At 42.3% G+C, this 57671-nt stretch carries 52 protein-coding genes and 1 pseudogene (1 of these 53 running past the window's edge); 22 read left to right on the plus strand and 31 right to left on the minus strand.

Going from position 1 to position 57671, the window contains the following annotated elements; all coding sequences use genetic code 11:
• Window positions 1–203 precede the first annotated feature (203 nt).
• Window positions 204–1133 (minus strand): AraC family transcriptional regulator, encoded by a 930-nt coding sequence (locus tag AC1DO4_RS19325; RefSeq protein WP_477418787.1) that lies wholly within the window; start codon window positions 1131–1133, stop codon window positions 204–206.
• Window positions 1134–1289: 156 nt separating this feature from the next.
• Here AC1DO4_RS19325 and AC1DO4_RS19330 point away from each other — a divergent pair, with 156 nt between their 5' ends.
• A complete protein-coding gene (locus tag AC1DO4_RS19330; RefSeq protein ID WP_477418789.1) occupies window positions 1290–2792 on the plus strand; it encodes an aldehyde dehydrogenase family protein in 1503 nt (500 codons plus the stop codon).
• Between the two features lie 199 nt (window positions 2793–2991).
• Entirely contained in the window at window positions 2992–3366 is a 375-nt protein-coding gene (locus tag AC1DO4_RS19335) for a DUF779 domain-containing protein (RefSeq protein ID WP_477418791.1), read from the plus strand.
• Window positions 3367–3913: 547 nt separating this feature from the next.
• Here the strand turns inward: AC1DO4_RS19335 and AC1DO4_RS19340 are convergent.
• Window positions 3914–4336 carry a secondary thiamine-phosphate synthase enzyme YjbQ gene (locus AC1DO4_RS19340; protein ID WP_477418793.1) on the minus strand — a complete coding sequence of 141 codons (423 nt, stop codon included), beginning with the start codon at window positions 4334–4336 and terminating at the stop codon, window positions 3914–3916.
• Window positions 4337–4647: 311 nt separating this feature from the next.
• Between AC1DO4_RS19340 and AC1DO4_RS19345 the strand changes: the two genes are divergently transcribed.
• The 5 genes from AC1DO4_RS19345 (at window position 4648) to AC1DO4_RS19365 (ending at window position 8772) form a co-directional block, all read left to right on the plus strand.
• Window positions 4648–5175 carry an RNA polymerase sigma factor gene (locus AC1DO4_RS19345; RefSeq protein ID WP_477418795.1) on the plus strand — a complete coding sequence of 176 codons (528 nt, stop codon included), beginning with the start codon at window positions 4648–4650 and terminating at the stop codon, window positions 5173–5175.
• A 5-nt stretch (window positions 5176–5180) separates the two neighbouring features.
• Complete coding sequence (locus tag AC1DO4_RS19350; RefSeq protein ID WP_477418797.1) at window positions 5181–5999, plus strand: zf-HC2 domain-containing protein; 819 nt, start codon at window positions 5181–5183, stop codon at window positions 5997–5999.
• 15 nt (window positions 6000–6014) lie between these two features.
• The gene (locus tag AC1DO4_RS19355; protein ID WP_477418799.1) at window positions 6015–6866 is read left to right on the plus strand and encodes a DUF4097 family beta strand repeat-containing protein; all 852 of its coding nucleotides are present in this window, start codon (window positions 6015–6017) and stop codon (window positions 6864–6866) included.
• A 10-nt stretch (window positions 6867–6876) separates the two neighbouring features.
• Complete coding sequence (locus AC1DO4_RS19360; RefSeq protein WP_477418801.1) at window positions 6877–7689, plus strand: DUF4097 family beta strand repeat-containing protein; 813 nt, start codon at window positions 6877–6879, stop codon at window positions 7687–7689.
• Between the two features lie 381 nt (window positions 7690–8070).
• Window positions 8071–8772, plus strand: coding sequence for an NUDIX hydrolase (locus AC1DO4_RS19365; protein ID WP_477405300.1), 702 nt, complete (start codon window positions 8071–8073; stop codon window positions 8770–8772).
• A 100-nt stretch (window positions 8773–8872) separates the two neighbouring features.
• Here AC1DO4_RS19365 and AC1DO4_RS19370 read toward each other — a convergent pair whose 3' ends face one another.
• Window positions 8873–9820 (minus strand): Smr/MutS family protein, encoded by a 948-nt coding sequence (locus AC1DO4_RS19370; RefSeq protein WP_477418803.1) that lies wholly within the window; start codon window positions 9818–9820, stop codon window positions 8873–8875.
• A gap of 140 nt (window positions 9821–9960) precedes the next feature.
• Here AC1DO4_RS19370 and AC1DO4_RS19375 point away from each other — a divergent pair, with 140 nt between their 5' ends.
• Complete coding sequence (locus AC1DO4_RS19375) at window positions 9961–10497, plus strand: DUF892 family protein (protein ID WP_477418805.1); 537 nt, start codon at window positions 9961–9963, stop codon at window positions 10495–10497.
• 242 nt (window positions 10498–10739) lie between these two features.
• Window positions 10740–12620 (plus strand): M1 family metallopeptidase, encoded by a 1881-nt coding sequence (locus AC1DO4_RS19380; protein ID WP_477418807.1) that lies wholly within the window; start codon window positions 10740–10742, stop codon window positions 12618–12620.
• A gap of 95 nt (window positions 12621–12715) precedes the next feature.
• On the opposite strand, the gene AC1DO4_RS19385 is transcribed toward AC1DO4_RS19380, so the two are convergent.
• Together AC1DO4_RS19385 and AC1DO4_RS19390 are read right to left on the minus strand one after the other, a co-directional pair.
• Entirely contained in the window at window positions 12716–13102 is a 387-nt protein-coding gene (locus AC1DO4_RS19385) for a YtxH domain-containing protein (protein WP_477418809.1), read from the minus strand.
• Window positions 13103–13350: 248 nt separating this feature from the next.
• On the minus strand, window positions 13351–13545 hold the full coding sequence (locus AC1DO4_RS19390; RefSeq protein WP_477406851.1) for a cold-shock protein: 195 nt from the start codon (window positions 13543–13545) through the stop codon (window positions 13351–13353).
• Window positions 13546–13819: 274 nt separating this feature from the next.
• Between AC1DO4_RS19390 and AC1DO4_RS19395 the strand changes: the two genes are divergently transcribed.
• Complete coding sequence (locus AC1DO4_RS19395) at window positions 13820–14473, plus strand: HAD family hydrolase (protein ID WP_477418811.1); 654 nt, start codon at window positions 13820–13822, stop codon at window positions 14471–14473.
• Window positions 14474–14563: 90 nt separating this feature from the next.
• A complete protein-coding gene (locus AC1DO4_RS19400; protein ID WP_477418813.1) occupies window positions 14564–15325 on the plus strand; it encodes a hypothetical protein in 762 nt (253 codons plus the stop codon).
• Between the two features lies 1 nt (window position 15326).
• On the opposite strand, the gene lysA is transcribed toward AC1DO4_RS19400, so the two are convergent.
• The 3 genes and pseudogenes from lysA to AC1DO4_RS19415 all read right to left on the minus strand — a co-directional run bounded on the left by lysA (window position 15327) and on the right by AC1DO4_RS19415 (window position 19872).
• Entirely contained in the window at window positions 15327–16502 is a 1176-nt protein-coding gene (gene lysA / locus AC1DO4_RS19405) for a diaminopimelate decarboxylase (protein ID WP_477419023.1), read from the minus strand.
• A 74-nt stretch (window positions 16503–16576) separates the two neighbouring features.
• Window positions 16577–17887, minus strand: coding sequence for an aspartate kinase (locus tag AC1DO4_RS19410; RefSeq protein WP_477418815.1), 1311 nt, complete (start codon window positions 17885–17887; stop codon window positions 16577–16579).
• Window positions 17888–18579: 692 nt separating this feature from the next.
• Window positions 18580–19872 (minus strand): annotated as a pseudogene (locus tag AC1DO4_RS19415) (DUF885 domain-containing protein).
• A gap of 95 nt (window positions 19873–19967) precedes the next feature.
• Here AC1DO4_RS19415 and AC1DO4_RS19420 point away from each other — a divergent pair.
• Window positions 19968–20924 (plus strand): hypothetical protein, encoded by a 957-nt coding sequence (locus AC1DO4_RS19420; protein WP_477418817.1) that lies wholly within the window; start codon window positions 19968–19970, stop codon window positions 20922–20924.
• Window positions 20925–21016: 92 nt separating this feature from the next.
• Here the strand turns inward: AC1DO4_RS19420 and AC1DO4_RS19425 are convergent, their stop codons facing one another.
• The 3 genes from AC1DO4_RS19425 to AC1DO4_RS19435 form a co-directional block, all read right to left on the minus strand.
• Entirely contained in the window at window positions 21017–21379 is a 363-nt protein-coding gene (locus tag AC1DO4_RS19425) for a hypothetical protein (RefSeq protein WP_477418819.1), read from the minus strand.
• Window positions 21380–21469: 90 nt separating this feature from the next.
• Window positions 21470–23212 (minus strand): serine hydrolase domain-containing protein, encoded by a 1743-nt coding sequence (locus AC1DO4_RS19430; protein ID WP_477418820.1) that lies wholly within the window; start codon window positions 23210–23212, stop codon window positions 21470–21472.
• Window positions 23213–23269: 57 nt separating this feature from the next.
• Window positions 23270–24082, minus strand: a complete 813-nt coding sequence (locus AC1DO4_RS19435) for a helix-turn-helix transcriptional regulator (protein ID WP_477418822.1) — start codon at window positions 24080–24082, stop codon at window positions 23270–23272.
• Between the two features lie 170 nt (window positions 24083–24252).
• Here AC1DO4_RS19435 and AC1DO4_RS19440 point away from each other — a divergent pair, with 170 nt between their 5' ends.
• The gene (locus tag AC1DO4_RS19440) at window positions 24253–24546 is read left to right on the plus strand and encodes a hypothetical protein (protein ID WP_477418824.1); all 294 of its coding nucleotides are present in this window, start codon (window positions 24253–24255) and stop codon (window positions 24544–24546) included.
• Here AC1DO4_RS19440 and AC1DO4_RS19445 read toward each other — a convergent pair.
• The 3 genes from AC1DO4_RS19445 to budA form a co-directional block, all read right to left on the minus strand.
• Complete coding sequence (locus AC1DO4_RS19445) at window positions 24543–25790, minus strand: DUF3179 domain-containing (seleno)protein (protein WP_477418826.1); 1248 nt, start codon at window positions 25788–25790, stop codon at window positions 24543–24545. The genes AC1DO4_RS19440 and AC1DO4_RS19445 overlap by 4 nt on opposite strands.
• Before the next feature lie 193 nt (window positions 25791–25983).
• On the minus strand, window positions 25984–27321 hold the full coding sequence (locus AC1DO4_RS19450) for an outer membrane protein assembly factor BamB family protein (protein ID WP_477418828.1): 1338 nt from the start codon (window positions 27319–27321) through the stop codon (window positions 25984–25986).
• Between the two features lie 48 nt (window positions 27322–27369).
• On the minus strand, window positions 27370–28173 hold the full coding sequence (gene budA / locus AC1DO4_RS19455) for an acetolactate decarboxylase (RefSeq protein ID WP_477418830.1): 804 nt from the start codon (window positions 28171–28173) through the stop codon (window positions 27370–27372).
• 285 nt (window positions 28174–28458) lie between these two features.
• On the opposite strand from budA, the gene AC1DO4_RS19460 reads away from it, so the two are divergent.
• Both AC1DO4_RS19460 and AC1DO4_RS19465 read left to right on the plus strand, forming a co-directional pair.
• Window positions 28459–29169: a DsbA family oxidoreductase gene (locus AC1DO4_RS19460; RefSeq protein WP_477418832.1), complete on the plus strand. Its 711-nt coding sequence runs from the start codon at window positions 28459–28461 to the stop codon at window positions 29167–29169.
• A 151-nt stretch (window positions 29170–29320) separates the two neighbouring features.
• Entirely contained in the window at window positions 29321–30472 is a 1152-nt protein-coding gene (locus AC1DO4_RS19465; protein ID WP_477418834.1) for an MFS transporter, read from the plus strand.
• 2 nt (window positions 30473–30474) lie between these two features.
• Here AC1DO4_RS19465 and AC1DO4_RS19470 read toward each other — a convergent pair whose 3' ends face one another.
• On the minus strand, window positions 30475–30744 hold the full coding sequence (locus tag AC1DO4_RS19470; protein WP_477418836.1) for a hypothetical protein: 270 nt from the start codon (window positions 30742–30744) through the stop codon (window positions 30475–30477).
• Window positions 30745–31086: 342 nt separating this feature from the next.
• Here AC1DO4_RS19470 and AC1DO4_RS19475 point away from each other — a divergent pair, with 342 nt between their 5' ends.
• Window positions 31087–32127: a sterol desaturase family protein gene (locus tag AC1DO4_RS19475; RefSeq protein ID WP_477418838.1), complete on the plus strand. Its 1041-nt coding sequence runs from the start codon at window positions 31087–31089 to the stop codon at window positions 32125–32127.
• 10 nt (window positions 32128–32137) lie between these two features.
• Here AC1DO4_RS19475 and AC1DO4_RS19480 read toward each other — a convergent pair whose 3' ends face one another.
• The gene (locus AC1DO4_RS19480) at window positions 32138–32785 is read right to left on the minus strand and encodes an ankyrin repeat domain-containing protein (protein WP_477418840.1); all 648 of its coding nucleotides are present in this window, start codon (window positions 32783–32785) and stop codon (window positions 32138–32140) included.
• A 242-nt stretch (window positions 32786–33027) separates the two neighbouring features.
• On the opposite strand from AC1DO4_RS19480, the gene AC1DO4_RS19485 reads away from it, so the two are divergent.
• On the plus strand, window positions 33028–35598 hold the full coding sequence (locus AC1DO4_RS19485) for an FtsK/SpoIIIE family DNA translocase (protein ID WP_477419025.1): 2571 nt from the start codon (window positions 33028–33030) through the stop codon (window positions 35596–35598).
• A 69-nt stretch (window positions 35599–35667) separates the two neighbouring features.
• A complete protein-coding gene (gene lolA1 / locus AC1DO4_RS19490; protein ID WP_477418842.1) occupies window positions 35668–36345 on the plus strand; it encodes an outer membrane lipoprotein periplasmic chaperone LolA1 in 678 nt (225 codons plus the stop codon).
• A 104-nt stretch (window positions 36346–36449) separates the two neighbouring features.
• Here the strand turns inward: lolA1 and AC1DO4_RS19495 are convergent, their stop codons facing one another.
• The 5 genes from AC1DO4_RS19495 to AC1DO4_RS19515 all read right to left on the minus strand — a co-directional run bounded on the left by AC1DO4_RS19495 (window position 36450) and on the right by AC1DO4_RS19515 (window position 40153).
• Window positions 36450–36995, minus strand: coding sequence for an AAA family ATPase (locus AC1DO4_RS19495; protein WP_477418844.1), 546 nt, complete (start codon window positions 36993–36995; stop codon window positions 36450–36452).
• A 120-nt stretch (window positions 36996–37115) separates the two neighbouring features.
• Window positions 37116–37367, minus strand: a complete 252-nt coding sequence (locus tag AC1DO4_RS19500) for a DUF1456 family protein (protein ID WP_477402404.1) — start codon at window positions 37365–37367, stop codon at window positions 37116–37118.
• 15 nt (window positions 37368–37382) lie between these two features.
• Entirely contained in the window at window positions 37383–38684 is a 1302-nt protein-coding gene (locus AC1DO4_RS19505; RefSeq protein WP_477418846.1) for a DEAD/DEAH box helicase, read from the minus strand.
• A 427-nt stretch (window positions 38685–39111) separates the two neighbouring features.
• Window positions 39112–39408, minus strand: a complete 297-nt coding sequence (locus AC1DO4_RS19510; RefSeq protein WP_477402400.1) for a hypothetical protein — start codon at window positions 39406–39408, stop codon at window positions 39112–39114.
• Between the two features lie 55 nt (window positions 39409–39463).
• Window positions 39464–40153, minus strand: coding sequence for a pseudouridine synthase (locus tag AC1DO4_RS19515; protein ID WP_477418848.1), 690 nt, complete (start codon window positions 40151–40153; stop codon window positions 39464–39466).
• 255 nt (window positions 40154–40408) lie between these two features.
• Here AC1DO4_RS19515 and AC1DO4_RS19520 point away from each other — a divergent pair, with 255 nt between their 5' ends.
• Window positions 40409–41560 carry an acyltransferase family protein gene (locus AC1DO4_RS19520; protein WP_477418850.1) on the plus strand — a complete coding sequence of 384 codons (1152 nt, stop codon included), beginning with the start codon at window positions 40409–40411 and terminating at the stop codon, window positions 41558–41560.
• Window positions 41561–41746: 186 nt separating this feature from the next.
• Here AC1DO4_RS19520 and rlmF read toward each other — a convergent pair whose 3' ends face one another.
• Together rlmF and AC1DO4_RS19530 are read right to left on the minus strand one after the other, a co-directional pair.
• The gene (rlmF, locus tag AC1DO4_RS19525; protein WP_477418852.1) at window positions 41747–42709 is read right to left on the minus strand and encodes a 23S rRNA (adenine(1618)-N(6))-methyltransferase RlmF; all 963 of its coding nucleotides are present in this window, start codon (window positions 42707–42709) and stop codon (window positions 41747–41749) included.
• 72 nt (window positions 42710–42781) lie between these two features.
• Window positions 42782–43255, minus strand: coding sequence for a pyrophosphohydrolase domain-containing protein (locus AC1DO4_RS19530; protein ID WP_477418854.1), 474 nt, complete (start codon window positions 43253–43255; stop codon window positions 42782–42784).
• A 229-nt stretch (window positions 43256–43484) separates the two neighbouring features.
• On the opposite strand from AC1DO4_RS19530, the gene AC1DO4_RS19535 reads away from it, so the two are divergent.
• Window positions 43485–43856, plus strand: a complete 372-nt coding sequence (locus tag AC1DO4_RS19535) for a hypothetical protein (protein ID WP_477418856.1) — start codon at window positions 43485–43487, stop codon at window positions 43854–43856.
• 57 nt (window positions 43857–43913) lie between these two features.
• Here AC1DO4_RS19535 and AC1DO4_RS19540 read toward each other — a convergent pair whose 3' ends face one another.
• Together AC1DO4_RS19540 and AC1DO4_RS19545 are read right to left on the minus strand one after the other, a co-directional pair.
• Window positions 43914–44327 carry a VOC family protein gene (locus AC1DO4_RS19540; protein ID WP_477418858.1) on the minus strand — a complete coding sequence of 138 codons (414 nt, stop codon included), beginning with the start codon at window positions 44325–44327 and terminating at the stop codon, window positions 43914–43916.
• Window positions 44328–44376: 49 nt separating this feature from the next.
• Window positions 44377–44820 (minus strand): helix-turn-helix domain-containing protein, encoded by a 444-nt coding sequence (locus AC1DO4_RS19545; protein WP_477418860.1) that lies wholly within the window; start codon window positions 44818–44820, stop codon window positions 44377–44379.
• 144 nt (window positions 44821–44964) lie between these two features.
• On the opposite strand from AC1DO4_RS19545, the gene AC1DO4_RS19550 reads away from it, so the two are divergent.
• On the plus strand, window positions 44965–47901 hold the full coding sequence (locus tag AC1DO4_RS19550) for a PAS domain-containing protein (RefSeq protein WP_477418862.1): 2937 nt from the start codon (window positions 44965–44967) through the stop codon (window positions 47899–47901).
• An 84-nt stretch (window positions 47902–47985) separates the two neighbouring features.
• Here the strand turns inward: AC1DO4_RS19550 and AC1DO4_RS19555 are convergent, their stop codons facing one another.
• The 3 genes from AC1DO4_RS19555 to holA all read right to left on the minus strand — a co-directional run bounded on the left by AC1DO4_RS19555 (window position 47986) and on the right by holA (window position 50727).
• Window positions 47986–48810, minus strand: coding sequence for a sulfotransferase (locus AC1DO4_RS19555; protein ID WP_477418864.1), 825 nt, complete (start codon window positions 48808–48810; stop codon window positions 47986–47988).
• Window positions 48811–48857: 47 nt separating this feature from the next.
• Window positions 48858–49421 carry an adenylyl-sulfate kinase gene (gene cysC, locus AC1DO4_RS19560; RefSeq protein WP_477405031.1) on the minus strand — a complete coding sequence of 188 codons (564 nt, stop codon included), beginning with the start codon at window positions 49419–49421 and terminating at the stop codon, window positions 48858–48860.
• Window positions 49422–49704: 283 nt separating this feature from the next.
• A complete protein-coding gene (gene holA, locus AC1DO4_RS19565) occupies window positions 49705–50727 on the minus strand; it encodes a DNA polymerase III subunit delta (protein ID WP_477418866.1) in 1023 nt (340 codons plus the stop codon).
• Window positions 50728–51083: 356 nt separating this feature from the next.
• Between holA and AC1DO4_RS19570 the strand changes: the two genes are divergently transcribed.
• Entirely contained in the window at window positions 51084–51542 is a 459-nt protein-coding gene (locus tag AC1DO4_RS19570; protein WP_477418868.1) for a type I restriction enzyme HsdR N-terminal domain-containing protein, read from the plus strand.
• A 12-nt stretch (window positions 51543–51554) separates the two neighbouring features.
• On the opposite strand, the gene AC1DO4_RS19575 is transcribed toward AC1DO4_RS19570, so the two are convergent.
• The 3 genes from AC1DO4_RS19575 to AC1DO4_RS19585 form a co-directional block, all read right to left on the minus strand.
• On the minus strand, window positions 51555–53363 hold the full coding sequence (locus AC1DO4_RS19575; protein WP_477418870.1) for a response regulator: 1809 nt from the start codon (window positions 53361–53363) through the stop codon (window positions 51555–51557).
• A 98-nt stretch (window positions 53364–53461) separates the two neighbouring features.
• A complete protein-coding gene (locus AC1DO4_RS19580; protein WP_477418872.1) occupies window positions 53462–56164 on the minus strand; it encodes a valine--tRNA ligase in 2703 nt (900 codons plus the stop codon).
• 870 nt (window positions 56165–57034) lie between these two features.
• Window positions 57035–57671, minus strand: the 3' portion of a protein-coding gene (locus AC1DO4_RS19585) for an NADP-dependent oxidoreductase (protein WP_477418874.1). 356 nt of this gene lie beyond the right edge of the window; 637 of the gene's 993 nt are visible here — the last part of the coding sequence; its start codon lies off the right edge, out of view — the gene reads right to left on this strand; the stop codon is at window positions 57035–57037.

A 57671-nucleotide genomic window follows, 5' to 3' on the forward strand; every position in this document is an offset into this window, starting at 1 on the left:
GAAAGGCGAAAGGCGAAAGGCGAAAGGCGAAAGGCGAAAGGCGAAAGGCGAAAGGCGAAAGGCGAAAGGCGAAAGGCGAAAGGCGAAAGGCGAATCAACCAGGCAAAAACTTTTCAACCTTCGTCCTTCGTCTGAAAGTCCTTTGTCCTTGCTCCAAAAATCCTTTGTCCGAAAGTCTGAAAGTCCTTTGTCTAAAAAAAATCTTAATTAACCATTTTCAATATGCCGGCTTTATATAAGCTTGGTGTGGTGCCGGCAATTTTTCTGAAAGCCCGGCTAAAATAGTGCTGGTTATTAAAACCTGCTTTAAAACAAGCATCGGCAATGCTGCAGTAAGGGTTTCGTAAAAGCTGCTTGGCAAATTCTATCCGTTCCTTAATAATAAAATCAACCGGCGATATGCCCATTTCATGCTTAAAGGCCCTAAAGAAACTGGCCTTACTCATGTAGGCCATTTGGCTAAGGGCATCAATGTTCAGTTTTTCGGTAAGGTGACTTTTAATGTATTGCAAAATGTAGGCAAAACGGTTACCGGCCGATAGCTGCTGCAGGTTCTCTTTTACATGGCGCAGGTTTTGCATCTGCATAATGCGGATGAGCAACTCCTTGAGGGTGAGGTTGGCCAGTACATCTTTGGTGAGCACATCGCCGGTACTTATGCTGATGAGCTTGTTAATAAGTTGCGCCAGCTCATGGTTATTAAAAAAATGAAACTGCTGGTAATTAAGCTGCCATTTATCATTATTGGCACGCGGGTAATTCTCGTTCAAAAAATCAAGCGTACTTTGTATCTCCTGGTGGTTTATAGCCAGTGCCGTACACTGCGCCGGGTTAAGCTCAGATGCTTCCGGAAAATCGATGGTCATGGTAACGTTGGGCGGAACAATTACGGTTTCGCCGGGCAAATAATCAAAGCCTGGCTTATCAAACAGGTGCATTACTTTTTTGCCCCGCAGCATGCTGGTGATCACCAGGTCGCTAAAAGTGAGGGGCACAAGCTCGCTGCGCTGGTAAGTTTCGTAAATATTAAGCTCGCAGTGGTTCAAAGTATAAGCCTTACGGTTTTCTACAAGCGTTTGCAACTCCCTTTTGTCGCTTAGGGCAAACGGAGATACCAGGTTTCTCTCATTCATAATTGGCTTAATTTAAAACAAGTTAGGTATAGTTAATGATACTTTATAATTCAATTTTAAATTGAAACTATAATGCACCCAATTGATAGCATTGTGCAAATGATTGATATTATCGGTAGCTACCTTAGCTATACCAATTAAAAAACAAAAACCACTATGAGTATAACGCAAAGACCATCATTTAAGGATAAGTACGACAATTTTATTGGCGGTAAATTTGTTCCGCCCATTAAAGGAGAATATTTTGATAATATTTCGCCTATTGACGGTAAGGTTTTTACCAGGGCTGCGCGATCAACCAAAGAAGATATTGAGGCAGCGGTTGATGCCGCCACAGCGGCATTTAAAACCTGGAGCAAAACCGCAGCAACTTTGCGTAGTAACCTGCTGCTAAAAATAGCGCAGGTAATTGAAGACAACCTGAGTTACCTGGCCACAGTAGAAACCATTGACAACGGCAAGGCCATCCGTGAAACTATGGCCGCCGATTTGCCGCTGGTAGTTGATCACTTCAGGTATTTTGCCGGCGCCATACGTGCCGAAGAAAGCAGCATATCTGAACATGATGAGTTTACTGTGAGCATCAACCTACAGGAACCTCTTGGCGTGGTTGGGCAAATTATCCCCTGGAACTTTCCTTTACTAATGGCCACCTGGAAAATAGCGCCTGCACTGGCTGCCGGTTGTTGCGTGGTTGTAAAACCAGCCGAGCAAACACCAACCAGTATTATGGTGCTGATGGAACTGATAGGCGATATCCTGCCGCCGGGCGTGTTAAACATTGTTACCGGCTTTGGGCCCGAAGCCGGTAAGCCATTAGCTACTAACCCGCGTATCAGCAAGGTTGCCTTTACCGGCGAAACTACAACCGGCAGACTGATCATGCAATACGCCTCAGAAAACCTGATCCCGGTTACGATGGAGCTTGGTGGCAAATCGCCAAATATTTTCTTTGAATCTGTAGGCGATGCCGATGATGCGTTTTTTGATAAGGCTGTGGAAGGCGCAGTACTATTTGCCCTAAACCAGGGCGAAGTGTGTACCTGCCCATCGCGCATGCTGGTACACGAAAATATTTATGATAAATTTATGGAGCGCGTTATAGCCCGCACCAAAGCCATCAAAATGGGCAATCCTCTGGATTCAACCACCATGATGGGCGCGCAGGCTTCAAACGATCAGTACGAAAAGATTCTGAGCTACCTGGATATCGGCAAAAAAGAAGGTGCTGAAGTACTTACCGGCGGTGATGTACAAAAGCTTGACGGCGACCTTGCAAACGGGTATTACATAACGCCAACCATATTTAAAGGGCATAATAAAATGCGCATTTTCCAGGAAGAAATTTTTGGCCCGGTAGTATCTGTTACCACCTTTAAAACAGTTGAGGAGGCTATTGCAATAGCTAACGATACCCTTTACGGTTTAGGCGCCGGTGTTTGGACCCGCGACGCGCACGAAATTTACCAGGTACCACGTGCTATACAGGCTGGCCGCGTTTGGGTTAACTGCTACCACGCTTACCCGGCACATGCACCATTCGGCGGGTATAAAAAATCAGGTTTCGGCAGAGAAAATCATAAAATGATGCTGAACTATTACCGCCAGACAAAGAATATGCTGATCTCATATGATAAGAACAAACTGGGCTTCTTTTAGGCCCGGTAAGCTAAGGCTGCTGCAATTGTATTGGGTAATTGCAGCGCCTTTTAATACCAAAGAGGCTGTCTAAAAAAGTAAAGATTAATATCCCCTATTAAAAAGTGCAGCGGGTATGTTTTTTTAGCGCAGAATATACCCACTGCTATTTTGCAAGCCAACCTCTTAAAAAAGGATTATCCTTACAACCGTACCTACTATGACCAAAAGAGTTTCCATTACCCCCGAAGCCGAAAAGGTGATAGCTGAGCTAAAGGCGAAATTTGGGCCGCTGATGTTTCATCAAAGCGGGGGGTGTTGTGATGGCTCGTCGCCTATGTGTTTTGAAAAGGGTGACTTTAAAATTGGCAGCAGCGATGTAAAAATTGGCGAAGTAGCAGGCTGCGATTTTTTTATGAGCATAGATCAGTTTGAATACTGGCGGCATACGCACCTTACCCTTGATGTTACTCCAGGCAGGGGATCCAGCTTCTCCATCGAAATCCCGATGGGGATCAGGTTTATGATCCGCTCCAGGTTATTTACCGATGAGGAATTGAATGACCTGGAACCTGTTGAATATTTTGAATCGTGAAAATCTCAAACATTTATAAATAAGCCGGGTGATACCCCAGCAATCGCTTTTAAAATATTTAAAGGGTCAAACGCCAGAAAAATCTATTAAATGAACCTGTTTGGCGCAGCATATTGGCAAATAGCGATGGGTTTGAAACCTTGGGTGTTCGGAAGATTCGTCGTCTCTGACAGTAAGAGCCTTCGGCTCGATATATATTGTAACAACGGGTTGAAACCCGTTGAGAACTAATGCCATACATACGGAGTGCCATCGGCACGATGCATATCGATCTTAGGAAGTATTTACCATTTTGGATGGATTTATATGGACCGAACCTATGGTTCTTTTTTTCTGCTTTTTATAGCCAACGGATTAAAATCCGTTGTTACAATATAGGGTCGAGGCTACGCCTCTGGTAATTTTTTTAGCGTTGTGGGGAATGAAAATGAAGGATTATAAATCTTTCGAACACTCAAGGTTTGAAACCCATCGCTATGGTGAAAGTTTTAATTTAGCTTTAAAAGCGATTTCCCCTGGGTGATATCCGGGTAGTTTAATTCATCCCCTATTCGCCCCAGGCGGTAATAACCAGGTCGCGGCTGCCACCATAATTTCTATGCTCGCACAGGTAAATACCCTGCCAGGTACCGAAGGCAGGGCGACCATTGCGGATAGGCACCATTACCGAGCTACCCAGCATGGCTGCCTTTAAATGAGCCGGCATATCGTCAGATCCCTCATCATCGTGGCGGTAATCGGGGTCGTTTTCGGGTACAGCCTTGTTAAAATACATTTCAAAATCCAGGCGAACGGTTGGGTCGGCATTTTCATTAATGGTAAGCGATGCCGAAGTATGCTGGATAAAAACCTGCATCATCCCCACGCGCATGCCTGCTATTTGCGGTATGGCCTGTAAAACTTCGGCAGTAATTAAATGAAAGCCCCGTTTGCGATCCCGCAGGCGAAGAATTTGCTGGTGTATTTGCATGAGGTTAAATATATTCAGAATAGATGAAGGAGCAAAGATTTTTGGACTTTCGGACTTTCGGACAAAAGACTTTCAGATTTTCAGACGAAGGACTGTCAGACAAAAGATGTGTTTGACTTTGTCCTTCGACTGAACGTCCTTTGTCCTTTGTTTGAACGTCTTTTATCCTTTGTCTGAAAGTCCTTTGTCCTTTGTCTAAAAATCTACGATTTTTTTCTAATTTCCTGTAACCATTTTATTTTCCTGCTGTCTCCAATATATAAATTAAACCGACCGAGTCTTTTTTGAACGCATTGAGTGATAACACGATCATGCTCCGGGTAAAAGCCGGAGATCTGGAAAGGATGGGTTTGCTGTTCGAAAGGCATTACCGTTCGCTGTATGGCTTCCTGTTCCACATGACCTATCATCGCGAGGCCAGCGAGGATATGGTGCAAACCGTGTTTTATAAAATGCTGCGGTACCGTAACAGTTTTACCGGCGAAGGTGAGTTTATGGCCTGGATGTACCAGATAGCACGCAATGTACTAAAGGATGAGGTCAAAAAGAAAGGCAACATGCAGGGAACGCATTATGATGCCGCCGAAATGGCCGACAGGCTGCCCGGCGGCTCCAGCGCTGATGAACACCTGGAAAAAAAGCAGGCTAATGCGGGCTTATATACCGCGATGAAAAAGCTAAGCGATGATAACCGGGAAATATTAACGCTTAGCCGTTTCCAGGAACTGAAATACCAGGAGATAGGACAAATATTAGGCATAACCGAAGGGGCCGCCAAGGTACGTGCCTTTAGAGCCATGCAGGAATTAAAGGATATTTATACCAGGATGGAACGTTAAACAGGATGAAGATGAATTGTGAGCAATACGAGGAAAAATTTAGCGGCTATATAAGCGGGCAGCTAAGTGCTGCCGAGCGTGAAGAATTTGAAAAGCACATAACAGGTTGCGAAGGCTGCCTGCAGGAACTTACCGCCATACAACAGGTTTGGGATTTAATGGACGGGATAGAAGTACCACAACCCAGCGCCCACATGCCGGTAAAGTTTAAGGCTATGCTGGATACCTATAGGGAATCGGTTGAGGAGAAAAAAGAGGCATTCAGTATTACATATCAGCTGGCCCGTTTATGGCAATGGCAGCCCCGCTGGCCGCTGGCTTACAGTTTGCTTATTGTGCTCATAGGTTTTGGCTGCGGGTTCCTGGTTTTCGGCACCAGTACTGCCGGTAAGCAGGATGAGCAGTTACAGGCCCTTACCTCGCAGGTACATGAGCTAAAGCAAACCATGATGCTGGCCCTGCTGGAAAATCCTTCGGCATCTGAGCGCATCAGGGGGGTGAGCTATACCAGCGAGATAAGGCATGCCGATAAGGAAGTGATTAACGCCTTATTTGCCACGCTGAACAACGACCCAAATGTGAATGTACGCTTAAGCACGCTGGATGCCTTAACCCACCTTGCCGCGCACCCGGAAGTGAGGCAGGGGCTCATTCAATCTATCATTCAGCAGGATTCGCCGCTGATGCAATCGGCCATTGCCGATGTGATGCTTAAGCTACAGGAAAAAGGATCGGTAAATTCATTTAAACAACTATTAAAACAAAAGGACCTTAACCCTGGCGTAAAAGACAAGATAAGGCAAACCATAACACAACTCATTTAAAAAAAAGAACCATTTATGAAAACAACATTGATCACCGTTTTTACGGCGCTTGGGCTTTGCTTTGCCCAAACACTGGCACATGGCCAGGAATACAAGGAGCACATCAGCAAGCAATTTACTTTTGACAAAGGTATAGTGGTTGTGTACAACATATGGGGAAGCATTAATGTAGAGGGCTACGCAGGCGATAAGGTGTTAATGGAAATTGACCAAACTATTAAAGGTAAAACCCAGGCCGACGTTGATATGGCCAAAAAAGAATTTAAGCTGGGCTTTGACCAGAAAGCAGATAGCGTAATAGCTTACACTGCCGAACCATACGATACCCGCCCACACAATTGGGACCGTAATGACAAAGAGCACCACCGGAATTACATAGTACAACTGGAATACACCATCAAAGTACCTTTTAATATGAACCTGGCTGTTTCAACAGTGAACGACGGGCATGTTACGGTTAAGGATGTTTACGGCTCATTGAAGGTTAATAATGTAAATGGTTCTTTAGAGATCATCAACGCAAAGGGAACTACCGTTGCGCGTACCGTAAATGGCCCGGTAACGGTGAACTACCTGGCTGTGCCTCCCGGCGAATCATCATACCATACCATAAACGGGCAGATGAATATTACCTATCCCGCCAATCTATCGGCAGATCTATCGTTCAAAAGCATGAACGGCCAGTTCTTTACCGATTTCCCTGATGCCGAGGTAATGCCAAGCAAGGTGGTAAAAACCGAAGCAAAAAATGGTGCAGGTACTACCTATAAAATGAGCTCGAACTCCGATGTACGCATCGGCTCGGGCGGTAAACTCTTCAAATTTGAAACCCTTAACGGGAATATTTATATCAAAAAACAGCAATAATAAAGGTAACATGAAAACGATAAAGATTTTAAGTGTATTTGCAGCAGCCATACTATTAACCACCCGTTTATGGGCGCAGGAACAACTGGTTGTTCCGCTGAGCGACCCGGGTAAATCCTATAAACTAAATGTAGGTTTGATAGATGGCTCGATAACAGTAACCGGCTACGACGGCAAAACCATTATGGTTGAAGGACAGATTGATGAAAAGCGGAAAGAGCGTGAGAAAGAAAAAGAAAAGGTAAGCGGCATGCGCCGTTTAAACAGTAACGGTATGGATATCAGCGCCGATGAAAAAAACAACCAGGTTAATGTACACAGCAGCATGGGTAAATCCGTTAATCTCACTATAAAGGTTCCAAAATCTGCAGGCACGTTTAAAATATCAACCGTAAACGGGGGCGATATTATTGGCAGTAATCTTGTTGGCGAGCTGGAAGTAAGCAACGTGAACGGAAGCATCAAACTAACCGATATATCAGGCTCGGTGGTTGCTACTACGGTAAACGGTCCGGTAATCGTTAGCTTCAGGTCTATCGATCCGAAAGCAGCTATGGCTTTCTCTACCCTCAACGGGAAAATTGATGTAACGTTCCCCGCCGGTCTGAAAGCCAACGTGAAGCTAAAATCCGACCGTAGCGACATCTTTACCGATTTTGATGTAGTAACCGATCAGCATAAACCCAACGTTACCCGCAGCAATAAGGACGGCATGTACAGCCTTAAAATTGACGACTGGGTATATGGCAAAATAGCCGGCGGTGGTCCCGAAATCATGATGAAAACTACTTTTGGCAGTATTTATATCAGGAAGGCGAAGTAGGGAAATAATTTGAGAATTTGGTGATTTGAAGATTTGAAAATGATAAGAACCAATTAGTTATTAAAATCGGTGAAATCATCATTTAAAAATCGGCGAAATCGTTGGTAATTCTGCAAAAAAGACACATTGATTTTGCCTCGAATATTTCAATATTTTTTTTTCGAATCAGTTAAATATTTTTTCCTGGTATGCAAATATTAATACCGGGAAAATTCATTTTAGATAAAAGTGCATTAAACTGGATATAAGTGTTATTAAAACAAACAAATCTTCCCGGTTGTTTACATTCATGTACCAGATTGTTCTTACATTTTTCATTTAGTTCACATATATCAAATGTTATTTTATATTTGTTTTTATAACAAAAGTTCAAATTAAAAAATGCTTAAGTATTCCAAACAAACCAGGTTATTATTAGCGGTAGATTGCATAATTTTTGGCTTTGATGGGGAGGTTCTAAAAATATTATTGATTAAAAGGGGCTTTCAGCCCGAAAAAGGCAACTGGAGTTTGATGGGCGGTTTTGTGCAGAACGATGAAAGTTTAGACCAGGCTGCTAACCGCATTTTAAAACAATTAACCGGTCTGGAAGGCGTGTACCTTGAACAATTATACAGCTTTGGCGACCCGAATCGCGATCCTTTAGAGCGTACTGTATCGGTTGCCTATTTTGCCCTGATAGATATTCATAAATACGAAACACAGATAAGTGCCGACTACCATGCCGAATGGTTTCAGCTTAAGCGTGTTCCGAAACTGATATTTGATCAACAGGAAATGGTAGAGCAGGCACGTAAGCGCATCCGTTACAAAGCGGCTATGCATCCTATCCTGTTTGAGCTTTTACCTACCAAATTCACCATTCCCCAGCTACAGATCCTGTACGAAAGTGTTTTTAATACCACTATCGATAAACGTAACTTCAGCAAGCGTGTACTGGCTACCGGGTTGCTTATTAAACTGGCAGATAAGGATAAAGCTGGCTCCAAACGTGGCGCCTATTATTACCAGCTTAACATGCAAAACTACTACGCCAAGTTCCAGGCGTTTATGAATTTTATCCCCAACCCGGATACGTTGTAATAATTATATATAAAGATTAAAGTAAAAAACCATCTCCTTATGCAAAACAAGTACTTGCCTTGCATAAGGAGATGGTTTCGCCCTGCCTAATTTTATATTTTTATTTCAACATTACCTTAGTTGCCCCATAACCAAACTTCTCTTTCCTTGCATCCATAAAGGTTTGCACTTTAGGGTGTTTACTTAATACTTTTTGCAGTTCGTGCCGCAATGTACCATTACCGGCACCGTGTATAAAAGTTATATCGGGTAGTTGGTGTACAATAGCGGCATCAAGGGCTTTATGGAAATGCGCCAGCTGGATAGACAGCATTTCGCTGCTCTGCAAAAACTGGTAGTCGTCCCGCAGTTTTTCTATATGCAGGTCAACCTCGCTTACCGGTTTTTCAAATACAACCTTTTCCTCAGCAGGCTTAAAAAAGCTTTCCTTCAGTTTTTGGGCGTCTATCACCAACTCTGGTTCATCCAGCCTGATGATCCAGCCTGGCTGGTTTAATAAAGGCACCTGTTTTTTTGTTGTCGAAAAATCTTTCGCCTTAAATTTTTCTTTCACTACCAATGGCGCAGGTGGTTCAATATTTTGCTTCGTATTATAAATAATATGAAAAATAAAGGTGGGCCAAAGCTGCAGGTCGGCCAGCTGGGCAGAATAGATATTTTCTGATGACCGCGGCGCTATTACCCCGGAAAACTCACCTTTAAACACCTGCTGCTTTTCGGTACTGAACGCAGCAAGCAACTGGAACGATGTAGTATTCACCAAATGAAAATGCACTACCGATTGCGCCTTCGCATCTGCAACAACACCAACATAAATACCTTTTTTATCAAACTGCGATAAATCAATTGGTTTTTCCTCAGCAACAGCATTTTTTTTTGATCCGGCAGGCTCGTAACCATGTACAGTAGTAACCTTACTGGCTAGCACAGGTATCTCAAACTCGTCCTCGCCGGTAACGCCAATCATCTGGTCGTCGATGATACGGGTTATAAAACCTTCCATTTTTTCATCAACAAACCTTACAAAATCGCCTAATTTATATTTCATAACAGTACTTATCAGTGGGCAAAGTTAGTTTATCCATACACATTAAAACAAAATAAAACTTACAGGCTTCTTAGTGTACCCCACTTACCGGCTTATTGTAACGCCCTCCTTATTCTTAATAACGTTTTAATTATTATAACATGAATAATAATACCCGTAATACCTTAGAGCCTCATCTGTTAAAGCAGGTATTCATTCACAATCTTAACCGGTTATACTTTGGCAAATGCTACCTGGATAATAAACTTGAGCACATTATCAGCCTGGCTTCATTTAACAATTTAAAACTGGCTATAAATGAGTTTTGGGGGGATATAAAGAAACAAATAATCCGAATGGATGAAGTTTACATTTACATGAACGAAATACCCTCCGACAAAAATTGTAACCCTTTAAAAGCTATCGTTAAAGACCAGTTTTGCCTGGATGAAAAGCCGCCTATGACTATTTTAAGCGACTTTGATATCATTATGTACATTCAATTACTGGAACATGTAAACATCACATCATGCCGGATGCTAATAATGATAGCCAACTTACTGAAATACGAAAAGGTAAATCAGTTGCTTACAGAATGCCTGGATGAGTCAACAGATAATGACCACCTGTTCATGATTATATCAAAAGAATACCTGACTGAAAATCAATGTGTATATCGAAATTTCCTTAAAAAATAAGGCCATCCACAAAAAGCGGATGGCCCAAATATTAGTTATTTAATACCCCTATTAAAATAACTTGAACAAATAAAAAAAATATTTTCCATACTTCCAAAACATTTACCCTTAATTAAACGGATGTTACACTTTTGTTACCAAAAACTGACCAATAAGTAAGTATATTGGTTTTTTAATTTATTTTGTAACTTTTTATTCTAAGAAGCATCTTTACATTATCCAGGCAACAATTTATTTTAACTATGAACATGATCAAACCCATTATGCTAACCGCATTATCCTGTTTTGCGCTAATGCAGGTACAGGCACAAAACTTGTATATGCCGCGCGATGTACAGAAAGCTTTTAATAAAGGAACCCGGCAGGCAGATGGCAATCCAGGAAAAAAATACTGGCAAAATCACGGCGTTTACAGCATTACTATTACCGCCCTGCCACCAGATAGAAATATAAAAGGCACTGAAACTATAACTTATGAAAACAACAGCCCGGATACGTTGAAAAGGCTTAACATGAAGCTGATACTGAATATACACAAACCGGGGGTGGCCAGGTTTGGAGATGCCAGCCCTGATTACTTAACATCAGGCATCCAGTTTGATAAATTTTTAGTTAATGGCGAACCCGCAAAAATAAATGGGGCCGGAGCATCAACCAATATGGCGGTTAGCTTAAATAAGCCACTGGCGCCACATGAGCAGGTAAAATTAGATATTGACTGGCATTTCCAGATCTCGCTGGAAAGCGGCCGCGAGGGAATGATTGACCCAACCACTTATTACCTGGCTTATTTTTATCCAAGAGTATCTGTTTACGATGATTATAATGGCTGGGACAGGCTTCCGTTTTTAGATGCCCAGGAATTTTATAATGATTTTAATGATTATACACTTACTGTAAATGCGCCTAAAAACTATATTGTATGGGCTACCGGCACCCTACAAAACCCTACAGAGGTATTACAGCCCGAATATGCTAAACGCCTGGAAGCATCAATGACCAGCGACTCGACCATACATGTAGCTACAGCTACCGACTTGGCTAAAAAGAACATTACAGCACAAAAAGATCAAAATTCATGGATCTGGAAAGCTAATGACATCAGCGATATGGCTGTTGGCATGAGCGATCATTATGTATGGGATGCTGCCAGCGCCATTGTTGATGATGCCACCCACCGCAGGGCCAGCATGCAAGCTGCGTTTCAGGATAGCGCGGCCGATTTCCATCACGCTGTACAGGCCGGTCGGCACTCTTTGAGCTGGTTATCGCGCAACTGGCCGGGGGTACCTTACCCTTTTCCTAAAATGACCGCGTTTCAGGGATTTGCAGATATGGAATACCCAATGATGGTGAACGACAGTCATACCGATGATATTCAGTTTTCGGCCTTTGTACAGGATCATGAAATAGCGCACACGTATTTCCCCTTCTACATGGGTATTAACGAAAGCCGTTACGCCTTTATGGACGAAGGCTGGGCGACTACTTTTGAACGCCTGATAGGTACAGATGAAGTAGGAGCCGAAAAAGCTGATCAACTTTTTAAAGACTTCAGGATCGACAGGTGGATCCATGATCTCTCAACATCCGAAGACCTGCCAATTATTACCCCATCAAGCGAGTTAAGGGCTGGTTACGGTAATAACGCTTACGGTAAACCGGCATTAAGCCATTTTGCTTTAAAAGACATGTTGGGCGATGAATTGTTTAAAAAAGCGTTACATGGTTATATGGACCGCTGGCATGGCAAACACCCTATCCCATGGGATTATTTTAACTCCATGAGCAATCTATCGGGCCGAAACCTTGACTGGTTTTTTAACAACTGGTTTTTCACCAACTATTATATCGATCTTGATCTGCAAAAGATAAACAAAGTTGCAGGCGGCTATACAACCAATATAAAAAACACAGGTGGCTTTGCCGTTCCGTTTGATGTTAAGATCACTTATACCGATGGTACAACCCAAACTGTTCACCAAACACCCGCTGTTTGGCAGAATAATCAGAAACAGATCCTGGTAAACCTTAAAACCGCTAAAACCATCAAAACAATAGCATTAGATGGCGGTATATTTATGGATGCCAATGAAAAGAACAATACTTTAGAGGTTAAATAAAACAACAATACCCATAAAACAAAAAACCAGGCATCATGGCCTGGTTTTTTGTTTTTTAATATAGTACTAAATATTAGGTAGTGTAGTACTAAAAATTATGCGTTTTGGATAGAATTATTCCAATCATTGGCAGTGCCTTTTACTTTTGTTTTGGCATCATTAACAACACTTTCTGCTACTTCTTGTGCCTTGTCTGCTGCATCTTTAGCCTTTGATTTTGCCGAATCAATTGCATCGTCTTTGTAATCGTAAAGGTCACTAACGGTGCCATTAAATTTTGTTTTTGCCTTTTCAAAAGCGTCATTAATGCCGCTCGCTGTTGATTGCGCTTTGGTTTTAGCTGTATCTACAAGGTCATTTATATAATCTGCAATATCGTCTCTCAGTTCACCACCTTTTTCGGGGGCCAACAATAAACCTAATGCAGCACCCGCTGCGGCACCAACTAATAGTGCAGCTATAATTTTCGCTTGATCTTTCATTTTTTGCGTTTTAATGTGATAATTTAACCTATACTACAACAAACAACAACAATGCCAGTTTTGGGAAAGGCTAAAAGAAACAAGGAATAACTTTGGATGATGGCTTAGGCCGTTTTAGAACATGGGTGAAAAACAACCCTGAAATACAAGTAATCAATTACAGCGTAGCAAAATGACTAATAACTGATCATAAAAAAAGGCATCCGCTTAAAAGCGGATGCCTGGTATGCTTAATGATTATATTATACTTAGATAACTTTTACATTTACCGCATTTAAGCCTTTTCTGCCGTTCTCTACTTCAAACTCAACTTTATCATTTTCACGGATCTCATCGATCAGGCCTGTTGAATGAACAAAAATGTCTTGACCACCGTTTGTAGGTGTGATAAATCCAAAACCTTTTGTCTCATTAAAAAATTTTACTGTTCCTTCTTTTTGCATTATTTTATTTATTAAAGGCGCCAATTTAGGCAAATTTTTTACAAACTATAACAGTGTCAGGTCAAATAAAAAACGTTTGATTTGGAAGTTTGATGGCGTGAAATCTTTAAAATTGATTTGGCGAAAGGTAATTTAATGATTTTGAATGCTTTAAAAAACAGGTCGATTCAATTAACACATCTTCAAATTTTCAAAATATATTGAATAAGCGCCCTTACTTAATTTTTAGTTTTATTAAATTGTAAGTTTGCGCCAGAATCAAAAAAACACATATATGAAGGCCTTTATATTCGACCTTAATGGCACCATGATCAATGATATGCCTTACCATACCAAAGCCTGGCAAACACTTTTAAATGATCAGCTGGGTGGCGCCTTCACCTGGGAAGAGGTAAAAAAGCAGATGTACGGCAAAAACCCCGAAGTATTGGTAAGGATGTTTGGCCCTGACCGTTTCACCATGGACGAGATGAACGACCTATCCTACAAAAAAGAAGAAAGATACCAGCAGGAGTTTTTACCTCACCTGGCGCTTTTGCCCGGCTTGCAGGAGTTTTTAGAAGCCGCATATCAAAAGGGTATACCTATGGCTATAGGCTCGGCGGCTATCCCTTTCAATATTAACTACGTGCTCGATAACCTTAATATCAGGCATTACTTTAAAGCAATAGTAAKCGCCGATGATGTGGTATTAAGCAAACCACATCCCGAGACTTTTTTAAAAGCGGCGCAACTTTTAGATACCATACCTGCCGATTGTATTGTATTTGAAGATGTACCCAAAGGTGTTGAGGCTGCCGCCAACGCGGGGATGAAGGCTGTTGTGTTAACAACTACACATGAGCAGTATGAATTTGAAAAATTGCCCAACGCACTCCATTATGCTGCTGATTTTAATGATGATTATTTTAAAGGGCTGTTAGTTTAATTTATATCCCCTGTTATTTATCTGGCAGATTTGCGTATTATTGATAAAGGTTTACAATATGTAACCCTTACACCTAATCTCCCGCCTCTTATGAAAATAAAATTTTACCTGCCTGCATTACTCGTTCTTAGTATATTAAGTTCATGTAGTGATCATGTTTACGGCCCTGCTTTGCACCATAGCGACATAGCCTATATGCCCAAACCCATGTCAATGGATAGTACAAAATCGGCCACTTATATTTCGGGTGCGCTGGTGCTTGATTATAGCCCCAACTTTAATGACCAGCTTACCAGCGGGCAGCTTAATATAAGCCATGCCAATACCTTTAAAAATTTTAACCTGGCTTATGGGGCTTTTACCTCGCTGGGTAATTATGCTAATAACGATCTGCAGCCCGCCGATCCATTTTATTTTAAGAATAAGTTTTTTGGCGCTGTTGGCGGCCGGTTATCGGGTAACTTTTTTATCAATAATGATAGCCGTACAGATATCAGGATAATTGGTTTTGAAGCTGCTTATAGCCACGAATTTGGCGACTATGCCCGTTTCAGGAAGGCAGTAACAGGTCAGCCAAATTTTTATACCGATACCCGTACCGATCTTTTCACCGGAGGCCTAACCAGCGAAATTGTGTTTCATGGCAGAAGACCAAACACGCAGATGGGTTTCAGGATATTTGTTGGCGAAACATTGGGTAACGACAATATTTACAACAATAGCAATAATGATTACATAAGTTATAAAACGCCTACTTATGTAGCTTTCTCCTATTTTGTGCAATTTCAGCAATATTTTGCAGTTATTGAGGGCGGCACTTATGTACAGTTCAGGGTGGGCCTTAAGTTTTAGCCTACTCCGAATAAATGCTTCCAACCCTATCGCGCAGGTTATAGCCCGATGCCATAACCTCGCCATATGCGCCTGCTGTGCGTACTGCAATCAGATCGCCACGGAATGATTCGGGCAGGTCAACATCTTTCTGAAAGCAATCTGTACTTTCGCATATGGGGCCTACTACGTCGTATTTTAAATCGGTTGCCGGTGTTTCATTTTGAATTTTGAATTTTGAATTTTGGCTTAAATTCTCAATTTGATGATAAGCCTGGTAAAGCATCGGGCGAATCAGTTCGGTCATACCGGCATCCAATACCAGGAAGTTTTTCTTTTTACCGTTTTTAACATACAACACCCTCGATATCAGCGACGCGCTTTGGGCTACCAGCGCGCGGCCAAGCTCAAAATGCACTTCCTGGCCAGGTTTTACGTTCAGGAAGCTTTTAAATACCTGGAAATAGTTTTCAAAATCGGCAATGTTGGTATCGGGGCTGTAATAATCTACGCCCAAACCACCGCCTGTGTTCAGTACCTTAACCGGAAAACCATGATCCTCAAACCAATCCTGCATTTCATTAATACGGGTACAAAGGCTTTTATAAACCTCCAGATCGGTAATTTGTGAGCCAATATGGAAGTGGATACCTAAAAACTGCAGGCTGGCGCATTTGCGCAATGCAGTGGCCACATCGGGCAGCTGCCATATATTAATACCAAATTTATTTTCGTCGAGTCCCGTTGTGATAAAATGGTGCGTATGCGCATCCACATTAGGGTTGATACGGATAGCCACATTGGCCTTTTTACCTTTGACGGCTGCCAGCGCGTTTATTACTTCAAGCTCCTGTACCGATTCCACATTAAAGCAAAAAATATCGGCATCAAGGGCCAGGTTTATTTCCCTGTCGGATTTACCTACACCTGCAAAAACCACCCTGCCTTTGTCAAAACCATGATCAATAGCAGCCTTCACCTCGTTTCCGCTCACACAATCGGCACCAAAACCAAAAGACTGGATCATATCCAAAACCTTAGGATTAAAATTGGCCTTCATAGCATAATGCACATGAAAACCATGCTTAGCCGAAGCATCACGGCAGGCATCCAAAGTTTGGCGCAATACCTCCATATCGTAATAATAAAAGGGGGTATCCAGTTGCTGAAATTTATTTATGGTATTGGTATTGAACATGGTTAGAAAAGTCAAAAATCAAAATTAAAAAGTCAAAAAGGATAAATCCGAAACCGAACATCCCAAATGCGAAATCAAAACAGCCTGTTATGCAAACTCCTCAAAGTTTCCACCTTATCGTCGGTTTTTACCAGTAATGACAGGTTATGATCACTACCGCCGTATGATATCATCCTCAAGGGAATATGTTTTACAGCCTCAAGTACACGGGCCGCATAGCCATGCTTTTCGGCGCCAAAATCGCCTACTACACAAATGATGGTATGATTTACATCCAGCTCTACAGAGCCAAATGCGTTAAGTTCGCTGGTGATCTCGCCCAGGTAAGTAGTATCATCAATGGTTAATGAAACGGCCACCTCGGATGTGGTGATCATATCAATAGATGTTTTATAACGCTCAAAAACCTCAAACACCTTCCTCAAAAAACCATGTGCCAATAGCATCCTGCTCGATTGGATCTTTATAGCCGTAATGCCATCCTTCGCTGCAATAGATTTGATCTTGTCCTTCTCACTGGTGTTGGTGATCAGGGTACCCTGGGCCTGCGGGTCCATGGTATTAAGCAGGCGCACCGGGATCTTATATTTTTGTGCCGGAAACACGCTTTGCGGGTGCAATATTTTGGCTCCAAAATAAGCCAGCTCGGCTGCCTCATCAAATGATAGCTGGGCAATAGGCTGCGTACCTTTTACAATCCGCGGATCATTGTTATGCATTCCGTCAATATCAGTCCAGATCTGTACCTCTTCGCTGCGGATGCCGGCACCTATCAGCGATGCAGTGTAATCGCTGCCACCGCGGCGCAGATTATCAATCTCGCCAAAGGCATTGCGGCAAATAAATCCCTGGGTAATAAATAAATTAACTTCGGGATGCTTATCTAATAAAGGACTGATCTTTTCGGTGATATAATCAACAATAGGCTCGTTATCCTCATCGATCTTCATAAAATCCAGGGCAGGCAGCAATACCGATGGTATTCCTATCTCTTTCAGATAAACGTGGTATAATGTAGTAGATAATAGTTCGCCTTGCGCCAGTATCACCTTCTCTTCAACAGCAGTAAACTGGTCATTAGCCAGGTTGCTGAGCAACGCAAAATGATAGTCGATCACTTCTTTGCCTTGTTTTAAATATTCGGGATCGGCAAATAATTCCTGGATGAACAGTTCGTACTTATCTTTCAGGATACCGATTAGGCCAACAGCCTTCTTCTTATCGCCCGTTAAGTAAGCCTGACCAATCTCCACCAGGTTATTTGTAGTACCAGACACTGCCGAAAGTACAACTATCTGTCTTTCTGCAGGATTAATAATGTCGAGCAGGTTCTTCATACGGGCGGGGCTACCCACTGATGTACCGCCAAATTTTAAAACTTTCATTGCTATTTTCGTTAACCTAAAATAAGGGCACTACTGTACCTTTATTTGCGGCGCTAAAAATAGGATTTTAAAATACTTATAACTAATTAAATTTGGCAAGCCCCGCAAACAGTTTTCACCCTGTAACTTATGACAGACGGCATTAGCGATAACGACCATTTACCGGCTTGAATACATGTGTTACCAGCGTTAAGCTGCTTTACTTTCCAAACAGCAAGAATTTTTTATGACAGGTTTTGCATTGATAGCTCTGTACCGGCAACCAAAACAATAAAGTCTTAATTAATAACGACCGGTGTACCCTTTGGCCTGTATTGTTGTGGCATTTGGTACAAGCCTTCAACTTAATTCGCTTTTTTGATGAACTTATTTCTTTTTCAACCATGTTTATTTGCTTAAAGGGCGGATGCATTTTTGATGCCAAAACACAATAGGATAGCTAAAAACAAAGTTGTGGCTTCTTCTGGAAAAGACAAGGTTTTTTTCATGCTCTTGTGATTTTGATAAAGGTTTTGTACAATAAATTAAGCCGTAAAAATAAATCGCCATATAGAAAACTACAATATCACTTTATGGTCCAATTTAGCTTTACTGCGCTAAACAAACTAACTACAGGTTAAAATTGTTTTAACTAAATTAAAAAATGCCGGCTCTCCCCTGTTTTTCGAAATTCACCATTCAGTAACACATCCTTATTCCCTAAACACATTCTCCTTTACCAAAAACAAAGGCAACGATCCATGATCCAGCACCCGCGAGTGGAAATCTCTGATATTAAAATCTCTGCCTTGTTTTTTCTGCAATTCCTCTTTCCAGTGTAGTATTTGCAATGCGCCGTATTTGTAGGTAACCACCTGTGCGGGCCAGCGGCGTATGCGGGCTATTTCGCGCATGGCAATGTCATCCTGGTTACGGATATGCGTCTTCCAGAAAACAAGGGCCTGCCCATCCGTCCATCCGTAATAGTTTAAGCCAACATCAAGGGGTACCCGTACCGAACGTACAATATCCCACTCCCATTTACCCAGTTCATCATATGGGGTTTGGTAAACGCCTAACTGTTTGCCCAGCTCTTCGGTATAAGCTGCCCAGCCTTCGGCAAACCCCATATAATAAAAAAGTTGCTGAACGGCCGACGTTTTGGTCTTACGTTCGATACTTGATTGATAGTGGTGCCCCGGCACCGCCTCGTGGATAAACAGCCAATCGTACTGGCGTTTGTTGTAAGGCTTATCAAAAAGGTTATAGTAAAAAGTGTTATTATCATAGTAACCAGGCGTTTGCGCCAGTTGTTTACTTTCACCGGCTTTGATTTTTTAATCTGGTATCACCAAATCATTAAAAAGCTTTGGCAGATTGCTGTAGATGACGGCCCTGGTATGTTCAAAACTTTGCTGCACAATTTCAGGATCGCTTTCAAAAAATTCAGGATCATTTAAGTGTTTGTAAAAAGCATCATCACTTAAACCGCTTTGCTGCCGCACCGCTTCAATATGCTGCTGCACCCTGTTTACCTCGCTAACCCCGAATTTATAGATCTCATCCGGCGTTACATCGGCGTTTACCCATCGTTTTAACAAATAGGCATACCAGGTTTTGCCATTAGGCACGGTAATGATTCCACCCGCCGAAATTTTTTCGGGTCGGTGCCTCACCCATTCCTGCTCCAAAGCCAGCCGTTCCAGGTTGAGTCTGCATTCGTATTTAATCAATTGGTAATCTATTTTTTGGGATGGATTTAACGCTTCATCCTTATAATTTGATAAACCGGTATTGGCCCAATTAAAAAATTCCTGCTGCTTTTTTATACTTTCTTCGGTGCCGATGTGTTCCAATCCGCTTACATAGTTTAACTCCAGTTGCGGAAGGTTAAGGGCTTTGTAGCCACTCACAAATTCGCTGCTAAAAGCATCGAATTTCTGCTGACCACTGGCAGGAAACAGAAATATCATTAAAATGCCTGCGAAAAGCACCAGTGTCTTCATAATTGGATTGCGAATAATTACAGTTATAAGCTTCGATGTTAATTTTTTACCGATGTTACAAAACGTGCCTTTAAATAATGTAAATTGTAATCACCATGCATAAACTCACAGTTATATTTTTGTTGATATTTATCTGCGATAAAGCCATCGCACAAACCTACCCTGATTCTCAATTACCCACCGATACACCAAGGCTTTTTGCCAAAGGCATACTTACCGATGGTTTAAGCAATCGTGATTTTACTATTTCACCTAAAGGCGACGAGATTTTTTACACGCTGCAACAGCCTCGTTTTGTAAACAGTACAATTCTTCATATGGTTAAAAAAGATGGCAAATGGAGCAAACCCGAAGTAGCTTCTTTCTCGGGCCGGTACCGCGATCTGGAGGCTGCATTTGCGCCGGATGGACGGACCATCTATTTCTCGTCCGACAGGCCATTGAAGGATGGCGCCACCAAAAAAGATTTTGACATATGGCGGGCAATGCGAAATAACAATGGCGTATGGAGCGAGCCCGAGAATTTAGGTAATATGGTTAACTCTGGCAAAAATGAGTTTTACCCCAGTATAACCCGGAACAATAACCTGTATTTTACAGTGGAAGCAGATTATGGCAAAGGAAGCGAAGATATTGTGGTTTGCAAATCAACCGCCAATGGCTACACCAAACCCGAAAACCTGCCCGAAGATATCAATACCAAATATGATGAGTTTAATGCCTTTATTGATCCGGATGAGCAGTTTATTTTGCTTACTTCTGACGGCCGGCCCGACAATCTGGGTCGTGGCGATTTGTACATAAGCCATAAAGATAAGGCCGGTAACTGGCTGCCGGTAAAACATCTGCCCGCGCCTGTTAACTCAACCGCCATTGATTATTGCCCCTTTGTAACCTGGGATAAAAAATATTTAATATTCACCAGCAGCAGATTAAATGCAGAATTAACCAACGGAAAAACAAAAACTTATCCACAATTGAAAAATTTGCTGAGCGATGCGGGAAATGGCTGGGATGATATTTATTGGGTAAGGTTTGAAGAAGGGTGGTAGGATTGTAAAAAAGAAAAGTCATGCTGAACTCGTTTCACTGTTGCTCGGGGAAATAAATTCGGCATGACTACGTACCTTGAGAAATAATCGGCTTACTTTTTCTCTTCAACTCTTTTTAATACCGAGTGGGCCTTTGAACCATTAACATCCAGATCTACAGTTGTTGAATCGCCATAAAACTTACCGGTATGCGGAATATCCATTCCACCAGTACTAACGCTGAATGAGAAATCAGCACCTGTTATCTTACCGTTGTTTAGGGGCACATCGCCATCAGGCGTAAGGGCAGTACCGGTTAATTTATCGCCATCAATTTTAAAATTGTAAAGCAATGGGTACTCTGTGCCGCCAATTTCAACTTTCCCGGCCCATTTGCCGTTTAAATCGGCAATGGCTGCAAGGCATACCATAAAACAGCTAACTAATAACGCAGTTGTAAATATTTTTCTTTTCATAACATAAATTTGTTCATAACTAAGATAAGATGTTTTTTACTAAAATATGTTACCAATAAATTATTAAAAAGTTATTATCAACACAATAACTTATTTAACAATTACGGCTTTCAATATATAATTTTCCATGATCTTCTCGGGCTGCCAAACCCTCCGATTTCTAAAATTTGCCGATGTAATAACCACCACCAACTGATATTCCGGAACTATAAAAATGTATTGCCCGCCTGCCCCACGCGCTTCTATTGAATTGATGGTTTTTCCATTTACCAGATAGTGGTAATGCCACCACAAAAAGCCGTATTCATTTTTCTCGTTATGATTTTCAAGCATCAGGTATTTTTTAAAGGATGCATCAACCCAATTTTTGCTGATGAGCTGCCGGTTTTTCCATTTGCCGCCATCGGCATAAAGCAACCCAAACTTTAACATATCGCGGGGCCGCAGGTGCATGCCGCCGCCGAAGTATGGTCTGTTGAGCTGATCGTCAAAAATGATATAGTTATTTATACCTAATGGCTCAAATAAATTACGATCAATAAACAGGTCAAGCGGTTGTTTCACCACGGTATCCATAATCACCCCCAACAGGTAGGGATTGGCCGAACTATAGTTGGCATGTGTACCGGGATAATTGATCATCGGCGCCTCAACAACTGTTTTAAGCCAATCGGCAGAGTTTTGATATTCATCTTCTGATGCCACCGACTTCCTGTCGATCCCGAAATCAATGGCATCCAGCCCCGAACTCATCGTAAGCAAACTACCTATGCTGATGGCTTGTTTCCGTTTATCATTATCGGCTGCATGTTTATACTGTACGGGTAAAAACTGAACCAGCTTTTGGGCGGTATCCTTCAGCAAGCCTTTGTCTATAGCTATCCCCACCATAGCCGATGAAATACTTTTTGATGTCGACCGCAGGTCATGCACCGTGCTTTCATCAAAACCATTAAAATACTGCTCGTAAACAAGCTTTCCGTTCCTGCTGATGAGCACACTATGCGTATTGGTGATCTTATTGGCGTTGATGCTATCCACCATCAATTTTAAATAGCCCTCATCAAAACCGGCAGTTTTCAAACCGCTAACCGGCAAGCCGTCTTTCATATCAACAGGCACATTGCCGTTAAAAGGCAGTTTAGGAGCTTTGCCTGATAGATCCCAATCCTTAACAGACCGGTGCAAGGTAACGCCGGTAACAGGTAAACCGGCTATTTCGGCTTGCAAGGTAATAGCATCCTTAAACAGCTTACCTTTAAATTTTAAACCGGTGCGGAAATCCCTGAACCGGACGCTATCGGCATTAAGCGTTAAGCCACCGCTGGCAAAGCCCGAAAAACGGGTATCGCCCAGGAAAATATAGGCTTCATATTTGGTCGAGTCGGTATTTTCTACATCGATGTAAAACTCTGGTTTAAGATCGGGAACAAACAAAATATTCCACTGGCCGGTATAGCTATTAAGTGCCTGTGCTTTTAAAACTGTATGGTAACTCCATTGCACCGAGCGGATGAACAGGCGCACCTGCTTATCCTTTATTGCTCCTTTAATGGCCAGGTTACTATCAACCTTAACCTCGAAATTATTATTGGCCGACAGTTTGAATTTTCTTTGGATCGATTTCCCCGAAGATGACAACTGTAAAATATAGTTGCCGGGGCCAAGCTTTTTTACCGCTACGCTGATGCTGAAATTGCGGGGCTGAGTTAATAACCCTTCCCAATGCCCTTCATATGGTTTCATGCCGATCTGGCCAAAACAATTGCAGCTCATGAGCAGCATCAATACTATTGCGGGCAACCTGTTTTTAAAATACTGGAGTAATAACATGGTATATATTTTATAGCACAATAGTAAGTGCTTAAAACCCTTCAAAATAGTACATTGTTAACGTGCGGCAATTATTTTACGGTATTGCAATGGTGTTACCCCAACTGCCTGTTTAAAGCTGCGGATAAAATGGCTCTGATCGGCAAAACCACATTCATAACCGATTTGTGTTAGGGGCATAGCGATTTTGCCCAACAATCCGGCGGCTTGCTCTATCCTTAACTTTTTCAGGTAATCACCAACCGTTGTGTTGAAATATTTAGGAAACTGGCGCGACAAATGTACGGGGTGTACCTGCGCAATGGCTGCCAAAGCATCCCAGGATAATGAGGTAGTGTCCCCATCGTTAAGGGCCTCTTTGATCTTTTTTACCCATGCAGGTTGCCTCGCCGTTTCCTGTTGCTTTACATTAGTGAGTAGACCAAAAACTTTAAAAAGCGATTCCCGGATAGACAAAATTTCTATCGTTCCTGTATGCCTCGTTTCCATATACATACTGCGGAATAGCAATTTTAAAACCGGGTTATCCAATTTTAAGCTCCCCTCCATTCGGTTTAAAGGTAATTGGTATCGATCAAAAAAATCCTTTTCCAGTTCGATGTGAAAACCACGGGTATAGCCCGGGTGTTTAATGTTACAGTGCGCATCCTGCCAGTTATGAAACAGCAACGTACCGGCACTGCATTCATAACTCTCTTTTTTATTGGTCTCCAGCATGTTGCCCGTAAGCAGGAAGGTAAAGTATGGATTTTGATGTGTGTGCCAGTCAACCCGGTCGTGCGTGTATTCTGTATCGGTAATAACGAGGTTATCCAATTGGATAGCCTTGTTTTGAACCCCGAAGTATTTACCTTTTTGAAGCTGCAGCATACTGCTTATAGACGAAGTGAGAGATGAATTGTTACAGCTTTTTAATTAGCAATTTGCTTTTCTTCCCATTTCTCAAATCCTCAAATCTTCAAATTTTATTTTCATCCGCACACCTGAAATTTACATAGCTGCACATCTGCACATCCGTTTATTTGTTTAATTTTGGGCCGATGAAAAAAGTGGAAGTATTAAAGCTGATCGATCTGATCGAGGAGATTAAAAAACTGCACGAGTTGATTACGCAAAGCCGCAAAAAAAAGACCTCCGATTTTGTGCTGAATCAATACGAAGCTAAAAAACTAAAAATGATCGGCTCTATCATCAATGAGCTGGCCAATCCGCCAATCCAATCCATGGAAAGCTACATGCTAATCCAAAAGATCCTCAACAAATACTATCCTAATATTGATAATAGCGAATTGTTGAACGACAGCGACGTGGGTAAAATTGTGGCTGTTATTTAAGGGAAAGCCCAATAAATAGCCGCAATAGTTTCCTTAACCTCACCTTCTTTCCAAAATGCCGTTGCCGGGTGAAAATGTTTCCATGAGTGCCAGTATTCCTGGTAGGCTTGTACTTTGCTTAATTTTTGCCCCTTTTGTACACCAGCTGTACATAAGCCATCCCAATCCCAAACCGAAGCGGTTTCTTTGTCGGTAAGCTGCCCGTCTTTATTCAAATCAAAATGAAATGTTTTACCATTTAAATTAGCGTTCCAAACATGGTAACTCAGGCTATCTTTTTCTATGCTTACAACTAATGGGGTTTTGTTAAGCTCGTCATTAAGTATCCGTTTATGAAATAAATGACGCCAGTCATAAGCTTTGGCCTGTCCGTTAACAATCACCCCTACCACCCAGCTTTTCCTGATCAGCGAATCTTTGTTTTTTAAGGTGCTGTCCTTATCAACATACTGTAAACGGTCGTAATTTTTAAGGTCGGCGTAATCCGGGGCATATAATTTATCGGGCTGCATAACAAGCGATGTTGGGTGTTTTTGCAGCCAGGCACCCAGTGTTACCTGCTCATAGGGCAATTCCTGCAGGTGCTGTCCTTTAAGCTTACCAACAGCCGCGTTCCCGGTTGCCTGGTACCACCAGGTTTTGGTGCTTTCGTCCTCAATAATGGCGTTATAATGCCTTGCTCCTACCAACCTGAAGTTTTGCCTTTTGCCGTTTATTACCGGGCTGTAAACCCTGCCCGTGCGGCACATGGTACAGTAAGTTACCAAAACAGGTTCGGCTCCAACATTATCCTGCACTTTATGATGATAGCCTAAATATATAACCGGGTAGGCTTTAGCCACGCCATTTTTCACCACACCTACAACCAAATAGTTAAGCGGCACCTTGTTGGTTAACCCGTTGGCAAATTTGGCTACCTGTGTTTCTTTAAACATGGTTTCGGCCTTGTACATATAATCGGTAATATAAAAACTACCTAAACAAAGCACCAGTACAAGGGCCTTAACAAGTTTACCCCTTTTGGTATTTTTTGAATAAAATTTAAAAAGGTACCATACAATGAAAATAGCCCCGATGAAGCGCAGTGGGTTTACAATTTTTTCAAGGTAATAGCATACGGTAATGGCATTGAGATCCTGGCTGCCCGGAAAAGGCATCAACAGGTAAGCATGCACCAGGCCCGGTACTATCAATAAAATTATTCCTATCCAAAATATTCCCGGCCTGTGTATATATTTCTTCATTTAATCAATATACTTCAAAGTCAACATGCCCGCCCGGTTGGCGAACAAGATAACCCTTAAATTTGTACTCTTCGGTTTTGCAACCGTCCAAAAGGTTGATAACTGGTTTATAATCGACCCTAATTTATCTAAAAATTTAATTAAACAACAACTTCGGGCATAATTATTTTAAAAAACAGATCTTCCCCTTTATTTATTTTAAGTTTAACGCATAGAGGCAGCCATCGGCACTGCCAAAATAAATTACACTATTAAGAATAACCGGCGATGAAACTATTGGGCCAAGCGTATATAATTTATCCATTACATCAACCGATGTTTTGTACAGCGAGTTATCGCCCCCGTTTGCCGCGTATTCAAAACTAAGCGTATCCTGCTTCAATATTTTCGCGGCATTGGCATCGCGGCCTGTAGTTTTAAACTCTCCACATAGCTTGCCTGTTTTAATATTTACAGCCAAAAGCTTTCCGGTAAAATCACCAAAAAACGCCGTATTTGCCCATAATGCAGGGGAGGAGTATAAATATCCATTTGCTTTATAGCTAAATTGCTGCTTGCCGGTTAAACCATCAACAGCCACAAACATATAGCTATCTGATGTGGTAAAATAAACCTTCCCATTTTTTACAGCGGCAGTTGTAAGTATCCAGGAGCCATTGGCACTATATTTCCAGTTCAGCTTGCCTGTGTTGGCATTAAGGGCATAAAAATAGCTATCACGGCAGCCAAAATAAACAAAACCATTACTGCCGATTGGCGAGGCCTGGATTCCCTCCAGCAAGTGGTAAACCGGCTGATCGGCTGTTTTAAACTTCCAGGCAAGTTTACCGGTTGCGGCGTCCAATGCGTATAGGTACGTATCCCAACTGCCAAAGTAAACTTTGCCCTTGTATAAACACGGACTGGTATGAATAATCCCTTTTGTTTGATAAGCCCATTTCAACTTCCCCGTATTGCCATCCAAAGCATAAAGCTTACCATCGCTGCTGCCAAAATATACAGTAAGATTATTTTTTACACCGCTAAATATTGGCGAAGACAGAAAGAAATCATACTGATCATCCATATACTCATTCACCGGTTTCATGGTCCATAACCCTTTTGCACCAACCTTCTTTTCCCCACCGGTTTTAAACTTCCAGATAAGTTTGCCGGTTTTAGCATTTAAGGTATAATAATAGCCATCAAAACTACCAAAACACAGCTTATCGCCATTAATTGCAGCTGATGAACTTACAGCACCACCGGTAGTAAATTCCCAAAGCTCATTTCCTGTTTTTACATCAACAGCGTACAAGTTATGGTCTTCGCTACCTATATAGGCAATACCGTTGGCAATAGCCGGCGATGAAAATATTTTACCTTTTGTAGCAAATTTCCACTTTAAGCCGCCAAAAGATCTATAGTCCTTTTTGTTATCAGCCTCTTTATGCTGCACGTTTGTATCTACAGCCAGGGCTATTGTGGTCTTTCCCTGGCTAAAAGTCGCGGCAACAGTAAATAAGGCAAACAGGAAAATATTTTTTTTCATTACCAGGAATGGATATAATGGAGGGACACAAGTATAGTTATAAAAAAACTACTGCTTTTTCCCGTTTTCAACACTTTTTATCTCCTCTTTCCGGTCCTTTTTAAAGTCGAAGTTGTCAAAATCTGTGGTTTGCGGCAAATCCATGGTGTAGCTGGTGAGGGTATCTACCTCAATGGTAATGTCTTCGGTATTCAGATCGATGAGATGGCCGCCGGCAGTTTTATCCATCGATAAAAAATGAAAATGGTAACCGCTGATGTGCGCACCCTCCATAAAAGCCGGAATGCGAAAACCAACCAGGTCGCCCCGTACCTCGCTATGTTCAAAAAATTGCTGCCTGTTCAGCATGGCTGCAAGCGGCAGATAAGGTTTTTCAACCGGTGGGAAAGCCCTGGTTTTTACCGACTTAAATTTGCCACTGATGTGTATGGCATAAATGCCGTTCTGGTTGGTAAGTAAACTATCCAGGTAACTATAAAGCGATGTTTTGTTTAAAGCTCCTGCATATTTGCAAACTTTTTTCGCCTTAAAAAAACACACTACGGCATAGGGCAATTTGCCTGTATCTGACACCAGGGTGGTTTTCCCTGTTGACCTTGTTTGGTAAATCTTGCCGTTAAGCATCAGCAGTTCGCCATCCAGGTGACCGGGAGCGCCAAGACCGAAATCACCGTGCTTTTCCAGTTCTTTATATGTATACCAGTTATCGTACAAGCCACCTATAAATCCGGAAGCAAAACCGGCGCTGAATAAATTATTATCAGCTTCTACGGCTTTGATTTTTTGCTGCGCGCTGGATTTACTATGGAAACAAATAAAGGCCAGTAACATTAAGAGGTATTTTTTTTGCATAATAAAGAAATTGCGTTTGAGGCTTACAAAGCAATTGTTTTACAACAATTTATCCAAATGTTTATTGATAATTAAAAATGCTTAGTCAATCAGAAAATTTTCAGGCAAAGACTCGGAGACGCAAAGTAATCTGCATGTTTTTTTTGCCGTCTTGGCGTCTTTGCGTGAGATTAATTTTATCCACCCTTCTTAACTTCCTAAACCCTCCTGCCAGGATTAATTTTACTTTACCCTTACGGGGATAAATATTGCTTATACTAAATTTGAAAATCTATTAAACAGAAAATGATGAAAGTAGAAATATGGAGTGATGTAATGTGCCCCTTTTGTTACATAGGCAAGCGCAGGTTTGAGGAGGCTTTGGAGCAATTTGATCATAAAGATCAGGTTGAAATTGAATGGAAAAGCTTTCAGCTTAACCCGGATATGAAAACCGACCCCAACATCAACATTAGTCAATACCTGGCCGATGCCAAAGGCTGGACGCTGGAATACGCCCAACAAATGAACAATCATGTTACCCAAATGGCTGCCCAGGTTGGCCTTACCTATGATTTTGACAAGGCTATTGTTGCCAACAGTTTTAAGGCTCACCGTTTTACTCACCTTGCCAAAAAATACAACCTGGGTGATAATGCCGAAGAAGCCTTGTTTAAAGCTTACTTTACCGAAGGCTTAAATATGGATGATAATGCTACCCTTATACGATTGGGAACTAATATTGGCCTTGATGCTGAAGAAGTAAAACAAGTGCTTGAAAGTGACACCTACGCTGATGAGGTAAAACATGACATTGCCGAAGCGCAACAATTAGGCATAAGAGGCGTTCCTTTTTTTGTAATGAATAACAAATATGGGGTATCTGGCGCGCAGGCTGTACCGGTTTTCCAGGAAACGATAGAAAAATCGTTTGCCGAATGGCAGCAGGAAAACAGCAAACCCGCTTTAACCATTATTGAAGGCGAGTCATGTTCACCGGATGGAGATTGCAATTAATGTTATTGATCTACAATGCTTTACTAAATTTATTTCAAAATCCATCCCAAAGTAAAAAACGATTTAGCTTATAAAACGTATCAATTAAAGCACTATATTTGCATTAGAACGACTAAGTGTACTTTTTACACTTAGTATAATAACAACATTGATGATAGATACGCTTTCCGTCCCGGTTTTAAATACCAAAAGAACACTCCGCATAGCTGTGGGTGCTATGTTTTTTATGGCCGGTTTAAGCTTTTCAAGCTGGGCATCGCGCATTGCTACAGTACAGCAAAGTATGGGCCTCTCTGATGCCGCTTTGGGTGCCGTACTGTTTTCATTACCAGTTGGTTTAATGTGCTCCCTCCCATTTTCGGGATGGATCATCACTAAAATCGGCAGCCGCAGGTTACTTATTGGTGCATTGCTGGTATATGCAACCGCGTTGGTAACTTTAGGTTTGGCACAAAATACCTTTCAGCTTATCATTTGCCTGGTTTGTTTCGGCTTTAGCAGTAACGCGGTTAACATAGCCGTTAATACCCAGGCCGTAGCTGCCGAAGAACTTTATAAACGCCCCATACTGGCATCATTTCACGGTTTGTGGAGTTTAGCCGGGTTTACAGGCGCAGGCATTGGTACCTTTATGATAGCCAATAACATTGCCCCTGTATATCATTTTTTACTGATGCTGATTGTGATTGCTGCAGGTGTAGCCATTGCCGCCCGTTATTTAAAGGATGATAAGGTAGCAAGCGCCGGACCAGCATTTGTGATGCCCGATAAATCGCTGATTAAATTGGGGATTATCGCCTTTTGTTCGATGATCTGCGAGGGAGCCATGTTTGACTGGAGCGTTATCTACTTCAAAAAAGTAGTGCTTGCCCCATCAGCCCTGGTTGGTATTGGCTTTACAGCATTTATGGCAACTATGGCAAGCGGCCGTTTTATTGCCGATTGGTTTGCGCACAGGTTTGGTTTAAAACGTACCCTGCAGATAAGTGGTTCATTAACCGCCACCGGTTTAATAATAGCCGTAATTTTTCCATACGTGTACACGGCCATAGCAGGTTTCCTGCTGGTAGGTGCCGGTGTATCATCGGTGGTGCCTATGGTTTACAGCGCAGCGGGCAAATCAAAAACCATGCTGCCGGGTGTAGCGTTGGCAGCCGTTTCAACCATTGGTTTCCTGGGCTTTTTAATTGGTCCGCCGATTATTGGTTTTATAGCAGGTATTGCAACCTTAAGGGCGTCATTTGTGTTGATAGCGCTGATGGGCTTATCGGTTGTTATCGTATCCACCAAGGCTAAAATCTAATCCTAAGCTTTATTAAGGTCAACCTCCCCGGGATTTAGTAGGTAATCAAATTGCTCATACCCGTTGTGTATAATAAATTTCAACCGTTCCTTTGGTACATCAATATCCAACGACATTAAAGCCAATGTTTCGGGCAAATTGTCACGAATCAGTTTCAAATCGGTTACATGAGGCATTTCAATAAAAATATCTTCACCCAGTGCGTCAATTTGCCATTCCGTCAGGCTGGTATTGTGTAATACATCCAGCCATTTCTGTTGATAGGCGTTCATAATCTTGCTTTAGTTAATATATTAATAAGGATTGAAAGGGAGATTGGTTTTAATTATTTGAGACCCAACGTTTCAATTCCATGTCAATATATCAAGGATTTTTTTGACGTCGTTAAGCAATTCCCGGTGATAAACACGAATTTTGAAGTGCATATTAAACACCGGGAAACTTTTTATGTACCGAAGCTTAGGGTATCACAAAGTCGGTAACATTGTTACATGCGCAACTTCTATCGACCTATTGTTTATTAATCATAATTTTCTAATTTTAGCATTTCAATAATGTACATACATTAAAACATTATACGTTATTAACACATACCAATTATAATTTTTTGTGCAATGGATTTTTTGAATACTATACTTGATTTTTTCAAAGGTTTTTTTGGCTGGGGCAGCTGGGGCAGTTTGATGGAGATCATTAAATCGGGCGATTATAGCAAGCTGTTTACTTATGCAGGTTTCCAGGCCATGCTGTTCCCTATTTTGCCTTTCCTGTTGCTGCTCGAAATTATCCGTGCTGCTTTTTATAAACGTTTTAAGGTTATTCATTATAAATTACCGTTTTTTTCATTTGTGTTAAATTCTGTTATCGGGAGGTATATATCCATAGGCATGGTTTTAATATGTATAAAACTGTTTGAAAACCACGCCATTTTTAAGACCACATTTACCTGGTACTGGTTTATTTATGGCTATATAGTTTGGGAATTTGGCCATTTTATTTACCATTATTTTGGTCACAAAGTAAGGCTGTTCTGGTGCCTGCACTCAACCCACCACGCGCCCGAAAGCATGAACCTGGCCATCAGCAACGCGCATTTCTTTTTAGAAGCCCCTTATGCCGATTTTATCCGCACAACGGTTTGTATTTTATTAGGGGTTAACCCGACTATGCTGTTTGTTATCATGTTTATTGATGGATTTTGGGGAACCTTTATCCACATTGGCGAAAACGTAATTAAGGATGGCAGATTAGGCTTTTTGAACAATATTGTACTTACGCCATCGCATCACCGGGTACACCATGCCCGTAATGTAAAGTATATGGATACCAATTTCTGTAACCTGCTGCCCATTTGGGATAAAGTATTTGGCACTTATCAAAATGAAGACACGGAAATTCCTATTGAGTATGGCATCAGTCGCCCGCTGATTAAAAACAGTTTCCTGGATGCCTACTTTGGTGAGATCGTATTTTTAGCCAAAGATGTATACAAAGCGCCTGGCTTAAAAAACAAGTTCCTGTACATTATTATGCCTCCCGGTTGGAGCCACACCGGCGATCATAAAATGACTACCGTAGTAAAGAAAAAGTATTTTGAAGAACTGGATAAACAAAAGGTTGGAGCGAAACAGGACGGGGAAACGGCGTTGACTTAAATTCTACCCTCTACTCCAAAATCGCCGCGATCTCATCAAAACCTTTCTCCCTTGCCAAATCGGCGGGGAGTTTGCCTCCTTCCATGCGGGTATTAATTTCGGCTCCGTTTTCTAATAATAGTATCAGCAATTCTAAATTTCCATTTTGCGCGGCAGCATGCAGCGGGGTTGCACCTGCTTGTTGTTTTATGTTGATAAACGATCCGTTCTCGATAAGCATAGCTGCGGTACGGGTATAATTGCCGGCACATGCCGAATGCAGCGGGTAAACATGAAATCCGTTGTTTGATGGCAGGTTTACATCGGCCCCTTTTGACACCAGGTAACGGGCAACATCATAATGTCCAAAATAACAGGCCAGGCCCAGGGCTGTAAAGCCATCAGGAGCATAATCATTAAGCGAGTTGGGACTGGCGTAAACAAGGTTAGCTACTGCATCAAGCTTACCGGCAGCAGCTGCCTCAAACAAGTTAATCTCGCCAACGTACCTCAGCAGCAGTTCGGTAACGTCGGGCTTTTTGTAATAGCATGACAGCATAAGCGGCGAAACCTGGTGACTGGTAAGGGTTGTTGCCAGCTTTGGGTTTTGTGTAAGCAGGGCATCTAACTGCTGCAAATTGGCAGCGTTAATATATTCCTCCAGGTTTTCTATACTCATTATTTTAAGTTAAATAAGGGTCTCGCAAAAAAATTCATAGCCTGAGCGTGCCCTGTTATTCAATTATACTAAAAAAATAAAAATACGCCTAACTATTTGCATAATCTGCTAACTTTATATTTCAACAGTTTGCAGCTTTTTTGATGAGTGGCGAGGGTGGGTAAAATTTTTATGTTGTTTTTGTAAAGTTTACATAGGTGAAATTTTATGTAAGTTTGCAGTTAAAGGATGTTACAATCAGGATGCCGGTAAAAGGAAATCAGTTTAAATCAAATAGTTTTAAGGACGATAATCAGCCCCGCCAAACCAATGGCAAGGCCGAAAAGGAACGGGTATCAAAAAGGGGACTCCCTAAAATGCCCCGCTTTGATATGGAGAATGGGCGTACAGTAAAAATTGCGGGATTGTTTTCGCTTTTGCTGTCTGTTTACTTCCTTATCGCCTTCACTTCCTACCTGTTTACCTGGCAGGAAGACCAGAGTTATATTTCAACAACCAATGGTGGCTGGCATAACCTGGCCACGGGCAAAACTGTACAGGAAATAGCCGATGCCGGCTCCCCGCAGGTTGCACAAAACTGGCTTGGTAAATTTGGCGCGCTGTTAAGCAACCAGTTTATTTATGAATGGTTTGGAGTGGCTTCATTCATCTTTATTTTTATATTTTTTGTATTGGGATACCGCCTGCTGTTTAAAGTAAGGCTGTTTTCATTAGCCAAAACACTGGCCTACTCCATTTTCGGCATTGTATTTATATCTACAGCTATAGGCTATTTTCACGCCTTTATTATTGATTACCCGCATTTTTTGGAAGGGGGCTTTGGTTACTGGAGCAACCGTTTGCTCGATGCGCAGATCGGTCCGGCAGGTACGGCTGGTTTACTTGTATTTTTGGCGCTTGCCGTATTGGTGATTGCCTATAATATCGATTTTAAACTACCCTCCAAAAAGGAAAGGGTTAACGCAATGGAAATAGACGAAATAGTTCCAGAGCCTGTTGACCTGGCTGATGAAGAAATATCCCTACCCGTTGAATGGCCACGCGGTAACCGGGTAAATGACACTTTAGCTACCCAGGTTAACGCTATAAAGCCCGAACCTGTAAATCAACCGCCATTAACACAAACTCAGGTATATCATGAGCCTGTTGTTTTAATGCCCACGAACACCGCCCGTGCCGAACCGGAAGAAGAAACAGAAATCCCCCTTACTATTGATGTAAACCGCCCGCTGCCCGAACTAAATGTTGAAAAGGCTGATGATGTTAAAGCACAGGAACTGGTGAACCAATTTGGAATTTATGACCACAGGCTCGACCTCGCATCCTATAAATTTCCACATCTCGACCTGTTGGAGAACCACGGATCAAACAAGATCTCGGTAAACGCCGAGGAACTGGAAGCCAACAAGAACAAGATTGTTGAAACGCTTAACCATTATAACATCGAGATAGATAAGATAAAGGCTACCATCGGGCCAACGGTTACACTATATGAAATCATCCCTGCACCAGGTGTGCGCATCTCCAAGATCAAAAACCTGGAAGATGATATTGCGCTGAGCCTGGCTGCTTTAGGTATCCGTATCATTGCGCCTATGCCGGGTAAGGGGACCATTGGTATCGAGGTACCAAATCAAAACCCCGAAATGGTTTCGATGCGGTCTATCCTGTCCACAGAAAAATTCCAGAACACCACTATGGACCTGCCCATTGCTTTGGGCAAAACCATATCCAACGAGGTGTTTATTGCCGACCTTGCTAAAATGCCCCACCTTTTGGTTGCAGGTGCTACCGGACAGGGTAAATCGGTTGGTATTAATGCCATATTGGTTTCGCTGCTGTTTAAAAAGCACCCGTCCGAACTTAAGTTTGTATTGGTAGACCCTAAAAAGGTGGAGCTTACGCTTTTCCGCAAGATAGAACGGCACTTTTTGGCCAAATTGCCCGATGAAGCCGATGCTATCATAACAGATACCAAAAAGGTTGTAAACACGCTTAACTCGCTGTGTATCGAGATGGACCAGCGGTATGACCTGTTGAAGGATGCACAGGTGCGTAACCTTAAAGAATACAATGCCAAGTATGTTAACCGCAAAATAAGCGACCCCGAAAAACATCGCTACCTGCCGTTTATTGTATTGGTGATTGACGAGTTTGCCGATTTAATGATGACTGCCGGCAAAGAGGTTGAGGTGCCCATAGCACGTATTGCGCAGCTGGCCCGCGCGGTGGGGATTCACCTGGTGATTGCTACACAAAGGCCATCGGTAAATATCATTACCGGTACCATTAAGGCCAACTTCCCGTCACGATTGGCGTTCAGGGTATTATCAAAGATAGACTCGCGCACCATTTTAGATGCCGGCGGCGCCGATCAGCTTATTGGTCGTGGAGATATGTTGTTCTCTACCGGCAGCGACCTCATACGCCTGCAATGCGCCTTTGTGGATACGCCGGAGGTGGAGGCGATATCAAACTTCATCGGCGAGCAACGCGGCTATCCTACAGCCCTGCTGCTACCTGAATACGTTGGTGAAGGCGAAGCAAGCAGTGCCAAAGAATATGACCCGGATGACCGCGACCCGATGTTTGAGGAAGCTGCCCGTTTAATAGTATTGCACCAGCAGGGTTCAACATCGCTAATTCAGCGTAAAATGAAGTTGGGCTATAACCGTGCCGGCCGCATTATTGATCAGCTGGAAGCTGCGGGTATAGTTGGCGCATTTGAAGGCAGTAAGGCCCGCGATGTTTTATACCCTGATGAATACAGCCTGGAAAGGTACCTGGAAACGCTTCAAAAACCACGTGATTAAACCAATTACAATTTATATGCTCTAAAACAGTAACTATTAGCATTAATAGTTACTGAAGATAAATAACTCATGAAAAAAACAATTTTATATACCCTAATAGCATTAAGTTCCTATACTGCCGCATTTGCCCAAAAAGATACACAAGCCAAGGCTATTTTAGCCCAGGTGAGCCAGAAATATAAATCGTATGATGTGATTAAAACCGATTTTTCTCTTACGCTTGATAACCAGCAGGCTGGTGTTAAAGAAACCCAAACCGGTACGCTGATTTCAAAAGCCAAAGCAGGTAAATACAAGGTTACCCTTTACAGTTCAGCATCGGCAAAGGATGTGGATAAAGAGATCATCAGCGATGGAAAAAGCCAGTGGACCTATCTGAAAAAAGATAAAGAGGTACAGGTGAGCGATGCAGCCAAAGGCGGCGAAGGCCTTAGTAACCCATCGCAAATTTTTACTATTTATGAGCGTGGTTATAAATACCTGTACACCGGCGAGCAAAAAATTGCCGGCAAAGCTTACCAGGTTATTGATCTTACGCCCGAAAATGAAAAGCAAGCCATATTTAAGGTTCGCCTGTTGATTGATAAAGCAAAAAAACAGATCTATAGCGCCCTTTTGTTCGACAAGAACGGCAATAAATACAACTACGTTGTAAAAAACTTTACACCTAATGCACCCATTGCCGATAGCATGTTTGCATGGGATGCCAAAGCTCACCCCGGCGTTGAGGTAGTGGATTTGAGGTAAGCTGTTAAAGTTTGACGATTTTAAAAAGGGCGATGGGTTTTGAAACTTATTGCCCTTTTTTGTTACGTCCCCACGCGTTACTGCAGAACCATAGACCATTGGGGCTATATCTTACCGCTCAACTCAGTAATCTTTAATAACATAGCCTCCAGCCTTTCCTCAACCGAAGTACCTCCATCAATAACCAGTACCGGATGATGAAGGCTTTGCATCCAGTTTTGATGGACCCGTAAGGTGCGTCCGCTGTTTAAATTTTCATCGTAGCCCGATGCCCATTCAATAAAGTCCTTGTATTGCTTATTGCGCTCTTTATCAGTATAAATGATATCGCCGTACTTTTCATATTCCCGTTTTTTAAGCCTGTTTATTCTTACCTCATTTGGCAGGTATAAAAATACCGACAGGTCGAAATTCCAGTTATTGTTCCAGTTGATTACCGAACCGCCTAATACCCAATTTTTATATTGTGATGTATCGTGGTTTATCAGCGCATTTCGTTCTTCGGGAGGACGCCTGATGGTAAAAGGAGTATGGGAAGGCATCCAGAAATATTGGTCGCCATCAAAGTATTGGTAATTAAGCTTTTCGGCTAAAGCCATGCCTAACGTAGTTACACCTGAGCCCGAAGCTCCAAAAATATTGATGTGCATTGTTAATTTAGTGAGCCCGGTTGTGTCGAAATTGTTTCAGTATCCCACATATGAGGTGAACACCATATATGTAGCCCACTTGTCAGTTTAGATGCCCGGCATGACTTAAGACCGTTCCTTCTACTTCACGTCAGTCTTCGGAACCCTCTTATCAGGCATCGGACCACGCTTGTAAATGATGAGGCCGTTTAAAAAATTGCGTAGGATCTGGTCGCCGCAGGGTTTAAAGTTGGGGTGATCATCATTACGAAAAATAGCGCCCAGTTCGGTTTTGGTGATGCGGAAGTTGGCCAGCTCCAATACTTTTATAATATCATCATCGGTAAACTTCATGGCTACCCTCAGCTTTTTCATGATATCATTATTGCTCATGCTATTGGTATTTAATTATATGGAAATATCTATTTTAACTTTTTTGTTCTTGATCTTTTCGCCCTTTATCTGCTGTACGGCCTTCTCAATACGGTTGCGTTTTACAGCGGCGTAAGATGTATAATCAAGCACCTCAATCAAGCCAACGTCCTCCTTATCCAGGCCGCCCTTTTTAAGCAGCAGGCCTACAATATCAATCTTATTTACCTTATCCTTTTTACCGGCAGCAATATACAATGTAGCCCATGGCGACGGTTTCGGTACTATCGGATCTTCGGGCAGTTCTTCCACTTCGGGCATCTGTTTTAAATAAGATGGCTTTTCATCGGGCGCCAGTATCAGGTACGATGTTCCTTTGGCATGCATGCGGGCGGTACGGCCGTTACGATGCAGGTAAGCTTCCTCGTTATGCGGTAACTGGTAATGTACCACGTGCTCAATCTCGGGTATATCCAGTCCGCGGGATGCCAGGTCGGTAGTGATGAGTAAACGGTGGCTGCCATTCCTGAATTTAAGTAAGGCGCGCTCCCTGTCATCCTGCTCCATACCGCCATGGAAAATATCATGCGGTAACCCCCTGTCATATAAAAGATCGCTGATACGTTCTACCGCTTCGCGGTGGTTACAGAAAACAAGGGTTGCTTTATCGCCAATTTTACAGATCAGGGCAAACAGCGCATCCAGCTTATCGGCGGCTTCGGCTATAACAGCTTTTTGTTTAATATCGGGGGTATTAGCGGCATTGGTGAGGTAATCCAGTTCAACAGGCCTTACCATGCCGGTAAAGTCAGGAATCTCCTGCATTTTGGTGGCCGAGGTTAGCATCCGCTTTTTGATATTGGGCATTTGCTTGATAATGAAAGCCATATCCTCCTGAAAACCAAATTCCAAAGCTTTATCAAACTCATCCAATATCAGGGTGTGAATAGTATCCGTACTAAAACTATGGCGGCGCAGGTGATGGGCAATACGCCCCGGAGTACCTATTAACAAAGCAGGCGGCTGAGATAAATTATTCCGTTCAATTTTTACCGGGTGGCCGCCATAACAGCAATTCACCTTAAAACCGCTGCCAATGGTCCTGAAAACCTGTTCTATCTGCAAAGCCAACTCGCGCGACGGAACCATAATAAGGGCCTGAACAGTTGGAATGTTCGGATCTAATAAACTCAGCAATGGCAATAAAAACCCAAGTGTTTTACCCGAACCGGTTGGCGACAGCAGTATTACATCGCTTTTTTTTGCCGCACTAATGGCAGCCTGCTGCATTTCATTCAGAGCGTTAATTTTGAGGTTTTCGAGCGCTTGCTTTATCATTGTAGGCGCAAAGATAAGGTAAATATAGTAGGGAAGATTATCTTTCAATCGTCGTTACTTCGTGCCTACCAATGGCGTATTCTATTTTCAAGGTGTAAAGGGCTGTCAGGCTGAGCCTGTCGAAGACTCGCGCGGAGAGGCCTTTGCCTCTATGCTTTGACAAAGCCCAGCATAGCGAATTCCGTTTTAGATAACCATCGGCTTTGAACGCTGGCATCGACTCACCCCGACCAGGCTCCGCCGGTCGACCCTCTCTCCGGCTTACGCCGCAAAGAGGGTGAAGCTCATTTTTTGTTTTATTGCCCCTCTATGTGACGCAGTCGGAGAGAGGGGCAGACGGGCGTAGCCTCGTCGGGGTGAGTCGACTCGCAGCAATGCAAAAACGTCATTCCCCCTTTTAGAGTCCCCGGATTTTATTGTTGTAATATCACACAATCCTACCCTCATCCATCATCCTGTCTTCAGGATCGGGCTCGTGGTAATTCTTAATAAACCTTGCAATTTCTTCGGCTTGCTTGTGGGTTAGGTCACCCATGCCGCTGTATTCCCATTCGTTCATTTTATCGTCAAAAACGATGTCGCCCAAATCAATGCTGCCTTCGCTCAAGCCAAATACCCCGGTAGAATATATGTCACCGCCTGGCATAATTTGAGTTACTGGTTTAATAATGATCAGGCGATCTCCATTATTTGTATAGAGATTATAATTCGCCGGCTTTATCATGTTTAAAGTATTTGGTTAACTTACAAAGTTAGGCGGGTTTTGTTTCATTATAGCTTTAATTATGAAGCTGCCATTTCATTAGCTGCATAACTCTTTTAAACTCGGGCTGTAAATCTGCGCGTATAGTAATACTTTCGCCGGTTATAGGGTGGTTAAAGCTTAGGTACGAAGCATGCAGCAGCATGGTGGTCATATCCCAGGTATCTTTAAAAAATTTGTTCTGTTTATTGCAGCCATGGGTACGATCGCCAATGATGGGATGGGAAATATGGCTAAAATGTTTACGCAACTGGTGCATTCGCCCTGTAGTTGGGACTGCCTCAACCAACGAATACCGGACTGTTTGGTGAGCGCCAAAGGGAATATCCAGTTCGGCCCGTTTAAGGGTGGTATAGGTTGTAAACGCATCCTGAAGCGTACCGTTTTCCTTCCGCAGGGGATAATCAATATCCTCTGTATCGGCAGTGTGACCACGCACTATGGCCAGGTATTTTTTTTGCACCTGGTTTTCCATAAATTGCTGTTGCATGGCAATTTCTACCTGTTTATCCAGCGCGAAGAGTAATATACCTCCTGTCTTCCTATCAATACGATGTACCGGGTTAACTTTCCGGCCAATCTGGTCGCGCAGCATTTGCAGGGCAAACTCCGATGCATCTGCAGCAATAGAAGAACGATGCACCAGCAAACCATGTGGTTTATTGATGGCTATAAGATATTCGTCGCGATATAAGATCTCTAACATTCAGTGCGATTACAAACCGCGAAGGTACGAGAATAGATTTGAGATGTGAGATATGAGATTTGAGACCCGGAAATTGTTTAAAAATAAATAAAAGAACGTCATTGCTGTGACGATCTATTTTTAACCAGCCTCCTGAAAATTTCATCTCATATCTCATATCCATATTCAATTAATTTAAAAAGTAATGCAGCTAAAAAAAATATTTTAATTAGTGGGTCTTTTTATATCTTTAGTTCAAACAAAATCTTATAAACAATGACCACTACAACCAAAACAAAATCAAGCGATTCCGCGCCTGATGATATTAATGCCGCTCCTACACGTTTATTTTCATTGGATGCCCTTCGCGGGTTTGATATGTTTTGGATTATGGGTGGCGAAGAGATCTTTCATACCATGGCCAAAGCCACCAAATCGCCATTTTGGGAGGCCATTGCAAACCAGTTTACACACCCCGACTGGAATGGTTTTCACCTGTACGACCTTATCTTTCCACTATTCCTGTTCATGGCCGGTGTATCTACTCCGTTTTCGGTTGGCCGGGAATTAGAGAAAGGCAAAAGCAAAAAACAGTTGGTTGTTAGGGTTATAAAAAGAGCATTAATATTGGTATTGCTGGGTTTGGTGGTCAATAACGGATTAAACATTATGCCAATATCCGAGATCCGTTTTGCCAGTGTGCTGGGCCGTATCGGGATCGCTTATATGTTTGCCAACATTATTTACCTGTACAGCAGCGAGCGCATGCAAATGGTATGGTTCTGGGTATTCATTATAGGTTACTGGCTGCTGCTTAAATTTACTTCAGCACCAGGCTTCCCGCATGGCGATTTAACCATGCAGGGCAATTTTGCATCGTATATGGATAGGATCATTCTGCCGGGCAAGTTGTATTTAGGCATTCATGATCCCGAAGGTTTATTTTCTACCATACCGGCCATCAGTACCGGATTATTAGGTATAATTACCGGTACCATATTAAAAAAGACCGGTTTAGCGCAAATGAAAAAAGTGGCTATACTATCTATTACCGGTATAATATTCCTGGTGATAGCCCAAATATGGAACCTTGATTTCCCTATCAACAAAAACCTGTGGACCAGCTCGTTTGTAATGCAGGTAGGGGGTTTAAGCCTGCTGTTGATGGCATTTTTTTATTATATCATAGATGTGCTGGGCTACAAAAAGTGGTCGTTTTATTTCAGGGTGATCGGCATGAACTCCATACTGATCTACGTATCCGGTCACTTTATTAAATGGAGCTATACCAACAATGGTTTTTTTGGCTGGATAGGTAAGCTCATTGGCGATCCCTTTAATGCCGTTGCTATGGCTATTACCTTTGTAATGGTGAAATGGCTGTTTTTGTATTATTTGTACCAGAAGAAGACATTTTTACGCGTTTAATACACGATTTATGGATTTGGCAGGATTAGACAGGATTTTTTGAATGCCGATTATTTTGTCTGAACCGGAATTCATCGAATTAGTTGAATTATTAGAATTCTAAAATTCTGTAAATTCGTTAATTCGATGAATTCCGGTTCAGAAATCCTGTTCATCCTGCCTGATACTTAAAAGCTACCAGCTTAATTACTGCTTTTTTGCCCATTGTTGCCGGTCTTCGGGCGATTGAAAAGTCCAGGCCATTATCCTGCTTGCTTTTTGCCCCTGCGACATGTTAATGGTTTGCACTTCAATTGCACCAGCCTTTTGCAAAGCATTATACAAAATGCGCAGATTTTCTTTTTTTGATACCAGGGTAGTAAACCATAAGCATTGCTTGGCAAACCGGGTACTTTGAGTGGCCATTTGCTTTAAAAATGCTGCCTCGCCGCCAGGATACCAAAGTTCGGTATTTTGGCCGCCAAAATTGAGCAAGGGTTCTTCCCGGCCAACTTTAAGGCCAAGGTTGTTCCATTTACGTTTTGAGCCTTCGGCAGCTTCTTTAACAGACGCGTGGAAAGGCGGGTTGCATACCGTAAGATCAAACAATTCGCCAGGTTTTATGGCAAAAGTAAAAATATCGGCCTTATGTTTTTGCAGGCGAAGCTCGATGGCATTTTTCAGCTCATCATTTTTACTGATGATCTCCTGTGCCGATTGCAAAGCCTGTTCATCTATATCAACCCCAACAAAACTCCAGCCATATTCCTGGTGACCGATAATGGGATAAACACAATTGGCTCCTACCCCTATGTCCAATACCCTAACCTTTTTGCCTTTACGGATAACACCATCATTAGCTGCAGCCAAAAGATCGGCCACATAGTGGATGTAATCGGCGCGGCCGGGAATAGGAGGGCATAAATAACTTTCGGGGATATCCCAAAAGCTAATCCCATAATGATGCTTTAACAAAGCTTTGTTCAGCAATTTAACCGCCTCGGGATTGGCAAAGTTAATGGTTTGGCTATCGTATTTATTTACGGTTACAAAGGGCCTCAATTTGGGCGTAGCCTTCATCAGCGCCTTAAAATCATACCCCTCGCGGTGGCGGTTTCGCGGGTGCATAAATTCTTTAACTTCGGGTTGGTTTGGTGCTGATTCGGGCAAGTTATTGTACTTTAATTTATAAATTTAAAAATGGCAGTTTACTATTTAGCTTTAAGCTTTCGGCCTTCAGCTTTAAGCTATTACAATACTGCCCAAATTGGCGGGCGAGTAATTGATTGATTTAAGGGTTTTGTTATCTGCAGTACGGTATACCAGGAACAAGCCATCAATTTCCTTATAGTGCGACTCAGTATCCGCCGTATTGCGGTAATGTTCAATAGTCTGGTTGGCTTCCTCTATGGTTTTACAAGCCTTGCTCATGTTTGACCGGTGAACCTCGTCAAACAATTCCTTAAACTTTTGTCCGAGACCAAATTCCAGTACAGCGCCTGATAATACGTATTGCAAATCGCACAATGCATCGGCTATTTCAACCAGGTTATTGTCATTCACGGCTTGTTGCAATTCTTTCAACTCTTCGGCCAAAAGTTCTATCCGCAACTGGCAGCGCTCCTTTGACGGGATTTGCGGTGCTGCTATAATAGGATGTTTAAAAGTGCTGTGAAATTCGGCAACCTGGTTTAATGAGTTTAAATCTTTGATCATGGTTATCAGGAAATATCTAAGGCTGCTAAGTTATGAATAACCACAACGCTTTCAAAAAAACACAATTTAAAACAGATTGATAAAAATTGGGTTATATTATTTATTTAACAATCACTTAACATATAGTCGCTTTGTTAACATAAACATAATATTAAAATAGCTTTACATTAACTTACCTTTGTGCCGAAAATAAGTTCAAACTCAACCTGAATTTTCTCAAACGTTCTCTATGAAAAATAAAAAAGCAAAATCCCCTGAAAAAGAAGCCCGCAAAGCACTAAAAAATCAGTTAGCCGATAAGTTTACCGCTCAGCTAAAAGCTATCGTAAGCGAAGTTGAACCCAATCTTAAAAAAGCAACAAAGGCTATTGAAAAGACTGCCAGTAACTTAGCAAAAAAACTTGCTGCCAAAATAAGCGACAAAAAAGAAGCTCCTGCAAAAGCCGACAAAAAACCTAAAGTGGTTTCAGCCGAAGTTAAAGCCCCGGTTGCGCCCATTGCTAAACCAGCAGAAGTTAAAAAACCCGTTGCAAAAACCAGCGTCAAAAAAGTTGCCGCCAAACCGGTTGTTGCCAAAGAAGAGAGCTCGCCTGTAAAATAATTTCGTTTATTACGATTTTAATAAAATAACAAAATCTGGTTTTATGACCCGGCTTTGTTATTTTTGTTTTTCGCCTAAGGAGAACCAGTTGCCCGAGTCATCTTTAAACAAGGCTTCAAAACCATAAAACTCTTTTGTTGGTTCTTTTTTAAATTCAACGCCTTTGGCTTTCAGCTCTTCGTAGGTTGCCATCAGATCGTTACATTCAAATACGCCAAAACCAAAGGTACCCTGGCTTACCAGCGTACGCATTTGCCGTGCAGCTTCCCCTTTAAACATCATGCCTTCGGCAATGGCCATAAGCGATATTTCCAGTTCGGGTTGTTCGGGCGGGCATACGGTGAGCCAGCGCATTCCGGGGCCCATTGACGCATCGGTGTGCACTTTAAAACCAAGCTTATTAACGTAAAACTCAAAAGCACTGTCCTGGTCAAGAACAAATATGCTAACGTGGTTCATTTTTGTGATCATGTGGAATAATTTGTTTAAACCAAAGATGAACAATAAACCAGGCGCTTACTTATTGAAAATTGCTGTTTTTCATCCAACCATTTTCCTGCGCAAAACAATTGGGAATAAATTTTAATGGCGATTGCAACATATCAGCCAATCTTTTAAGTGCCTGTTGCTGGTAAGCGTATGGCGACAGATGAACAATTTTTTTAAACAAAGCCGAAAACGAACTGGCGCTGTCAAACCCTACAGCATAACAGGCCTGTGTTACCGGGGTGCCTTCCTGTAACAGCAAGCGGGCTTTTTCAATCCTTACCGATATCAGGTACTGGTGCGGCGTTTTGCCATAAGTTGATTTAAACAGGCGAATGAAATGGAATTTTGAGAAAAAGGCTTCATCAGCAATATCATCAAGATTAATCGGCTGGTGGTAGTAATCATCAATAAACAATTTGGCATGTACAATACGCCTGTATAAATATACCCTTGGGATTGATGCGGTGCCTGCCATGTCATTATATAAAAACCTGGGTAAAGATGAGGCAATTAGTTAAATTACTCAAACCGTACCCAGTAATTAATTTTTTTTAAAACATTTTCCTCTATAATAACATTATCCGTTTAGTATTGTTGTATCCATCTTTCTACAGCTTAAATGGCTTTAAAACATAGTTCTGCTTTACCTCCGGAAATGTTAAGGGTTTTTGAGACGTTACCTCAACCCTACCTCATTCTTTCGCCAGAACTATTTATTCTCACAGCCAGCAACGCCTATTTAAAGCTAACAGACAAAACAAGACTGGCGCTGGCAGAACAATACCTTTTTGATGTTTTTCCTAAAATTCCCGACTGGTCATCTGAAGATGGAGGCATTTGCTTTTCGCTTAATAAAGTATTAGAAACCGGGCAGCCGCATCAGTTGCCGGTAATGCGGTTTGATATACCCAACGCAGCCAACCCTTCGCAAATGGATGAACGTTACTGGAATACCGCACATACCCCGGTGTTTGATGCCGAAGGCGATATGAGCTACATCATTCATTATACCGAGGATGTTACCCAACAGGTAATTACCGAGCGAAATTTAAAGCAAAGCCTGGAAAAAGAAATAACTGCCGCCGCAAAAGCCCCAAATTTGAGCAGGCAAATGGAAAAGCTTTTGGAGGAGATCCCCGCGCAGATAGCCATAGTTACCGGCCCCAACCTGGTTTATGATTTCATAAACCCGCGGTATAAAAATGAGCTTTTTCCAAACCGCGAGGTATTAGGTAAGCCCTTGTTAGACGTTTTGCCCGAAGTAGGCGGGCAGCCCATTTTTGATGCCCTGCAGCATGTTTACAAAACCGGCGAAACCTTTACAGGCAACGAGATTTGTATCCCGCTGGCCAAGGAACCGGGCGGACCAATACAAGACCATTATTTCAACGTGTTTTACCAGGCCCTTAGAGATGAGAGTGGCAAAATAGTATCTGTCTTAAGTTTTAAATACGAAATAACCGACCTTGTTTTGGCAAAAAACCGCCAGGAACAAAACAAGCGGGACTTATTGACCGCAAATTTGGACCTGGCAAATGCCAACGAAGAGATACAGGCAACCAATGAGGAGATAAGATCAGCAAATGAGGAACTAAGCGCCGCCAACGAAGAGCTGTTCCAGTCGCAGCAAGATGTGCTTAAGCTAAATGATGAGTTGGAGGAACGGGTGGAATTACGCAATATTGAACTTTTTAATGCCCAAGCCGCAGCGGCCAGTCAGCGCGACAGGCTGAAAAGATTTTTTATGCAGGTACCTACCGGCATTTGCGTACTCGACGGCCCCGAAATGGTATTTGAACTGGTAAACCCGGCATACCAGCAGCTTTTCCCGGGCCGGGATCTGTTTGCCAAACCTATTATAGAAGCTTTGCCCGAACTGGCAGGCACCCCTATTATAGATATTTTAAAAAATGTTTACTATACCGGCAATACATTTGAAGGTAAAGAGCTATTAGTACCGCTGGCACGAACTGTTAACGGCCCGCTTGAAGACCGCTACTTTACGTTTATTTACCAGGCAAGATACGATGCTGATGGCACTGTTGATGGAATTTTGGGCTTTGCTTTTGAGATGACCGAGACCATACTTACCCGGCAAAAAGAAAAGGAGAACGAACAGCGTTTCCACTTTTTACTGAATGCAATGCCACAACAGGTATGGACAGCCCGCCCCGATGGTTATCTTGATTATGTGAACGAAGTTGTATGCGACGATTTTGGCCAAAGCATGGAAGAAATACTTGGCCGCAGTTTACAGGAATTTATCCATCCCGATGACAGGCTTATCAGTTCGCAAAAATGGAAGGCAGCTTTGCAAAACGCCGATGAATTTATGGTTGAGTTTCGCCTTAAATTTTATAACGGGCAATATATTTGGCATTTGGTGAGGGCTGTGCCCCTGGTAGAAAATGGGCAGGTAAGGCTATGGCTGGGTACCAACACCAATATCGAGATACAAAAGCATAACGAACAAAAGAAGGATGAGTTTCTGTCAATAGCCAGCCATGAGTTAAAAACACCGCTTACCAGCATTAAAGCATTTAACCAGCTGATGCAGCGAACAACTGATGCGCAAAAGCTCAACAGCTTTGTCCAAAAATCGGCAGCACATGTACTGCGGCTGGAAAAGCTGATTAACAACCTGTTGGATGTTACCCGCATCAATGCCGGTAAAATAGCCTATAATATGGAACCCTTCAGTTTCCTGGAGATGCTTAAAGATAGTATAGAAAGCGCTCAGCAGGCAACAACATCGCATCAGATCATTCTGGAAAAAGCCGATGATGTAACCTACACCGGCGATCGTTTCCGGCTGGAACAGGTAGTCAATAATTTTCTTAGCAACGCCATCAAATATTCGCCCGAGGCCGACAGGGTGATTGTAAATTGTACCCTGCATACCGATAACAGCCTCATTGTATCTGTTCAGGATTTTGGTATCGGCATTGAGGAAAAAAACCTGATGCGCCTGTTTGACCGTTATTACCGGGTTGATAATACCGCCATGCGTTTTGAGGGTTTGGGTCTGGGCCTTTTTATATCCGCCGAAATCCTGAAAAGACACCATGGCAGTTTCTGGATAGAAAGCGTACCCGGTGAAGGCTCAACCTTCTTTTTCAGACTGATGCTTGACCCCGCCAAAAAAACTGAACCCGTAATAGACGGCGACCGGTACTACCAGGACAGCACAATCACCCTTACTTATAACCAGGCGCGTAACCGCATAGATGCCGACTGGACCGGGTTTCAAAACCTGGAATCGATACAAAAGGGATGCCTTCGCATGCTGGATATGCTTAAAAAAAACAAAGTTCATAGCGTACTCAATAACAACATCCATGTACTTGGTAATTGGTCTGAAGCGGCAGACTGGAGCAATAACGAATGGTTCCCGGCTATGGAAAAAGCGGGATTAAGGTACTTCGCCTGGATTAATTCGCCAAGTGTTTTCAGCCAGCTATCTGCCCGGAAAAGCGTGGATACCCTGGTTGGCAAAATCGTTTTCCGTTTTTTTAACAATGTGGAACCGGCGATAAAATGGATAGATAGCAAGTAGCAGCAAGCTGCTCTTGTGGGAAACTTTGCATGTGGGGTACCGATCCTGACCAGCTGGCGAACGGCACGACCCGCCGGTTAGGGGTTAATCAATCATATACCCCTTAAGCTCCGCCTGGAGTTGCTTTGCAGTCGCAATTAATGATTTATCGGCAATGTAAGGCTCAATATCAACATCCTTACCTATCATGCCTTCTTTAAATACATCCTTAAACCTGAAATATTTTAACGAAAAATTCCAGTTATTTTTAAGGTGCGCAAAAACGTTGGCATCCTCTTTATTTAACATCGAATAATTAACCACTATAAAAGCATCGCGGCTTAATTTTTTAATACAATTTAGTATATCCCGGTTGTAGGTGATCCAGATTTTTAAAAACTCCTGGGCATAAGTATGACAAAATTCCTCAAGTCTCCGGCTTCGCCTGAATTTTAGCCATGCAAGTCGTGATAAATATTTACGGGCCAGGTATTTATTATCAACATACCTGAACTCGCGCCTCAGTAACGAGCTTATTACCGACTGGTAGTCGCGCAGGATGATAAGATAGCAGGCATCCGGGAGCAACTCTTTATAAACATCCAGGAACAGGCAGGTACGGGGATCTTTCCATCCCCATTGATCATATAACCGCTGCTTAACGTTAATAATGCTTTTAACTTTTTCCCGCTCGTAAATTGAAAAGGAAACATGTTCATCTGTTAAACCCGAAATTGGGAGCTGATGATTGGCAAGGATCTCTTCATGTATTTTTAAAAACTCTACATCTTCAAAGTGCCCTTCCACGTTTCCATGATTTGGCAAAGCCAGTCTTTCACCCAGCTGCATACCGCATTTGGAAAGCCAATGGGTAATAAGCGAGGTGCCAGAGCGGTGCATACCGGCAATAATGAGCGTTCTTTTTTGCATAAATTACAGTGGGGCAAATAACATAAACAATAATGTGACCGATAAGTTTAAACTTTACCGGCCATTTTATGCTGAGCCTTTTCAATAGGATGAAGATTATTCAGGATAAAGTACAATAGCGACGAGGTGCTTTGCGCTATGGTACTTTTACTTGTATTTATATACAAATCCGGATCATGGGGTACATCAAACTGGGCGTTGATGCCGGTAAGGTTGGTTAGCTTATCGGGGTGCCCATCTGGCAAAAAGGCTTTTTTGTACAACCCCTTTGTATCCCGGCTAATCAGTTTACTAACAGGACAATCAATGTGAACAATGTTTACATGCTCATACTTTTCGGCCAGTTCGCGGCGCAACTCATCGTAAGGATTTATGGCGCTCACTATAGTAACTATTCCGTGTGCCGAAAACCGGCTGGCCACAAAACCCAAACGCCGTATGTTTTCGTACCTGTCGGCTTTACTAAACCCCAGGTCGCGGCAAATTTCGTTGCGATATTCATCGCCATCAATTATCTCCGTTCTTATGCCCAGGTCGTTTAGTTCGATAGCAACATTTTTAGCCAATGTTGTTTTACCGGCTCCCGATAATCCGCAGAAAAGTAGTATCATAATTTAATAATTTATGTTTTATTACCATGACCGGAAAGCACTGCAGGTTGCTTTCGTTTAATGAACATAACGATTAAATCAGGGGTTAAATTATGTTACATTGTAAAGAGTTCTTTACAGATAAGTTAATAACCGAGTCGAAAGAGGCAGAAAAACCTTTAAATTGAGCTGTAAAGGGCGTTTTTGGGTTAAATGACAGCGCTACGTATAAAAGCATAAAAATGATACACCTAACAAAAATGTTACTTGTTTTTGGGATCACCCGGGCTGGTTTGCCCTGTTGTTAATGCAATATTTTAAACATCAGTTCCTTCATGAGTTCGCCGTGAGGGGCGTTTGATTCAACCCCTTTACTTTTCAAATCGTACTCGCGCAGGTAGCTGATAACCTGCATAGTTTTCTGATAGCTATAGTTACGACCGGCCAGTTCATAATCCTTTACAAAATAAGGGTTCACCCCCAACTCGCGGGCAACGTTTTGCTGCGATTTATCTTTTACATAATGATAAGCCAGCACCTTGCTAAAAAAGTTATTAAGGTTACCCAGCACCAATACAATTGGGTTGGCCTTGGGGTTAGCCTCAAAATAATTAATAATCTGGTTAGCCTTAAAAGCATCTTTTTTGCTTATCGCGGTTTGCAGCTCAAATACATTGTACTCCTTACTAATGCCGATATTATCCTGAATAAGTTTCAGGCTTATCTCCTGCCCGGCAGTTACATTCAGCATCAGTTTTTCGAGCTCATTTGAAATTTTTGAAAGATCATTACCCAAATACTCGGCTAACATAGCCGAAGCCTGCTGGTTTATTTTATATCCCTTATCGCTTATGAACCCTTCTATCCAGGCAGGAATCTTACTATCATATAAAGGGGCCGACTCAAATATAAGCCCGCTTTTCTCAATGGCTTTATACGTTTTTTTACGTTTATCAAACTTGCCGTACTTGTAGCAAAAAACCAGTATGGTGCTTGCCAATGGTTTTTCAAGATAGCTCAATAACGGGTCGATACCTTTTTTGCCGTCATCATCCTTACCCCATTTCATATCCTGGGCTTCCTTTACCATCACAACCTGGTAATCGGCCATCATGGGGTAGCGTTTGGCGGCATTAAGCACGGTCATCATATCGGTATCCTTGCCGTATAAAACAGTTTGATTAAAGCCTTTCTCGGCATCCGGAAGCAGGTGATGCTCGATATGATTACTCACCAGGTCGATAAAATAAGGCTCTTCGCCATGCAGCAGATACAGGGGCTTATATTTACGATTCTTTATATCTTTTAAAATCTCGGCTGCGGTCATCTTTTAAGTCAAAAGTAAAAATTCAAAAGTCAAAAATGACCTTCAGAAGCTATTAAAATTTTATTTATTAATGTTTTTATAGTTTTTGAACCTGGGAATCTGTCAAAAATAAATAAACCGACCGTCATTGCGAGGTACGAAGCAATCCCAAACTATGCAGATCGGATTTGCAAAGCTTCTCTGTAAGTCGGGGATTGCTTCGTACCTCGCAATGACGTATGGATATATGATTTATTCAAAATTAAAAATTCCAACCAGCAAAGCCGGTCTTTTATGGTAAATGTTGAAACTAAAGTTCAAAACCTGGCTGATGTTTCAGATATTCCTTTTTAATTTTGACTTTTTAATTTTGACTTTTGAATTTACCTCCGCTTAACCTTCCTCCCTACCCATTTAAAATAAGCGACGAGAACGGTCAGCTGTCATTGTTTGACGAGATCCGTAAAAAAACCATCATCCTTACACCCGAAGAATGGGTGAGGCAGCATTTTGTGCAATACCTCATCAGGCAAAAAAACTATCCGCGGTCGCTTATCAGGCTCGAAGGCGGCCTTAAACTCAACGGACTGCAAAAACGTACGGATATTGTGGTGTTTAACAGCGAGGGGAAACGGATATTAATTGTAGAGTGCAAGGCCCCATCGGTAACTATTGATCAAAAAACCTTCGACCAGGTAGCCCGCTATAACATGGTACACAAAGTATCGCTGCTGGCAGTAAGTAACGGCCTGCAGCACTACTATTGCAATATCGACCTGGAGAAAAGAGAATACAAGTTTATAGAAGAGTTGCCGGCATACAGCAAACCTGTTTAAAATCGCTTTTTCCTATGAAGCTACTGCCACCAGGCTTTGAATTTTAGCCAGCAGCTCATCGGGCTTAAATGGTTTGGATACATAATCGTTCATGCCGGCTTCATAAATTTTTTCCTTAAGATCAAACAAAGCCGAAGCTGTAAGCGCTATAATAGGGATATTTGATTTTTTAGGATCGGCCATTTTCCTGATCTCCAGGGTGGCGTCGAAACCATTCATAACCGGCATTTGCAAATCCATCAGTATAATATCAAAATTGCCATATTGCATCATCTCAATAGCCTGTACACCGTTTTCGGCAATGGTGGGTATAATATGCCATTTTGATAATAGCTTTTTCATCAGCATAACATTTACAATGTTATCTTCGGCAATAAGTACCCTTATACTTGATACCCCAGCGCCTTTTTCGTTGATCTTTATTGATGAGGGGATTGCTTTTTTCACAACTGGTTCTGTTGATACCGGGAACTCCATCAAAAACGAAAACTCGGAACCTACCCCTATCTCACTTTTAACATCCATGTGCAGGCCTTGCAAATCAAGCAATCTTTTTACAATGGCCAGGCCCAAACCCGTACCACCATATTGGCGGGTGGTGGTTAATGATTCCTGCGTAAATGGCTCAAATATGCTGTTAAGGTTATGTTCTTCGATACCGATACCGGTGTCTTTTATCAAAAATTTGACGATAACGGTATTATGCCGATCCTCAAAACAAGTAGCCTTAACCAAAACATTCCCTTTTGAGGTAAATTTTATTGCATTACTAACCAGGTTATAAATAATTTGGGCAATGCGTGTAGGATCGCCAAAAATTACTTTATCATTTAGTAAACAATCAACCTCCATTTCAAACTTCAACCCTTTTTCTGCAGCCTTTATCATCTGGGCGCCGCAAGTATTGTTCATCAGCTCGGCCAGGTTAAAACGGGTGTTTTCAAAAACAACCTTACCCGATTCTATCTTGTTAAAATCAAGCACATCGTTAACAATGGTAAGCAGGTTATTTGCCGAAAACTTTAGTATTTCCAGGTTTTCCACCTGGTCGTTCCGCGGATCGCTCATCAGCAACAAGTTGCTCATTCCTATCACGGCATTAAGCGGCGTACGAATTTCATGCGACATGGTTGCAAGAAATTCGGTTTTGACGTGAGTTGATTTTTCGGCCTTTTCAATTGCTGTTTCAAGCCTGGAGTTAAGGGCCTCGTGTTCGTCGCTGCTATCTTTAAGTTGTTTTATATTTTTTAAAAAGGCTGTATAAAACTGGCTGTGAATAAATATCAACAGTATAAAATTGGCAAACAGCGTAATAATAATGGTTGATTGATCTATCTTATCGGGCTTTATGCCTATCACATAACCCCTGGTAAATTCAATAACCATAAAGGCAAGTACCGGAACCGTATTCAATAAAGAATAAACCAGCCCCGCCTTTTGGCCAAGCATGTAATAGCTAAACACAATAACCATTATGATTACCTGTATAGCAACTATATTTACGCTTTGAACGGTTAAAAAAACAATACTGGCGTTAACTATAGTACCGGCGCTGAGCAGTAAATGCGAAATTAAACGCCAGTTGGGCCGGTAAGTTAAAAATTTAAATAATACAGCAATGCACACCATTAGTGCGGCAACAGTATAGACCAGCATCATTTGCCGCTCGAAATAAACGCTTATTAAAACAGCGCCTAAAGCTATAAATACAAGCGGAAAACCGTAAAAAAGCAGTCGAATACGTGCCTGATCAAGAAAAGACTGCTCCTTTGATAAAATTTTATAAATTGAAAAGTTAAAAAAGTTTACGTCTTTACTCATGATTAACTACAAAGCTGTTAATGCAGGATACTTAAAAGGCATAAACGTTACCGTCGCCTTTTAAGCATTATTGCCCTCACAGGTGGTTAACCATACAATTAACAAGCCAAATCAATCAAATTTTGTTCAATAATACCCAGTTTAGCCTCGGCATCAGCTTTTTTCCTTTGTTCAATTTCAATAACTTCGGGCTTGGCATTATTCATAAAACGCTCATTACCAAGCTTTGCATCTACCGATTTCAGAAACCCTAAAAGATATTCTTTCTCTTTCCCCAGCCTGGCGCACTCTGCCACCGGATCGAGGTTTTGGCTTAAGGGAATAAAAAATTCATCGGTTGAAGCAATAAAATTAACTGCTCCTGTAACCTTATCATCAACCTCGCTAAACTGGCTTATATTACCCAGTTTGGATATAATGGCTTGGTATTGCTGATAATTTACTCCCGAATTTGACTTGTAAAACAGCTCAAGCGCCTCTTTAGGCGAGATCTGTTTTGTGTTACGAATGTTACGGATTTGTGTAAGAACAAGCTGAACAATCTCCACCTCATTAATCAGCTGAGTATTTATTTCCCCAATGCTTGGCAATTGGGCAACAATACAACAATCCTTTTCTCCGCGTTCTCCCAATAATTCATCATGCCATAATTCCTCGGTAAGGAAAGGCATAAACGGGTGTAAAACCTTTAGTATATTTTCAAAATACCCAACTGTTGCTGTATAGGTTGCTTTATCAATAGGCTGCAGGTAAACAGGCTTTATCATTTCAAGGTACCAGGCGCAAAAATCGTCCCAAACCAGCTTGTAGGTGGCCATCAATGCCTCTGATAAACGGTACTGCGCAAAGTTGTCTTCAATCTCGCCCAGGGCCTGGTTAAACCTGCTGCCAAACCATTCAATAGCTATCTGGTTGGGGTTTGCCAGGCTTGCATCAACTTCCCATCCTTTTATCAGTTTAAAAGCGTTCCATATTTTATTGGCAAAATTACGGCCCTGCTCGCAGTAGCTTACATCAAACATCAAATCGTTGCCGGCAGGCGAGCAAAGCAGCATACCTACCCGCACGCCATCGGCGCCGTATTGCTCTATCAAATCCAGCGGATCGGGAGAGTTACCTAACGATTTCGACATTTTACGACCCAGTTTATCCCTCACTATACCGGTAAGGTAAACGTTTTTAAAGGGCGCCTGCCCCCTAAACTCGTGCCCGGCCATAATCATCCTCGCGACCCAAAAAAACAGGATCTCGGGGGCTGTAACAAGGTCGTTTGTTGGATAATAATAGTTGATATCGGCGTTGTTGGGGTCCTTAAACCCGTCGAAAACAGATATGGGCCATAACCATGACGAGAACCAGGTATCAACTACGTCGGGGTCCTGGGTTAAATCGGCAGTTGTAAGTTGTGAGTTGTGAGTCTTAAGTTTTGCTTCTGCTAAGGCCTCATCAACATTTTTGGCAATAACAAATTCGCCGTTTGGCAGGTACCACGCCGGTATCTGCTGTCCCCACCATAGCTGCCTGCTAATGTTCCAGTCCCTAACATTCTCCATCCAGTGGCGATAGGTGTTTATAAACTTTTCGGGAATCAGCTTTACCTCGCCATTTAACACATAATCAAGGGCTGGCTTAGCCATTTCGCTCATTTTGCAAAACCATTGCATAGATAGCTTTGGCTCAATAACAGCATCCGTACGTTCAGAAAAACCTATCTGCGATTTATAGTCCTCCACCTTTTCCAGGGCGCCTTCTTCATCCAACAGCAGAACAATTTTTTTACGCGCAATAAAACGGTCTTCACCAATCAATATTTCCGCTTTGTTGTTCAGGGTACCGTCGTCATTTAAAATATCAATAACCGGCAGGTTATGCTTTTGGCCAAGTTCATAATCGTTCAAATCATGAGCCGGCGTTACCTTTAAACAGCCGGTACCAAAATCCATGGTAACATACTCATCCAAAATAACCGGGATCTCGCGGCAGATGAGCGGGATAAATACCTTTTTACCATGCAAATGCAAATACCGCTCATCATTAGGGTTGATACAGATAGCCGCATCAGCCATAATGGTTTCGGGACGGGTGGTAGCGATGGTTAGATAGTGAGTGGTGAGTGGTGAGCGGTGAGTGGTGTCGTTTTTATTAACGCCCGACAACTCACTACTCACTACTGACAACTCACTACTCACTACTTCATACTTGATATAATAAAGCTTTTGATTAACTTCTTTACGGATAACTTCTTCATCGGATACCGCGGTTTTTCCCTGCGGATCCCAGTTCACCATGCGTACGCCACGGTAAATCCAGCCTTTTTTGTATAGATGGATAAAGGTATCTATAACGGCTTCGGATAGCTCCTCGTCCATAGTGAATTTGGTGCGGTCCCAATCGCATGATGCACCTAATTTTTTAAGCTGATCGAGGATGATGCCGCCATATTTTTCTTTCCACTCCCAGGCATAAGTTAAAAACTCGGGGCGGGTAAGGTCTGTTTTGCTGATGCCGCGCTCTTTAAGCATAGCCACAACTTTAGCTTCGGTGGCTATACTGGCATGGTCGGTTCCCGGCACCCAGCAGGCGTTTTTGCCTTTCATGCGGGCGCGGCGTACCAATACATCCTGAATGGTATTGTTCAACATATGCCCCATATGCAAAACCCCGGTAACATTTGGCGGCGGAATGACTATTGTATAAGGCTCGCGCTCATCGGGCACCGACTTAAAAAAATCGTGCTTTAACCAGTAACTGTACCATTTATCTTCGGTTTCTTTAGGCAAATATGTTTTAGCAATACTCATAACGCGCAAAAATAAGGAATTGTATGAATAGTTGACGGGCTTTTTTGGTTCGGGTTGCGGGTTGTTGGGGGCGGGTTGCGGGGAGCCAGGTTCGGGTTGCGGGGAGTGGGGGTCGGTTGTGTGGTTCGGGTTTCGGGGAGCGCGTTCCGCGAGCGGGATGGTTAGGCCAGGATTTCGATAAGTTAAATTCGATGCCACATTATTAACTCAAAACCTAATGCTCTAAAATATCAGCTCTTTCACCTCGCCACACGCAACCCGAACCCCGATCCACACAACCCGAACCTCGCCCCCCGAACCACGAACCCAAACTCTTCCACAATATTTTCGCATTTAAAAAGTTATTATATGTAACTAAAGCATTAATTGCTATGAAATCAATGCATATACATCGTTTTTGGTTTGATATTTTAAAAAGATCAAAGCTGGATTTTGTGATAAACTGGTTTAATCGTTAAGCGGTCTCCCCCCTACCCGTTGCAGATTTTATATTAGTTTTCATTAACCTTAAATTTTTTATTAATTAAAGTTCCTGTGCTTTATGCTGTTTGCGTATTGGCCTTATTGGCGGATGTTTTTGCATGGCGCATAGTCGACTCACCCCGACATCGCTGCGCTCGTCTGCCCCTCTCTCCGCTTCGCGCCATAGAGGGGAGTTGAAAAATCAATAAAAATGTTTTAAACCCTCTTTCCAACAAAGTTGAAGAGGGTCGGCCATCCGCCGACTGGCGGAGTAGCCGGGGTGAGTCGTTGCCAGCATGCAAAGCCGATTGCTTGGTTTAAACCCTACGCGTCATCCCCATTTTTTCCAGGATTATCCTGGTGGGTACCTCGCAATAACGGTCTGTTTTTTTATTTTTAGATAGCTTCTTAAGGAACAAGAATTATTTTCCCAACCGAATTCTTGGTTTGGATAATATCGTGAGCTTTTGCCATATCCGCTAAAGGTAACACTTGCGACACATGCGTTTTAATTTCACCTGATGACAATAAGCGGGCAATATTTTCAAGATCTTGCAGATAGCTTTCATTAGGTGTCACATATACTCTCTCAACTGTTACATCTCTTTCTGCCTTTGCCTTATCGATGAATTCCTGATCTGGATATACTACTATACTGGATAACTTACCTCCGTTCCTGACTGATTTTAATGAACGGCCCAGATGGGTGTCTTCAGTGCTACTTACTTCCCCCTCTACCCAAACAGCATCATGCACAATATCAGCATCATCAATAATCTCCTCAACTGCCTGCGTTTTATAATCGATGAATTCGTCAGCTCCCAGGCCCAAAACAAAATCTCTGTTGGCGCCCGATGCAACACCGATTACATATGCGCCGAAATGTTTGGCCAATTGTACCGCGTAATGCCCAACCCCGCCAGATGCACCATGGATAATAACCTTATCGCCTTTTTTTATTTTCGCAAAATTTACTAACGATACCCAAGCTGTTAAAGCTGCCATTGTTGCTCCGGCAGCTTCCTCAAAACTTACGTTGGCTGGT

The sequence above is a fragment of the Mucilaginibacter sp. P5_A6 genome (assembly GCF_056400585.1).

Excerpts from the sequence above, each read along its gene's own strand:
- AC1DO4_RS19325 (WP_477418787.1), bottom strand. The coding sequence starts at position 1,133 with ATGAATGAGAGAAACCTGGTATCTCCGTTTGCCCTAAGCGACAAAAGG.
- AC1DO4_RS19330 (WP_477418789.1), top strand. The coding sequence starts at position 1,290 with ATGAGTATAACGCAAAGACCATCATTTAAGGATAAGTACGACAATTTT.
- AC1DO4_RS19335 (WP_477418791.1), top strand. The coding sequence starts at position 2,992 with ATGACCAAAAGAGTTTCCATTACCCCCGAAGCCGAAAAGGTGATAGCT.
- AC1DO4_RS19340 (WP_477418793.1), bottom strand. The coding sequence starts at position 4,336 with ATGCAAATACACCAGCAAATTCTTCGCCTGCGGGATCGCAAACGGGGC.
- AC1DO4_RS19345 (WP_477418795.1), top strand. The coding sequence starts at position 4,648 with ATGCTCCGGGTAAAAGCCGGAGATCTGGAAAGGATGGGTTTGCTGTTC.
- AC1DO4_RS19350 (WP_477418797.1), top strand. The coding sequence starts at position 5,181 with ATGAAGATGAATTGTGAGCAATACGAGGAAAAATTTAGCGGCTATATA.
- AC1DO4_RS19355 (WP_477418799.1), top strand. The coding sequence starts at position 6,015 with ATGAAAACAACATTGATCACCGTTTTTACGGCGCTTGGGCTTTGCTTT.
- AC1DO4_RS19360 (WP_477418801.1), top strand. The coding sequence starts at position 6,877 with ATGAAAACGATAAAGATTTTAAGTGTATTTGCAGCAGCCATACTATTA.
- AC1DO4_RS19365 (WP_477405300.1), top strand. The coding sequence starts at position 8,071 with ATGCTTAAGTATTCCAAACAAACCAGGTTATTATTAGCGGTAGATTGC.
- AC1DO4_RS19370 (WP_477418803.1), bottom strand. The coding sequence starts at position 9,820 with ATGAAATATAAATTAGGCGATTTTGTAAGGTTTGTTGATGAAAAAATG.
- AC1DO4_RS19375 (WP_477418805.1), top strand. The coding sequence starts at position 9,961 with ATGAATAATAATACCCGTAATACCTTAGAGCCTCATCTGTTAAAGCAG.
- AC1DO4_RS19380 (WP_477418807.1), top strand. The coding sequence starts at position 10,740 with ATGAACATGATCAAACCCATTATGCTAACCGCATTATCCTGTTTTGCG.
- AC1DO4_RS19385 (WP_477418809.1), bottom strand. The coding sequence starts at position 13,102 with ATGAAAGATCAAGCGAAAATTATAGCTGCACTATTAGTTGGTGCCGCA.
- AC1DO4_RS19390 (WP_477406851.1), bottom strand. The coding sequence starts at position 13,545 with ATGCAAAAAGAAGGAACAGTAAAATTTTTTAATGAGACAAAAGGTTTT.
- AC1DO4_RS19400 (WP_477418813.1), top strand. The coding sequence starts at position 14,564 with ATGAAAATAAAATTTTACCTGCCTGCATTACTCGTTCTTAGTATATTA.
- lysA (WP_477419023.1), bottom strand. The coding sequence starts at position 16,502 with ATGTTCAATACCAATACCATAAATAAATTTCAGCAACTGGATACCCCC.
- AC1DO4_RS19410 (WP_477418815.1), bottom strand. The coding sequence starts at position 17,887 with ATGAAAGTTTTAAAATTTGGCGGTACATCAGTGGGTAGCCCCGCCCGT.
- AC1DO4_RS19420 (WP_477418817.1), top strand. The coding sequence starts at position 19,968 with ATGCATAAACTCACAGTTATATTTTTGTTGATATTTATCTGCGATAAA.
- AC1DO4_RS19425 (WP_477418819.1), bottom strand. The coding sequence starts at position 21,379 with ATGAAAAGAAAAATATTTACAACTGCGTTATTAGTTAGCTGTTTTATG.
- AC1DO4_RS19430 (WP_477418820.1), bottom strand. The coding sequence starts at position 23,212 with ATGTTATTACTCCAGTATTTTAAAAACAGGTTGCCCGCAATAGTATTG.
- AC1DO4_RS19435 (WP_477418822.1), bottom strand. The coding sequence starts at position 24,082 with ATGCTGCAGCTTCAAAAAGGTAAATACTTCGGGGTTCAAAACAAGGCT.
- AC1DO4_RS19440 (WP_477418824.1), top strand. The coding sequence starts at position 24,253 with ATGAAAAAAGTGGAAGTATTAAAGCTGATCGATCTGATCGAGGAGATT.
- AC1DO4_RS19445 (WP_477418826.1), bottom strand. The coding sequence starts at position 25,790 with ATGAAGAAATATATACACAGGCCGGGAATATTTTGGATAGGAATAATT.
- AC1DO4_RS19450 (WP_477418828.1), bottom strand. The coding sequence starts at position 27,321 with ATGAAAAAAAATATTTTCCTGTTTGCCTTATTTACTGTTGCCGCGACT.
- budA (WP_477418830.1), bottom strand. The coding sequence starts at position 28,173 with ATGCAAAAAAAATACCTCTTAATGTTACTGGCCTTTATTTGTTTCCAT.
- AC1DO4_RS19460 (WP_477418832.1), top strand. The coding sequence starts at position 28,459 with ATGATGAAAGTAGAAATATGGAGTGATGTAATGTGCCCCTTTTGTTAC.
- AC1DO4_RS19465 (WP_477418834.1), top strand. The coding sequence starts at position 29,321 with ATGATAGATACGCTTTCCGTCCCGGTTTTAAATACCAAAAGAACACTC.
- AC1DO4_RS19470 (WP_477418836.1), bottom strand. The coding sequence starts at position 30,744 with ATGAACGCCTATCAACAGAAATGGCTGGATGTATTACACAATACCAGC.
- AC1DO4_RS19475 (WP_477418838.1), top strand. The coding sequence starts at position 31,087 with ATGGATTTTTTGAATACTATACTTGATTTTTTCAAAGGTTTTTTTGGC.
- AC1DO4_RS19480 (WP_477418840.1), bottom strand. The coding sequence starts at position 32,785 with ATGAGTATAGAAAACCTGGAGGAATATATTAACGCTGCCAATTTGCAG.
- AC1DO4_RS19485 (WP_477419025.1), top strand. The coding sequence starts at position 33,028 with ATGCCGGTAAAAGGAAATCAGTTTAAATCAAATAGTTTTAAGGACGAT.
- lolA1 (WP_477418842.1), top strand. The coding sequence starts at position 35,668 with ATGAAAAAAACAATTTTATATACCCTAATAGCATTAAGTTCCTATACT.
- AC1DO4_RS19495 (WP_477418844.1), bottom strand. The coding sequence starts at position 36,995 with ATGCACATCAATATTTTTGGAGCTTCGGGCTCAGGTGTAACTACGTTA.
- AC1DO4_RS19500 (WP_477402404.1), bottom strand. The coding sequence starts at position 37,367 with ATGAGCAATAATGATATCATGAAAAAGCTGAGGGTAGCCATGAAGTTT.
- AC1DO4_RS19505 (WP_477418846.1), bottom strand. The coding sequence starts at position 38,684 with ATGATAAAGCAAGCGCTCGAAAACCTCAAAATTAACGCTCTGAATGAA.
- AC1DO4_RS19510 (WP_477402400.1), bottom strand. The coding sequence starts at position 39,408 with ATGATAAAGCCGGCGAATTATAATCTCTATACAAATAATGGAGATCGC.
- AC1DO4_RS19515 (WP_477418848.1), bottom strand. The coding sequence starts at position 40,153 with ATGTTAGAGATCTTATATCGCGACGAATATCTTATAGCCATCAATAAA.
- AC1DO4_RS19520 (WP_477418850.1), top strand. The coding sequence starts at position 40,409 with ATGACCACTACAACCAAAACAAAATCAAGCGATTCCGCGCCTGATGAT.
- AC1DO4_RS19530 (WP_477418854.1), bottom strand. The coding sequence starts at position 43,255 with ATGATCAAAGATTTAAACTCATTAAACCAGGTTGCCGAATTTCACAGC.
- AC1DO4_RS19535 (WP_477418856.1), top strand. The coding sequence starts at position 43,485 with ATGAAAAATAAAAAAGCAAAATCCCCTGAAAAAGAAGCCCGCAAAGCA.
- AC1DO4_RS19540 (WP_477418858.1), bottom strand. The coding sequence starts at position 44,327 with ATGATCACAAAAATGAACCACGTTAGCATATTTGTTCTTGACCAGGAC.
- AC1DO4_RS19545 (WP_477418860.1), bottom strand. The coding sequence starts at position 44,820 with ATGGCAGGCACCGCATCAATCCCAAGGGTATATTTATACAGGCGTATT.
- AC1DO4_RS19550 (WP_477418862.1), top strand. The coding sequence starts at position 44,965 with ATGGCTTTAAAACATAGTTCTGCTTTACCTCCGGAAATGTTAAGGGTT.
- AC1DO4_RS19555 (WP_477418864.1), bottom strand. The coding sequence starts at position 48,810 with ATGCAAAAAAGAACGCTCATTATTGCCGGTATGCACCGCTCTGGCACC.
- cysC (WP_477405031.1), bottom strand. The coding sequence starts at position 49,421 with ATGATACTACTTTTCTGCGGATTATCGGGAGCCGGTAAAACAACATTG.
- holA (WP_477418866.1), bottom strand. The coding sequence starts at position 50,727 with ATGACCGCAGCCGAGATTTTAAAAGATATAAAGAATCGTAAATATAAG.
- AC1DO4_RS19575 (WP_477418870.1), bottom strand. The coding sequence starts at position 53,363 with ATGAGTAAAGACGTAAACTTTTTTAACTTTTCAATTTATAAAATTTTA.
- AC1DO4_RS19580 (WP_477418872.1), bottom strand. The coding sequence starts at position 56,164 with ATGAGTATTGCTAAAACATATTTGCCTAAAGAAACCGAAGATAAATGG.